Origin of the sequence: Paractinoplanes aksuensis (assembly GCF_024137025.1) — a bacterium.
In the GTDB taxonomy this organism is placed as follows: domain Bacteria; phylum Actinomycetota; class Actinomycetes; order Mycobacteriales; family Micromonosporaceae; genus Actinoplanes; species Actinoplanes aksuensis.
The window spans coordinates 115181-171060 of the sequence record NZ_JAMYJR010000001.1; the positions used below are offsets into that span (position 1 = coordinate 115181).

Sequence of the window (55880 nt, forward strand, 5' to 3'; positions counted from 1 at the left end):
GCCGTGTTCAGGCCACTCTCCGGGCGGTCGATGATCCAGTTGTGGTCGTACCCGCCGGCGTGGCTCAGCTGGTCGTCGCCGGTGCGGATGCGCTCGCCGACGGCGACCGGCTCGCGGAAGTCCATCGGCGTGCGCGCCACCGGGAGCAGGTCGCCGGTGGGGATGAGGTCGGGGCCCACGGGAGTGAAATGGGTGGCGTGGAGGCGTACCCGGTGGCCGTAGATGTCGCCGCTGCCCTCGCCGCCGAGGTTGAAGTAGCTGTGGTTGGTCAGGTTGACCACGGTCGGGGCGTCGGTGGTGGCCTCATAGTCGATCCGCAGGGCGTTGCCGGCCGTCAGGGTGTAGCGCACGGTCACGGTCAGGACGCCGGGGTAGCCCTGATCACCGTCGGGGCTGACCAGCCGCAGCTCGACCGAGTCGTCGGTCCCGGTGGCCGACCAGATCCGCTGGTCGAAGCCGGTCGCGCCGCCGTGCAGGCTGTTCGGGCCGTTGTTGATCGGCAGCTCGTGCGTCGTGCCGTCGAGCTCGAAGCGGCCCCGCGCGATGCGATTGCCGTACCGGCCGATCAGGGCGCCGAAGTAGGGGCCGGGGTTGTCGAGGTAGCCCTGCAGCCGGTCGAACCCGAGAACGACGTTGGCCGTCACGCCCGCCCGGTCGGGCACCTCCACGCTCTGGACGATCCCGCCGTACGTGAGCACGGCGACCCGCATGCCGCTGCCGTTGGTCAGGACGTAACGATCGACAGGGCCTTCGGGGGCCGTTCCCCAGCGCTCAGACATCGCCCCACTTTAGTGGCGGCGATGATGTCGATAGCCGGACGTCAGGGACAACGCGGCCATCGAGATCAAGGCGCTCACGACCAGGAGCGTGCCGAGCAGGATGTCGACAAACATGCTTCACCCTGCGCTCGGGGCGGGGGCACGGTCAACCCGTTTTGCGTGATTCGCACCGCCTGGGCTTGGAGGTCTTCAAGATCGTGGGCTAGTGTGCGCGGCGAGGGGAGTACCTCGCAAAGAGCGTCGCGGTCATCACGGGCATCTCAGCATGCCCCCGTGCGCTCGCCTGTCACACCGGCAGGTGAGGGAGACCTCGGACGATGGCGCACATCTCCGAGGAGGCTCCCTGATGTCGCATAGTGTCACCCTTGCCGCCCCGCTCGAAACTGTCGCGTCACCCCAGTTGTGGATCATCAGCATTGTCGTGCTGCTGGGGTTGCTGGCCGCTGACTTCGTGGTCACGCGCAAGCCGCACGACGTGCCCATGCGCGAGGCGGTCGGCTGGTCCGTCTTCTACCTGACCCTGCCCGCCGTGTTCGGGCTGGTGCTGTGGTGGGCGTTCGGCAGCAAGCCCGCGGTCGAGTTCTACACCGGCTTCGTGGTCGAGAAGTCCCTGTCGGTCGACAACCTCTTCGTCTTCATGCTGCTGCTCGGCGCGTTCGCCGTGCCGTCGGCCCTGGCCCAGCGGGTGCTGCTGTACGGCATCGCCGGCGCCCTGGTGCTGAGGGGTGTCTTCATCGCCCTCGGCGCGGCCGTGCTGCAGGCCGGCACCTGGGCGTTCCTGCTGTTCGGGGCGGTGCTGCTGCTGACCGCGATCAAGGTCATGCGGGACGCCCGGAAGGGCGAGGAACACACGATCGACATCGACGAGATGCGCAGCGTCAAGCTGCTGCGGCGGTTCTTCCCGGTCACGAAGGAGTACCACGGCAGCAAGATGGTCATCCGCCAGGCCGGCCGCCGCGTGCTGACGCCGCTGGCCGTCGTGGTGGTCGCCGTCTTCATGACCGACATCGTCTTCGCCGTCGACTCGGTGCCGGCCGTGTACGGCGTGACCGAGGACCCGTACCTGGTCTTCGCGACCAACGCCTTCGCCCTGATGGGGCTGCGCGCCCTCTACTTCGTGCTGCGCAACGTGCTCGACAAGCTGCGCCACCTCGACTACGGCCTGGCCGTCATCCTGGCCTTCATCGGCGTCAAGCTGGTGCTGCACTGGGCCCACGGCGTCTGGACCTGGCTGCCCGAGGTGCCGACCCTGGCTTCGCTGGGCGTCATCGCCGTCACTCTGATCACGGTGACCATCACCAGCATGCTGGCCAACCGCCGCGACGAAGCGGCCGCCCGGCGGGCCGCCGCCGACGATCCGGTCCCGGCCGGAAGCGCCCGCAACGATCAGTGACCGCCGGGGGACCGGACCGGCCGCCGGTGAGTCGGAGACCCCATGAGACTTGTGCGGGGGATGCCGGCGGCGGCCGTGGTGTGCGTCCTGACGGCTTGTGGCCAGGCGGTCCAGCCGGAGGCGGGCACGGCGGGGCCGGAAGGCTGGCAGCGGACGTGTTGCCGTACGAGGCCCGGGCCGCGTGCTGGCCTACCACGTCGACCAGGACAAGTGGGAGAGGCTGGCGTCCCCGCCCACCCCTCGGGGCGGCTACCAACTCGTGGCCGCCGGCGCTCGCATGGTCGTCTTCGGCGGCGCCCGCGGGAAGGGCGGCAAGGGGCAACTGCTCAACACGACCTGGGTCTGGACGCCCTAACTACGCCACCACGACCGGCGGCGGCGCGGCACGGTCAGCAGATCACAAACGTCGCGTACGCCGTCGGTGACCCGGGCCCGCCGCAGGGCCGCTTCCTTGACGTCCTCGCTGGTGACCCGGCCTTCGAGGATCGCGACCCCACTCTGTACGCGGATGTCGATGTCCCCGCCCTGGACGTCCGGGTCATGCAGCAGAGCCAGGGCCAGCGCGACGGCGACCTCCCGGTCGGCCGCGGCCCAGTGCTCGGCGATCGCCTGCCGAGCCAGCTCCTCCGGCCGCACGTTCGGCGACCGGGGTGTGTCCCATTGCGAGTAGTCCCAGAAATACACGATGGCCTCCGCCCCGAGAGCGTCCGGATTCCAGACTCGGGGCGGGACGTCGCGGGAACCCCGCGAACGGATGACAGTCGTGTGACGACCGGGTCAGAGATCGGTCAGCGGGACCGGGGTGGCCGTGCACAGGGCGTCGGCCCGGTCGACGACCAGGTCTTCCGCGGTCGGGCAGCGGCGGTGCAGGGCGGCCAGCGCGTGCTCGTAGGCGGGCCGGCTGAACGGCATCTCACGCATGCGGGTGACCGAGGCGCGCACGGTGGCGGCGAAGTCCGGCGGCCACTCGACGCGGTGCAGGGCCTTGACGATGTTCGTGTCCCGGTCGACCAGCACGATCTGCACGGTGCCGTCCACGTCGACGCCGGGCAGGCCGTCCTCGGGGGCGAACAGGTGCGGGTTGTACGGGGCCTGCGACCACGACAGGACGGGGCCCAGCCGATACGCAAGGATGCCCGCGTGTTCGCTGTCGATCCAGGCGAACCGGGTCGGCGCGGCCGCCACGGCCTGGACCTCCAGCTCGTGCGGGCAGCTCAGGAACATCATGAGCTGCACCGGCTCGCCGGCGAACATGGTCAGGGCAGCTCCCTCGGGCCAGCTCACGTCCGGATCGAGCCGACTGCCCACCTCTACGACTAGGTGCACTCACGCAGCGTAGCGGACCGGGCACCCGCCCGGCCCGCCAACGCGTCAGAGTCAGCAGCCGTTGATCTCGAACTCCGAGATGGCGGCGTTGCGGGCCGGGCCGGGGCAGAGGAACTGGTCGTAGCGGGTGTCGTCGTCGACGAAGCGCTTCAGCCAGGCGATGCTGGTGGACGCGATCGTCGTGTTGGGCACGTTCGGGGCGAAGTGGCTGGCGCCGGCCAGTTCGAGGTAGGCGCTGTCGAGGGTGTCGGGCAGGCTGGCGAAGAACGGCTCGGAGTGCTGCCGGACCGGGGCGATGGCGTCCCGCTCGGCCCCGATGATCAGCGTCGGGACCTGCGAGCGGCCGAAGTTGCGGTTGAGGTCCCACGGGGTCAGCGGGATGGCCGCCTGCAGGGTGTTCCGGCTGGTCGCGGCCTCGAGCGAGCCGCCCCCACCCATCGAGTGGCCCATCACGGCCAGCCGCGACGCGTCGACCCGGGTGCGGACGCTGCTGCGCTCGGTCAGGAAGTCGAGCGCGGCCAGCAGTTGCCGGCCCCGGCTGGCCGGCTGGTCCGAGGTGGTGAGCGTGTCGATGTTGAACACCACGAAGCCCTGCGAGGCCAGCCGGGGCACGATCCAGGCCATGCTGGAGCGCCGGGCGGTGAAACCGGGGGCGATGGCCACCGCGCCGAACGTGCCGGCGCTGGTGTCGGTCGGGAAGACGATGTCGCCGCCGCCGAAGCCGCTGACGGCGCTGCGGGCCACGGTGACCTGCGAGGTCGCGAACGGGCCGCGGGCGGCTTCGATGCCGGCCCGGCTGGGCGCCGGTCCCCGTTCGAAGGTGGCGGCCCGGGCGTCCGGGATCAGGGTGAGGCCGCCGACGGTCAGGGCGGCCGCGGCCAGGGTGGCGACGACGTTTCGCGTACGGAACAGGGGCACGATGCCTCCAGGAGCGAGGCGCGGAGGTCCGCCGCCGGAACGAACGATCCGGGTCCGCGCTGTCCCGGCCGTCCGTCCCGAGGGCTTCCCTCCGCACTACGCACACCCCGCCCGCCGCGGATGAATCTGCTGGTCAGCCTGAGACGGCCGTCGCAAGCAGGGCGTCGCCGACCCGGGCCGTCTCCCGCTTGTACGGCGTGTCCGACAGCACGAAGTGGGTCAGACCCAATTTCCCGTACGCATCCAGGGCCGCCTTGACGTCGTCGGCCGTGCCGACCAGCCAGGTCGTCCCGGCGCCGCCCCCGCCGTACCGGCCGGGCGCCGTGTAGAGGCAGGTGTCCAGCACGTCCCCGCGCTCGGCCAGGTCGAGCAACCGCTGCTGACCGACCGCGGGCCCCCGCAGCTGCTCGTTGGGCGACAACGACCGCCGCGCCATCTCGGCCACCCGCGCCTCCGCGTCCCGCCACGCCTCTTCGCGAGTGTCCCGGATCAGGGTGGTGACACGCAGCCCGTACTCGAGCGGAGCAAGATCACGGTCGCGAGACAGAGCGCGGAGGCGGTCGACACGGGAGGCGATCCCGTCCAGCGGCTCGCCCCAGAACAACTGCACATCGGCCTCGGCGGCCGATACCCGTTCCGCCGCCTCGGAAGCGCCCCCGAAATAGAGTCGCGGGGGAGTGGAAGGCCGTAGCGGCAGGGTCGAGCCGGTCACCCCGAAGTGCGTGCCCTCGAAGGTGACGTCCTCCTCGGTCCACAAGCGGCGCACGATCCGCATGAACTCCTGCGTGCGGGCGTAACGCTGGGTCTGATCGCCCTCGACATCCCCGTACGCCGAAAGGTTGTCCTTCCCGCTGACGATGTTGATCAGCAGACGGCCGCCGCTGAGGTGGTCGAGCGTGGCTGCGGCCGAGGCGAAGTGGGCCGGTTGCCAGTACCCGGGCCGGATCGCGGCCAGCGGCTTGAACGTCGTCGTGCGGGCCGCGATCGCCGTGGCCACGGTGAAGGTGTCGGGCCGTCCCCACCCGGTGCCGATCAGCGCGCCCGCCCAGCCGTGTTCCTCGGCCGTGCGGGCCAGATCGACGCTGTGCTCGAGCGTGCCGTAGCCCGCGACCGTGTCGTCGCCGCGGTGCCCGGGCTCGACCGTGTTCGGGATGTACCACAGGTAGGTCATGCCAGTGCTCCTTCGCGTACGAAGCGGTGGGCCGGACGCGGCAGGCCGTAGTGCTCACGCAGCGTCGTCCCCCTGTACTCCGTACGGAAAAGCCCTCGCTCTTGAAGAATGGGAACGACCTCGCCCGCGAACTTCTCGATGCCCGAGGGCAGCACGGCCGGCATGATGTTGAAACCGTCGGCCGCGCCGTTCTCGAAGTAGTGCTGGATCGTGTCGGCCACCTGCACCGGCGTGCCCGCGAAGGTGCGGTGCCCGCGCCCGCCGCCGAGCTTGCCGATCAGCTGTCGCACGGTCAGGTGGTCGCGCCGGGCCCAGTCGACGATGAGCGTGCGCCGGCTCTTGGCCCCCTCGATCTCGTCCTCGCTCGGCAGGTCGTCGGGCAGCGGCTCGTCCAGGCGCAGCCGCTCGGGATCGACCCGCAGCGTGTGGGCGAGCGTGGCCACCGCGTACTGGGGCGCGATCAGCCGGTCGAGTTCGGCGTCGAGCTCCCGGGCCTCGGCCGCGGTGGCGCCGATGACCGGCACGATGCCCGGCAGCACGACGACGTGGTCCGGATCGCGCCCGGCCTCCGCCGCCCGCCGCTTGATGTCGGCGTAGAACTCCTGGCTCTCGGCCAGCGTCGGCTGGGCCGTGAACACCGCCTCGGCCCACTTCGCCGCGAACCCGCGCCCGTCGGCCGAGGAACCGGCCTGGACCAGCAGGGGATAGGCCTGCGGGGAGCGCGGCACGTTGAGCGCCCCGTCGACCCGGAAGAACTCGCCGCTGTGGTTGATGGCCCGCACCAGCTCGCTGCGGGCGTGCACCCCGGACGTGCGGTCGGCCACGATCGCGTCGTCGGCCCAGCTGTCCCACAGCTTCGTGGACACCTGCAGGAACTCGTCGGCCCGTTCATACCGCGTACGGTGCAGAGGTTGGTCCTGCAGGCCGAAGTTCCGGGCCGCCGCGTCCCCGGCCGTGGTCACGATGTTCCACCCGGCCCGCCCGCCCGACAGGTGGTCGAGCGAGGCGAAGCGCCGGGCCAGGTTGAACGGCTCGTTGTACGAGGTGGACGCCGTCGCGATCAGCCCGATCCGGCTGGTGCTCACGGCCAGCGCGGCCAGCAGCAACGTCGGTTCCAGCTTCCCGGCCGGCCGCCGGCCGGGATCGCTCCACAGCACCGGGCTGTCGGCCAGGAACACCGAGTCGAACTTGGCGTCCTCGGCCACCCGGGCCAGGTGCTGGTGGGCCGCCAGCGACAGGTTCGCGTGCGGGTCCGACCCGGGCAGCCGCCACGACGCCTCGTGATGCCCGGTGTCGTGCAGGAACAGGTTGAAGTGCAGCTGACGACTCATCGGACTCCCAATTCCTCTCGCACTCCCAGTTTTTTGAGCAGGAACGACCGCAACTCGGCCCGCGGCCGGTCGGTGCGGACGTCGGCGTGCACCACCCCGGCATCGAGGACGATCACCCGGTCGGCCAGCACGATGGCCTCGTCGACGTCGTGGGTCACCAGCAGTACCGCCGGCTTGTGGGCCTCGCACAGCTTGCGCAGCAACGCATGCATGCGGATGCGGGTCAGCGCGTCCAGCGCGCCGAACGGCTCGTCGGCCAGGAGCAACTGCGGTTCCCGTACGAGCGATCGGGCGAGCGACGCCCGCTGCTGCTCCCCGCCCGACAGTTCGAACGGCCAGGCCCGCTCGCGCCCCTCGAGACCGACCTCGGCCAGCGCCTGCCGGCCCCGCTCGGCCGCGTCCGGCCCGCGCAGCCCGAGCACGACGTTGTCGAGGATACGCCGCCACGGCAGCAGCCGCGAATCCTGGAACACCACCGACACGTTGGCCGGCACCTCGATCTCGCCGTGACCGGCCACGTCCCGGTCGAGCCCGGCCAGCGCCCGCAGCAGCGTGCTCTTGCCGGTGCCGGAGCGCCCGATCAGCGCCACGAACTCGCCGCCCGCGATGTCCAGGTCGAGCCCGTTGAGCACCCCGCCGTCGGCGCTGAAACTGCGGTGCAGGTCGCGCACCCGCACGGCGGGCGCGGCGATCAGTCCTCGAGTGTCCGGCGCCATGCCAGCACCCTCCTTCCGACCAGGCGTACGGCGCTGTCCGCGCAGTAGCCGAAGACTCCGTAGATGACCAGGCCGACCACGATGACGTCGGTCTGCCCGTACTGCTCGGCCAGCGTGATCATGTGGCCGATGCCCGCGGTCGCGTTGTACTGCTCGACCACCACCAGCCCGAGCAGCGACGACGTGACCGCGAACCGCATCCCGAGCAGGAAACCGGGCAGCGCGCCCGGGAGCACGATGTGCCGGACGAACTCGGCCCGCCCGATGTCGATGGTCTCGGCCAGTTCGGCGTACTTGCCGTCGATGCTGCGCAGGCCGTTGTGGGTGTGGACGTAGATCGGCACCAGGCTGATCAGCGCGATGGTCACGATCTTCATCTCCTGGCCGATGCCGAACCAGGCGATGAACAGCGGGATCAGGGCCAGCGTGGGCACCGAGCGCTTGATCTGGATCGGCCCGTCGATCAGCGACTCACCGATCCGGGACAGCCCGGAGACGACGGCCAGCACCCCGCCCACCGCGATCCCGAAGCCGAGCCCGAGGGCGGCCCGGTTGAGCGACGAGAGGATGTTGCCGAGCAGGTCGTGGTCGGTCCACTGCTCACCGAAGGCGACCACGACGTCCCACGGCGCGGTGAGGATGGCCGGGCTGATCAGACCAGTGGCCGAGCCCGCCGACCAGACGGCCAGCAACAGCAACGGGCCGATCCAGAAGGCGTACGGAATCCGGCGCCCCGGCCCGAGGCGGCGCCGCACGACCCGGATGTCGGGGGTGGTCGCGGTGCGGGGACGGCTGTCGGTGATCGTCATGCCGCGTCCCCGCTGACCACGTCGGACCCGGCGGCCGCGGCCTCGACCGGTTCGAACCGCCGGTCGACCAGCGTGGAGACGTCGAGCTTGTCGCGGTCCTGCTGCTCGGCCAGCAGGTCGGCCGTGGCCTGGAGCCGGGTCAGCGCGTTGTCCCAGGTGGCCGGGATGGCCTTCTTGCCGTCGACGGCCACCACGTCCTGGGCGTCGGCCGCGCTGAGGCCCTGCACCTTCTGCAGATAGGCCTGGGCGTACCCGTCGGGGTTGGCGTTCTGCCATAGCAAAGCCTTGGCCCGTACGCCGACATAGACCTTCAACGCGGCCGCCTTCTCCGCGTCCTGCACCGACTTGGTCAGGCAGTACAGGGTCGAAGCGTCGTCGCGGATGCCGGTCAGGATCGCGCTGCCACCCGGATACTTCCCCTTGTAGATCTTCACGTTGGCCGCCCCGATCGGCGCCACGTCGACCGCCTGGCTGCCCAGAGCGGTCACGTACGAGTCGCCCGTGCTGGTCAGCTCGACCAGCGTCACGTCGTCGCGGGTGAGCCCGGCCTTCTGCAGCACCCGCAGCACCAGCGCGCCCTGGGCCTGGCCCGCGCTGTAGGCGATCTTCTTGCCGCGCAGGTCGGCCAGCTCGCGCACGCCGGCCCCGGGGGCGACGCCGAGCTGGTAGATCGGATTGTTGATCGGGTCGACGATGACCGACTGAAAGACGATCTTGGTCGAGGTGCCGGTCCAGGCCGCGAACAGCGAGGGGATGTCGGCGACGGCGCTGCAGTCCAGCTTGTCGCCCCGGAAGGCCTGAATGCTCTGCGGGCCACCACTGATGTTGGCCCACTCGACGCTGATGCCGGCGTCGGTGAGCTCCTTGTCCAGGCCGGACGCGCCCAGGATGGCCTGGATGGCGGGGTCGCCGATGCGGATCTCGGCGCCGTCGGCCACCTGGTCGGGCAGCGCCGCGGTCAGCTCGAGGGTGGTCCCGGCGTCGTCGCCACAGGCGGTCAGGGCCAGCAGCGCGGTCACGGCCGCGGCGGCGGCACGGGGGAGGGTTCTCATCCGTTGTTCCTTCCGGATTTCGGCTGAGGGCAGGGGGAAACGGCCCGCCTCGGCGGGCATCAGTGGTGGTGGGATCGGCTGACCGCCTCATCGCGGCCGGGGCTGAATTCATACTATGCAGCTAGGAATAGAAGGCAACCTTGCGCCCGGCTGAATTAAGTAGCCCCTACCGAGGCCGATGGCGGCCCGGTCCGCGAACGCCGACTCAGCTGCCCGGCGGACGTCACTGGCGTGGCGGGCGAGACCGATGGCGGCCCGGGCGGCAGCGTCGGCGTGGTTGCGTGGCCGGGTGAGGCGACGGCGGTCCAGGCCGAAGCGTCGGCTCGGCTAGGTGGTGGGTGTCGGTGGTGCGACGAGCGAGGTCGATGGCGGGTCGGGGTGGTGGGGCCGGCTCGGTTACGGGACTGGCGTCAGTGGCGCCGCGAAAACGTGGTCGAGAGCGACTGCGCCGCCGGACATGGCCAGAACGTTGCGGCCGAAGCTGCTGGCTCGGACGGTTGCGGTCACGTCGGCGCTGCCCGAGGACCACTCGGTGGCTTCAGCCCGCAGCGTCGCGAGACAGCCGGGGAGCCGGTTCGTGCCCGCCTCGGACACCACCAGCACCTCGGGATCGAAGAGGTCGAGCAGCAGGGCCGTGGCCCGGCCGACCAGGCGGGCCCGCTCGGTGAACAACGCGACCGCTCCGGGCTGCCCGGCGGCCGCCGCGGCGATCAGCGCGGCGAGGTCGGGCCGGTCGATCAACCTGTCGGCCAGCGCGCGCCGCACGAGCGTGCGCTCCGACACGGCTGCCTGCAGGCAGCCCGCACGCCCGCAAGCGCAAACCTCCGCGTGCCCCTCGACCGGAAGGTGCGCGACCGCGCCGGCGGCCGACCGCGGACCGTGGTGGATCGTGCCGTCGGTCGCGAAGGCGACGTCGACGACGTTGCCCACGAACAGATGCACCGCGCTTTCCCGCGCCCGCCGGGCCGCCACGCCGAAAAGTTGCTCGGCCCGGAGCAGGGCGCGCGAGTTGCTGTCGACCCGGGTGGGCAGCCCGGTCGCCTCGGCCAGCGCTGTACCGACGGGGACATCGCGCCAGCCGAGCAAGGGATGGTCGACCACCGTGCCGTTCGCGGTGTCGACCCAGCCGCCGGTGGCCACCCCCACGCCCAGGATCCGCCGCCGGGTGCGCCGCAGGCTCGCGATGCGGGCGGCCAGTGTGGCCAGCACCGAGGCTGGGTCGTGCGCGGAGTGCGGGTCGCGGCGCTGGGTGATGATCTGGCCGCGCAGGTCGAGCAGGGCGACCGTGGTGTGCGGGACGGCGATGTGCACGCCGATCACGGCGACCCGGTCGGCCTCGATGTCGAGCGGCACGTGCGGGCGGCCCATCCCGGGCGGACCCGCCGCCTCGGGCACCTCGCGCACCAGGCCGCGGTCGAGAAGAGAGGTCACCACGCCGCTGACCGAGGCGGCGGAGAGCCGGGTGGCCCGGGCGACCGAGCTGCGGGCGATCGGCCCGTGGTCGAGAACCGCACGCAGCACGTCCCCGGCCGAGTCGCGCCGGGGGCGCGGACCGGCCGGCGGCAGGTCGCCGCGCCGGGTCATTCCGGCAGGCTAACGCCCGGCGGGGCCGGACACCTCACAACGCAAACGGTTGGTAACAGGCCCTTATCGGGTGTTTGCTCGGCCGGGTACGCCGGGGTTTCGCTCGGGCCGGGGCGGCCGGGGTGTTCGCTCCTGCCGAGCGTCGTCCGGGGTAACTCGCCCTATCGGGTGCTGGCGGGGGTGATCAGCTCGACCTCGCTGGCTTCGAGGGCGTCGCGCAGGTCGGGGCCGGGCATGGCGTCGGTGATCAGGTAGTCGGCGCTGGCCAGTTCGGAGACCTGGGCGAACAGGCGGCGGTCGAACTTCGAGGAGTCGGCCAGGATGGCGACCCGGGCCGCGCGCGAGATCATCTCTTGCATCATGGCCGCCTCGGCCAGGTTGCTGGTGGTGTAGCCGGCGTCGGCCGCGACCGCGCCCACGCCGATCAGGGCCAGGTCGCAGCTGATGTCGAGCTCGGCGCCGCCGTTGGCCCGGAAGCTGACCGGCCCTATGGTGGCCAGGGTCAGCGAGCGGACGGCGCCCCCGAACACATAGATGTCGCGCACCGCCGAGGTCGGCAGGGCGGCCGGCACCAGCAGGTTGTTGGTGGCCACGGTGAGGTCGCGGTGCTGGCCGAGCAACCGGGCCAGGGCCAGCGTGGTCGTGCCGCCGTTGATCATGATCGTGGAGCCGTCCTCGACCAGCGAGGCCGCGAGCGCCGCGATCTTCTCCTTCTCCTGTTCCTGGATCGAGAGGCGCTGGTCGACGGCGCGGTCGGTGCGGGTGATGGTCGACCGGCTGACCGCTCCGCCGTACGTGCGCACGAGCACGCCGTCGGCGCTGAGCTGGTCGAGGTCGCGGCGGACGGTGTCGATCGAGACCCCGAAACGCTCGGCCAGGGCACTCACGGTGACCTGCCCGGCCTCGGTCACGTACGCGGCCAGCTGAGCCTTGCGGCCGGCCGGCAGGTGGCGCTCCTTCTCGACGTTCGTCACTGCTTCCCCCCTCGTTGTGTGCGGCAGTATGCCACACCGTGCAGCTCCTTGCTTAGAGTGGCGAAGAGCCGCATAGTTGGGCAACGGTCGGAAAAGATGGCCGTGAACAGCACTTCTCCAAGGTGGACGGCTATCTTGCTTAGAAGCGAGTGTGCATCAGCCCGCAGCTTTTTGCCGAACTTCGCGAGATTCTGCGGTTCTTGCTCTTGTTAACTCGCGTAACGCGTTGCTAACGTGACGACAATCTCGCAGAGAACAGAGGAACCTCTCTATAGAAGGAGTCCGCGATGGCGGCACGTTCCACCCGGTTGAGGCGTTTGACAGCGATAGCGACGGCGGTCGGTCTGGCCGCGGTCATGGGAGCCTGCGGGGGCGGCTCGGACGATGCGAGCTCGGACGGAACGGTGACGCTGGAGTTCGCCCAGTGGTGGGCGCCCGAGCTCCCGGACGGCTCGTTCGACAAGATCATCAACGACTTCCAGACGGCCAACCCGACCATCAAGGTCAAGCTGCTGAGCGGTCCCTACGCCTCGACCAAGCAGCAGCTCGTGACCGGCGCCGCCTCCAAGACGCTGCCCGACGTGGTCGGCCTCGACGGCGCCTGGGTCAACGACTTCGCCAAGCAGGGCGCGATCGCCGACATGACGAAGCTGATGGCCGACGCCGGCTACGACGATTCCCAGCTGGCCAGCCAGATCCAGCTCGAGGGCAAGACCTACATGGTCCCGGTCGTCAACTTCGTCTACCCGCTCTTCGTCAACCAGGACCTGCTGGCCAAGGCCGGCGTGGACAAGGTGCCGAGCACCCGGACCGAGTTCGCCGACGCGGCCAAGAAGATCAGCGACAGCGGCGGCAACGTCAAGGGCTGGGCCCTCCCGCTCGACACCGCCGTCCCCAACGGCATCCAGAACGACGTCATGTCGTGGCTGTGGGCCTCCGGCGGCAGCATGCTGGCCGACGGCAAGCCGGCCCTGCAGACCCCGCAGGTCAAGAGCGTGGTCGAGTACGTCAAGAGCCTGAACGACGCCGGCGTCATCGCCCCCGGGGCGCTGACCATGAAGGAGCAGGACAAGGTCGAGAAGTTCACGACCGGCCAGGTCGGCATGATGGTCGACTCGCTCGCCCACATCAAGCTGATCAAAGAGAACGCCCCGAACCTGAAGTTCGCGGTGGCGCCCGTGCCGGCCGAGGACGGCTACACCGGCAAGCGCGGCATCCCGTACGCGTCCTGGGGCATCGGTGTCGCCAACTCCTCGGACCACAAGGCCGAGGCGTTCAAGCTGGTCCAGTTCCTGATGGAGGCCAAGGTCAACGGCGAGCTCTCCACGCTGGCCAACGGCTTCCCCGGCAACAAGACCGCGGAGCCCGACTTCACCGACAGCGACCCGCTGTTCAAGGAAGCCTTCAAGATCTATCAGGAGGGCACCCCGGCCAACGAGTTCGTCGGCCTGCCCAAGTCCGAAGACCTCATGCGCAGCTTCGACGAGCAGCTCCAGCTGGTGCTGACCGGTAAGACCAGCGTCGACGACGCCCTGGCCAAGTCCCAGGAGAACTGGTCCTCGGTCATCGAATAGCCCGCCCGGGCGCCGCGCCGGCCCAACGGCGCGGCGCCCGACCAAGGAGACAGCGAATGACTACCGCGCCCGCGGACCCCATGATCAAGCAGGACCGCGTTCCGCCGTCCGAGCCGGTCGCCTCCGGACCGAAGCGTTCCTCGGTGGCCCGGCGCCTCATCCCCTTCGGTTATCTGTCCCCGACGATCGTGCTCATCACGCTCCTGATGATCGTCCCGATCGTCATGGTGATCAGCTACTCGTTCCGGGACAACGTGATCGTCCAGGACAACTCGGTCTTCGCCGGGCTGGCCAACTACACCGAGGTCCTCACCGACCCCGACTTCCTGGCCGCGATCAAGAACACCGGCATCTTCATCACGGTCAGCATGGTGGCCCACCTGCTGCTCGGACTGGGCTTCGCCATGATGCTGAACAGCCCGCTGCTCGGCAACGTCACCAAGTCCCTGTTCCGGGTCGTGTACGTGCTGCCGTGGCTGTTCACCATCGCCGTGATCGCCGTCATCTGGCGGCTGCTGCTCGACCCGTCCGGCGTCGCGAACTACGTGCTGCAGACCCTGGGTCTGATCAACGAGGGCGTGAACTGGCTCGGTGACCCGGGCACGGCGCTCTGGAGCGTGACGTTCGCGAACATCTGGTCCGGCTACCCGTTCTTCATGATCAGCCTGCTGGCCGGCCTGCAGGGCATCCCCGGCGAGCTGTACGAGGCGGCGTCCGTCGACGGAGCCAGCCCGTGGCGCAAGTTCGTGCACGTGACGCTGCCGCAGCTACGCCCGGTGATCATCAGCATGGCCGTGCTCGACCTGATCTGGACGTCCCAGCAGTTCGCCCTCATCTGGATGATGACCGGCGGCGGACCGCTGAACTCCACCGAGATGCTCAGCACCTTCACCTACAAGCTGGCCTTCAGCGAGTACGAGTTCGCGATGGCCTCGGCCAGCGCGGTGGTCGTCCTGCTGCTGACGATGATCCTGGCCTTCTTCTACGTCCGCCAGCAAAGGGAGCGGTGACATGGCAACAGTGCTGCCCGGTAAAGCCGCACCCGGGATGACCCAGCGGACGCGCCGCATCCTGATGAAGACCGCCCTGTTCTTCGGCCTGGGCCTGGGCGCGATCTTCGCCGGCGCCCCCGTGCTGTGGATGCTGTCGACCTCGTTCAAGAGCAACGGCGAGGTGTTCCAGAACCCGCCCAAGCTGATCACCGAGAGCTTCTCGCTCGACGCCTACACGGCGATCCTGACCAACGGCGCGCAGCTGCGGTTCTTCCTCAACAGCTACATCGTGGCCATCGCGGTGACGGCGCTGACCCTGCTGGTCGGGATCCTGGCCGCGTACGCGTTCAGCCGCTTCACCTTCCCGTTCTCGAGGACCATCAACGCGGTCATCGTGAGCGTGCAGGCGGTGCCGCCGATCACCCTGGTCATCCCGTACTTCGGGCTCGTGGTGGGGCTCGGGCTCTACAACACGTACCCGGGACTGATCTTGACCCACATGGTCTTCACGCTGCCCTACGCGATCATCATGCTGACCGCGTACTTCAACACCCTGCCGAAAGAGCTGGACGAGTCGGTCAAGGTCGACGGCGGCAACAGCTGGACCGCGCTGTGGCGCATCCTCGTGCCGATCTCGGTGCCGGGTCTGATCGCGGTCGGCGTCTACACGTTCATGATCTCGTGGAACGAGTACCTGTTCGCGCTGGCCCTGACCCGCACCGACGACATGCGCACCGTGCCGATCGGCATCCAGCTGCTCATGGGCCAGCACTCGTACGAGTGGAACCAGATGATGGCCATGAGCATCCTCGGCTCCATCCCGGTTCTCATCCTCTTCCTCGTCTTCCAGCGGCGCTTCATCGGAGGCCTCACCTCCGGCGCCGTCAAGGCCTGACCCACCCCTGTTTATTGCGGAGACCCCGCGCAAAAGGAGAAACACGTAATGCTGACGACCGGCAAGGCGATCCTCGACGTCGCCAACGAGCACAACTTCGCCGTGCCCGCCTTCAACATCAGCGACTGGGCGATGTTCCGCGGCATCGTGGACATCAGCGAGCAGACCAACGCCCCGCTGATCGTGGCCATCCACCCCGACGAGGTGGCCCACATCGGCCGCGAGCTGATCCCGGGCATCATCGCCCGGGCCCACACCTCGACCGTGCCGATCGCCATCCACTGGGACCACGGCGCCACGTACGAGCAGGCCCTGCAGGCGGCCCAGTTCGGCTTCACCTCAGTGATGATCGACGCCTCGATGAAGCCGTTCGACGAGAACCTGGCCATCACCCGGAAGGTCACCGAGTCGGCCCACGTGCTCGGCATCTCGGTCGAGGGCGAGCTCGGCACCATCGGCGGCAACGACACGTACGCCGAGGGCGGCTCCGACACCATCATCTACACCGACCCCGACGACGCGGTCACCTACGTGCGTGAGACCGGCGTCGACAGCCTGGCCATCGCCATCGGCACCTTCCACGGCATGTACCCGGCCGACATGAAGCCGGAGCTCAAGCTCGACCTGCTCAAGGAGATCAAGGGCAAGGTCGGCATCCCGCTGGTGCTGCACGGCGGTTCCGGCAACCCGGACGACGAGATCCGCGAGGCCGCCCGCACCGGCATCAACAAAATCAACATCTCGACCGACATCAAGGTCGCGTACCACAGCAAGATGCGCGAGATCCTCGGCAACGACCCCAAGACCCGCGAGCCCAACGCGATCCAGCCCGCCTGCATCGCGGCCATGAACGAGGTCGCCGCCCAGAAGATCGAGCTGTTCGGCGCCGCCGGCAAGGCCAAGCTCTACTGACATGGCCGACGCGTCCCGTGTACTCCTGGGCCTCGGCGGTTGCGTCGACTACGAGTTGAAGCTGACCGCCTCCACCTTGGAAAAGTTGGTCGCTGAGTACGGCATCCAGCCGGCGGAGCTCGACCCGCCGGGGCCGGCTTTCGTGGCGAACGAACGGGACCTGGTCGTGTCGATCCTCGGGTACGTCGCGCGGGGCGGAGGGGGCGAGCACTTCGTCGCCTCCGCCCCGGCGCTCGAGACCTTCGCCGGCCGGTTCCCGCACCGCCAGACCCTGGGCGGCACCTCGGTGCGCGCGGGGATCCTCCTGGACCGGCTCGGTATTCCGTCAACGTGGCATCTGGTGAGCGTCAACGACACCTTCCGGCGTTTGGCGCCCGCCTCGACTTCCTACTTTTCCTCCGGCACCGAGGACACCACGTATCCGCACCTGATCGTGCAGTACGACAAAGGGCTGCGGGTTTCGATGGGGGACGTCGCGCTCGAGGCGCCGTTCCCGAACCGCCTGATCTATGTGAACGACCCGGCCAACGACACGATGGTGCTGGATTCTTCCCTCAGCGCGAGGCTCAGCCAGGCCGAGGTCTTCCTGATCTCGGGCTTCAACGCCATGCGCGACCCGGACCTGCTCGACCGGCGCATGGCCGAGCTGCGCGAGCACATGCGGCAGCTGCCCTCGACCGCGATCACGTATTTCGAGGACGCGGCCTATCACGAGCCGTCGTACAGTCGCCGGGTGCGGGAGGCGCTGCTCGACCGGATCGACATCTACGGGCTCAACGAGGACGAATTGCAGTCCTACCTCGGCCGGTCCGTCGACCTTCTTTCCGTACGCGAGGTAGTGGCCGCACTGGCCGACATCACGGCCCTGATCCCGGTGCCGACGCTCGTGCTGCACACCAAGTACTGGGCGCTGTCCGCGGGGGTCGCGTACGCGTCAGCCCTGGACAGCGGGACCGTCATGGCGGCCACCCGGTACGTGCACGGCGACTCCTTCACCGACGAGGACGTGGCTCTGTTACGGGCGCGCCCCCGCCGAACGGAGTCGGTGGAGTTCGCGCTCGCGATCGAGGAACGCCTCGGCACCTCGGTGCGGTGTGTCCCCGGCTTCCAGTTGGATGTCGCCAACCCCACTACGGTCGGTCTGGGCGACACTTTCGTCGGTGGCTTTCTCTCCGCACTCGCACAAAGGGATGCTTGATGACGGTCGTAACACTGCCCGCCAACCAACCTTCGACGTTCTATCGCGGCGCGGGGCGGATCGCTGAATTCCGCAACGTTCCCGCGCGGGCCGACTATCCGGAGGACTGGGTCGGCTCGGTGTCGACGCGGTTCGACCTGGCGCCGTCGGGGTTGTCCGCGCTGCCGGACGGGCGACTGCTGATCGACGCCATTACGGCCGAGCCGCGCTACTGGCTGGGGCCGGATCGCGCGGACACGGGAGTGCTGGTCAAACTGCTCGATGCGGGGCAGCGGCTGCCGTTGCACGTACACCCGGACCGCACCTTCGCCAATGCGCACCTGGCTTCCCCGTACGGAAAGACCGAAGCTTGGGTGATTGTGTCCGCGCGGCCCGATGCTTTCGTGCACCTGGGCTTCAGCCGCGACGTCTCATCCTCTGAATTGGCCGGGTGGGTCGCGGCGCAGAGGACGTCAGAAATGCTGGCGGCCACGAATCGCATCCCGGTGGCGGCCGGCGATGCGATTCTGTGCCCGGCGGGGGTGCCGCACGCCATCGGCGACGGGATCCTGCTGGTCGAGATCCAGGAGCCGACCGACTTCTCGGTGCTGCTCGAATACGAGGGATTCGGGCTGAGCGACGGTCACCTGGGGCTGGGGTACGACCAGGCGTTGCAGTGCGTGGACCGCAGCGCGTGGTCGGCGTCCCGCCTCTCGGCTCTCCGGGGTGCCGCCGATCGGCTGCTGCCGGCGGCGGCCGACGAATTCTTCAAGGCCGAGCGGCTGCACGGGGGAGACCGGGTGGCCCGGGGGTTCAGCGTGCTCGTCGTGGTGTCCGGCGAGGGCACGTTGACGGGGGAGAGCGATGACCTGGCGGTCCGCCGGGGGGACACGCTGCTGATCCCGCACGCGGCGGGACAGCTTCAGCTCGGCGGTTCGGTCGAGGCGATTCGGCTGACGGGCAACTAGCGCAACCAGTCGGCCAGGCGGCGTGGCATGTCGTTCACCCGTACCTCGACATGCGGCGCGGCCTGGCCGACGGCGTTCGCGAACTCCTCGAAGTCGCGGCCGCTGAGCACGTACCAGACTCGGCCGTCCTGGTTGGCGATCACGGCGGAGCCGGCGTCCACCGGGAAGCCGATCTCGGCCAGATCCTGCAATCGGATGCGATATCGGGCCAGGGGGGCGCGCAGGCGGAGCTCGGTGTCGGTCAGGTCCAGGCGGTAGATCATCTGGCGCGATGCCCACCACCAGGCCAGGGGGATGGCGATCAGCAGGAACAGGGTTTCTGTCCACCAAGCCGCGGCGTCTATGAACAGGGCTGTGATCGGTAGCGCGATTGTGGCTACCGCTAGCAGCGGGTAGACGAGCCAGGCGCCCCGAAAGCGATACGTACGCTCCACCATGGATGGATTCCTTACCCAGGTTGGGGCTGTTGTAAGACCCCGTTCTTCTTGCGCTTTGACGGCTGGGGACGAGGGTGTCCATGCCTGGCTGAAAAGCAACTACGCCTGGCATGGACACCCTCGTCCCCAGCCTTGCGTGGGGTCCACCTCGCCGTAGCGTCTGGGTCGTTGCTTCTCTCGGTGCGTGGCTCGGCTGGGGGAACCCGTGCGGGTTCGGGGTCCGGCTTCCGCGTTTTCGTGAAGGTGGGACTTTCTCTTACTCGGGCCGGCCTTGGCGGTGGTTTCGCGTTCGTACCGTGCCGGTTGCGCGTTGGGGTGGTTGCGGTGTCAAAGTCGTCCTGGTCGGGGGTCGACTATAGGACGATCAACTGTATATTGGCGGGCATGGCGAGCATGCGGCGACCGAGCTTCTTGATTCTGTCGGCGTTGGCTCCGGCGCCGTTGCACGGGTATGCGGTGATCAAGGAAGTGGCTCGGCTGTCGGAGGACAAGACGCGGCTTGCCGCGGGCACGTTGTATGCGGCGCTTGATCGGCTCAGCGATGAGGGGCTTGTCGAGGTGGACCGTGAGGAGACTGTTGAGGGCAGGCTTCGTCGTTACTACCGGCTGACGGATCTGGGCATCGCTTCGCTGGCTGCTGAGGCTGAGCAGATGCGCCGGGACGTACGGATGGTCACTCAGCGGTTGAGCGGAGCTCGTCCCGCTGGTGCGCCTCGCCCGGCCTGAAACCGCTGAAGGGAACAACATGCGCGACGACGTCCGGTCCAGGCGGTTGGCTCGCGGGTATCGGTGGTGGCTGCTCGCCTATCCTCGCGCGTATCGGCGTTCGCGTGGTTCGGAGATCGTTGCGACGTTGCTCGACGCGGCTGAACCTGAGCGGTCGCGGCCGGCGGTGCGCGAGGCTGCGCTGCTGGTGCGGCACGGGTTGGGTCGGCGGGTGGCCGAGTTCGGGCGTCGGGCGTTCGTGGTCGCGGCCATCGCGGGCGTGCTCGGTGGGCTGAGCGGGATCGCGCTCGGCTCGTGGCTGAGCTGGCGGGACGTGGACCCGATGGCGCCGGACAAGGCCACGGCGATCAGCCTCGCGCCGACGGTGCTGCCGGTCCCGTTCGACGAGCGGGCCGACCAGTTCGGGCGGAAGACCTTCTGGAACCCGTACAGCAAGGAAACGTTGTTCGGCGGCACCGGCGTCCGGGTCGGCCGGACCAGTGTGACCGCCAATATGCCTCCGCGCAGCGGCGTCGAGCAGGTCGCTGCTGCGGTCAGTCAGCAGATGCGGGGGCACGGCTGGCGGGACGTTCGCACCGAGGTCCAGCGCAATGGTCCGCAGGCTGAGGCCGCTGTGGTCGCCGAGGTGACCGGCACGCGGGGCGGCTATCTCGCCGCCGTGCAGATCGGCCAGACCAGCACGACCGGCCTGAACCTCGACGTGATGTGGGCCGAGCCGCCCGGCCACGTGCGCGACACCGTCCTCGGCGGCGTGGCCGGTGCTCTGCTCGGCGCCCTGTTCGGGCTATTCACCGCGAGGCGCATGCGCCGCCAAGGGCCAAGCCTGCAGCGGGCGTACTCGAGACTCTGTGTTGCCACGTTGCTGATGCTCACCCCGGCCTGTCTGGGCAACATCCCCACCTCGACCGGCTCCCTGCTGGCCAACACCCAGCGCAACGGGCACGGCCCCTCGGTGTACTGGGGCGGTTTCGTCATCCGCGGCGCCGAGCCGCTGGCCATCCTGTCGCTGCTCCCGATCCTCGCGATCGTCGTCTGTTGCCTCTGGCCCCAGCGAGCTACCGTCCGCACACCCACCACAGCCTGACCGCAATCGACGTCAGCGCGCGGCTCTGCCGTCCGGCAGGGGCGTGGCTTTGCCGCCCGGTAGGGGTTCGGCGAGGCGTGGCCGGGGCGGGTTGCCGCATTGCCGCGCGTCGCCGAACCCCTGCTTCCGGTTGGGTCAGGCGCTTACGTGTACGTAGTCGATCAGCATGCGACTCTCGTCGGGCAGGCCGGCGGGGTTGCCCTGGCCGAAATTGCCGCCGACGGCGAGGTTGAGAATGACGAAGAACTCGTGTTCGAAGACCCAGTCGACGTTGCCCTTGGCGGCGCGTAGGGAGTCGGGGGTGGCGCGGAAGAACTCGTTGCCGTCCACGGTCCAGACGATCAGGTTGGGGGACCAGTCGACGGCGTACGTGTGGAAGTCCTGGTGCCAGGGGGTGCCGGAGACGATCTGGTTGCCGTAGGACTCGCCGCCCGAGTAGCCGGGACCGTGCAGGGTGCCGAAGAGCTGGTTGGGCTCGCGGCCGACGACCTCCATGATGTCGATCTCGCCGTCGGCCGGCCAGTTGTTGCCGCCCAGCATCCAGAAAGCGGGCCAGAGACCGGAGCCGTCGGGGACCTTGATCCGGGCCTCGACTCGCCCGTACTGCTGGGTGAATTTGCCGTTGGTCTGGATTCGGCCCGAGGTGAACTGGCAGGCGCCGTTCCAGCAGTCGTTGTGGCCGCCGCTGCCCTTGCGGGCGGTGATGACCAGGTTGCCTTGGCCGTCCTGGGCCACGTTGCCCGTGCCGTCGGTGTAGTACTGCAGCTCCTGGTTGCCCCAGCCGTTGCCGCCGGTGTCGAAGTTCCACTTGGACGTGTCGACGCCGGCGCCGGCCGGGCCGTTGAAGTCCTCGTTCCAGACGACCGCGGCCTCGGCGGTGTCGCTGCGGGAGCCGACTGCCAGGCCTGCGCCCAAGGTGACGGTGAGGGCCGTGGCTGCGATGAAGAACCTTGATTTACGCATTGGGGGATTCCTCCGGGGAGAGGGACAAGACGTAACAATCCCCAACATAGACCCCACTCACTCAGCCGACGCAAGTCCGACCATCACCTTCACGTTCTGTCACCCAGCGGCGAGGCGCAACTCGACAGTCGACGTTGGCCCGGACTCGTCGGCCCTGTTGGTGAGGGGTTTGACCTGGTGTTCGACGCCCGCGTCAGCGTCGCCACGGTGACCCGCAGTACGGGGCGGACCCGGTTGCCGGACCTGTGCGAACGTGCCCGAACGGGCAGGATCCCGCGCCGTCTTTCAGCACGGTTGGGCCATCGGCTGGCCGCCGGGTTGAGCGGGTGGCCGGCCGCCGGGCCGGCCGTGGGAGCGGCCGGCCCGGGACTCGGTCAGCGGTCTGTCGGCGGGCGGTAGAGGTCGCACTGGCGGCCTTGCTCGGCCTGGCGGAGGGACCAGCCGCTGCAAAGGCGCACCGGGGGCTGCACGCCCCGGAACATGTAGTTGGCCTGGACCCGCACCTTGGTGCGGCCCGGTCCGCAGTGGCGGCCGAACGTCTGCCATTCGAGGCCGTCGGCGGGGCCGCTGCGGCCGACCTGGATGACGGCGCAGCGGAAGTAGTCGCGACCGGTCAGGGTCCCGGTGACGCGGATGGGCGGTGCCGGCTGCTCCGGGATGCTCATCATATGGTCATACGATCCGGACGCGACCACGCCGCCGCTGACCAGGCGGAACGTGTTGTTTCCGGTCGCTGCCGCGGGTCCAGCGGTGGCAGTCGCACCGATTCCGGCCGCGATCAGCACCCCGAGCGTGCGTAGAACAAGAGACCGCATCGTCTGCTCCTTCGAAGAAGGCGAACGGCGACCCGGACGAGCCGCCACAAGCAGAACGCGGAACTGGGCCTTCTGGTCTCGCCGAAGGCGCTCGAGAGCTCGATCGCCGTGACCGCGATCGGCCGGCATCAGGAGCGTCCGGCGGCTACCTCGCCCTCGCTGCGCAGGATGCAGAACTCGTTCCCCTCCGGATCGGCCAGCACGACCCACCCCGTTCCGTCGGGATTGCGCAGGTCGGACACGGTGGTCGCGCCGAGCTCGGTCAGCCGCGCGTACTCCTCGTCGCGCGTGCCCTCGGCCGGCCGCAGATCCAGGTGGATCCGGTTCTTGACCTGCTTGGTGTCCGGCGCCTCGATGAACAGGAGCCGGTGCCGCCCGTCAGCCGAGAAGATCATGCACTCCTCGTGCCCGGGCTCGTTCGGATCGTCGGGATCCTCTCGATAATCGAGAACCGATTGCCACCAGCGCGACAGGGTGAACGCGTCGGCACAATCGACGGTGGTGTGCGAGACGTAGGAGGTCATCGCCCGATGATGCCAACTCCGCGGCCACCGGACGACTGATACGAACGACTATCGGTTATCGGCTATCGATCAGCGAGCAACGATGTGAGAGGCGTCGATGGTCGACGAGCTGCCCGGACCTGGCTGCCGGCTGGTCCGGTCAGTCCGGGTCTTCTTTGACTCGGGCTACCAATTGGGTGGGGTTGACGAAGCGTAGGGCGATCACCAGCAGCACCAGCATGGAGGCCGTGTAGAGGACGGCCATGGCGTCGACGGACTGCTGGGCTCGGATGCCGGCGGCGGACATCGAGTAGTAGAGGGCTACCACCAGGGTTTGCGAGTCGGGGCCGGCCGTGAGGAAGGTCAGTTCGAACATGCCTACCGTGCGGACCAGGACCAGGATCGAGGCGGCCAAGATGCCGGGGACCAGCAAAGGGGCGAGGATACGGGCGAAGATCTGCCAGGTCTTGGCGCCGCACATGCGGGCTGCTCGTTCGATCGCCGGGTCGATCTGCTCGATGAACGGGGTCATGGTCAGGATGACGAACGGGATGGACGGGACCAGGTTGGCCAGCACGACGCCGGTCAGGTGGCCCGCGAAACCGTACTTGTAAAGGACTGTGGCCAGCGGGATGCCGTAAGTGATGGGGGGCATCAGGATCGGCAGCAGGAACAACAGGTAGACGAGGCGGCGGCCGGGGAAGGAGCGGCGAGCCAGCACGTACGAAGCGGGCACGCCGACCAGGACCGAGATGCCGACCACCAGCACCGCCACCTCGAGGGTGACCACCATGACGTTGAGCAGGCCGAACTCGGTCCAAGCGGTGGCGTACCACTGGGTGGTCCAGCCTGAGGGCAGCCATGTGTCGAACCAGCGCTCGCCGAACGAGTTGACCACCACCGAGGCGATGACGCCGGCCAGATTGATCAGGAAGAACGCGACAGCGCCCCAGATCAGCCAGGACGTGGGCGAGGCGACGATCCGGCGGCTCATCCTTTGCCTCCCGTCGAGCCGGTGTACAGCAGCGAGCGCAGGCCCAGCACGATGGCGACGACCAGCAGCTCGACCACGCCCATGACGACGGCGATCGCGCTGCCCAGCGAGTAGTCGTAGACCTCGTACGCGGCGTGGTAGGCGGCGATCGAGATGACGCGGGTCGTGCCGGCGGGGTCGCCGACCAACACGGCCGACGGGAAGACGCTGAAGGCGAGTACGAACGTGAGGCAGAACGTGGTGGCCAGGCCGGGGGCGAGCAGCGGCAGGGTGATCCGCTGGAAGCGCTGGCGGCGCCCGGCCCCGAGCGTGGCCGCGGCTCGTTCCAGTGTCGGGTCGATACCCGACAGGTAGGACAGGATGAGCAGGAAGGCGAACGGGAATCCGGTGATGACCAGCGAGAAGAAAACGCCCCAGTAGTTGTTGGTCAGGCGGATCGGCTCGTCCACGAAGAACAGCAGTCGATTGAACCATCCGGCCGGGCCGAGATAGTTGAGCAGGCCCTCGGCGGTGAGCACGGTGCCCAGCGTGATCGGCACGACCAGCACCGTTGTGAGCAGGCGCTTGCCGCGGAAACGGCCGCGCATTCGATAAGCGATCGGCACCGACGCGGCCACGTTGAGGATGGCGGCGGGCAGGGACAGACTGAGCGTGGTGGCGATCGTGTCGCGCTGGTAGGCGTCGGCGAAGAACGCGCGGTACGCGCCGAACACCCCGCCCTCGGCCGGTTGGAAGGACAAGCCGATTCCGTACGCGAAGGGGTAGACGAAAAGGGCCAGGACACACGCCAATCCGGGTACGAGCAGCCACAGTTGCCGGTCGACCCCGCGCTCGGCCAGGCGATGCCGCACGGCCAGGCGGGTCTGGGTCCGGGTCATGACGGGAACACCAGGACCCGGGCGGGTGCGGCCGTGACCGTGATCTGGTCTCCCGGCGCCGGTCGCGTGGCCGCCCGCAGGTGCACCGCGTCCCCGGACTGCGTGCGGGCCTCGACGGCCAGCTCGCGGCCCTGATATTCGACGACCTCGACGGTGACCGGCACGCCGGAGCCGCCCTCGTGCAGGTCTTCGGGGCGGATGCCGGCTACCACGTCGTCGCCGGGGGAGAGCGGGCCGACCGCGGTGCCTTCCAGCGTCAGGCCCGATCCCTCGACGGCCACGACCGGGCCGTGCACCGCCTTCACCTTCATCGGCAGCAGATTGCGATAGCCCATGAAGTCGGCCACGTGACGGTTGGCCGGGCGCTCGTGCAGATCCTCGGGGGTGCCGATCTGCTCGACCCGGCCGTCGCGCAGCACGACCAGGCGGTCGGCCAGCGACAGCGCCTCTTCCTGGTCGTGCGTCACATAAACCGTGGTGAGCCCGAGCGTCTGGTGGAGACGGCGGATCTCCGTACGCATTTCGAGCCGTAGCTTCGCGTCCAGGTTGGACAACGGCTCGTCCATCAGCACCAGCGACGGTTCGAGCACCACGGCCCGGGCAATGGCGACACGTTGTTGCTGCCCGCCGGAGAGTTGGCCCGGCAGCTTCTTGGCGTGCTCCTCCAACCGTACGAGGGAAAGGGCTTGATCTGTTCGGCGGCGCACTTCGTCGCGGGGCAGACGCCGCATCTGCAGCCCGAACGCGATGTTTTTGCGCACCGACAAATGGGGGAAGAGCGCGTAGCTCTGGAACACCATGCCGAAGCCGCGTTTCTCGGGTGGCAGCGTGTCGAGCCGGGCGCCGTCCTGCCAGATGCTGCCCTCGGACAATGGCAGCAGGCCGGCCAGGCAGTTGAGCGCGGTCGATTTGCCGCAGCCGGACGGGCCGAGCAGCGCGATGAACTCGCCGCGGCGGATCGTCAGGCTCAGGCCGGCCAGGGCGTCCTGGCCGCCGAAGCGACGCCGGACGCCGTCGAGGCGCAACTCGTCGAAGCCGGTCACTTCTTCACCTTGGCGCCGCCGATCTCCCTGTCCCAGCGGTCGAACGCGGCCACCAGCGACTTGGCGTCCAGGGGCACCTCGACCGGGTTGTCGGCGATGAGCTGCTCGTACTCGGGCCGGCCGAACTCGGCCAGCGCCTGCTGGCTCTCGGCGGGAGCCATGCTGAGCGTCACGTCCTTGATCGCCGGGCCCGGATAGAAGTAGCCCTTGTCGTACGCCTTGGCCTGTTGCTCCGGAGAGAGCATGTCTTTCAACAGATTGAGGATGGCGGCCTGCTTGGCCACGGGCACGCCGCGCGGGATGACCGCGTAGTGCGCGTCGGTGACCCAGTGGAAACCGTCGAGCGTGCCGACCGCGGCCTCCTTGGGCACGGTGCCGAGCACACGCGGGTTGATGTCCCAGCCGGTCGTGGTCGCGATGATCTTGGCTGAGCCGTTGGCCAGGTTCTTCATCGTCTCGGACGTGCTCGACGGGTAGAGCGTCACGTACTTGTTGAGTTCGGCCAGGTAGGCCCACGTCTTCGACCAGCCGTTGACCGGGTCTTTCGGGTCGCTGTCGCCGAGCAGGTAGGGCAGACCCATCAGGAACGTCCGCCCGGGGCCCGAGTTCGACGGCCGGGCGTACTGCACGGCGCCGGGGTTCGCTTTGGCGTACGCCAGCAGGGCCTCAGCTGTCTTGGGCGGTTCGGGCACCTTGGCCGGCAGGTATTCGATCAGCGGTCCGGACGGGTAGTACGTGACGGTGACGCCGTGGTCGCCGGCCAGCTTCTGCATGGCCGCCGCGCCCGGCAGGTAGTTGGCCATGCCGGGCAGCCGGGCCGCGTGGGTGGGCAGCAGCGGGTTCCACAGTCCCTGGTCGATGCCCGCGGCCAGGCCGTCGACGCCGGTCAGCACGAGGTCGATGTCGACGCGGTCGGCCGCCTGCTGCGCCTTGACCTTGCCGACCAGTTCGGGCGCGGTGGCCTTGGAGTAGGTGACCTTCTCGATCTGGTCCTTGTTCCTGGCCGCGAAGTCGTCGATCATGCCCTGGGTCAGCTGCAGGTTGCCGGCCACGTCGAGGACGTTGAGGGTGACGGCGCGGTCCGGCTTCTCGGGCACCGGCCCGTCGGTGGCGCCACCCCCGCTGTTCGGGCTGTCGGGCGCGCCGCACGAGGCGAGCAACAGGGCAGTAGCGGCAAGAGCGAATTTGGTACGTGCCATGGGGGTGCCCTTCGTCAGCGGGCGGGACCGGTGGAGCCCCGCACCATGAGTTGGGTCGGCAGTTCACGCCGGACGGCCGGCTTGCGGTCCAGCAGGAGGTCGACACCGGCCTGGCCGGCTTCCTCCTTGGGCAGTGCGACGGTGGTGAGCGCGGGATGGACCATCTCGGCCAGCGGGATGTCGTCGAAGCCGAGCACGCTGATGTCGCCGGGCACGGACACGCCGCGGGCCGCGAAGCGGTGCAGCAGGCCGAGCGCGACCAGATCGTTGTAAGCGATAACAGCGGTGACATTTGAGGCGAGCACGCTGTCGGCGACGGAGACGCCGCCGTGGAACTGGGGAGCCACGTTCCCGAACTCGGTGAGTTCCACTTCAGACTTGCGGGTGACCGCGCGCAGCGACCTGACTCGCTCGCGGTTGGCCCACGAACTGCGCGGGCCGGCCACGTACGCGATCTTTTTGTGGCTCAGGGCGACCAGGTGGCTCACTGCTTGGCGCATGCCGTCGAGAAACTCGGCGGTCACGGACGGGACGCCGGGGATGCGGCGGTAGACGAGCACAGTGGGGACCTCGGCGGCCAGCTCGCGCAGCTCGGCCTCGGCCATGCGGGGGGAGCAGAGCACCATGCCGTCGACCTGTTTGGCCAGCTTGCGCACGAGGCCGGCCTCGGCCGCCGGGTCCTCGTCGGTGTCGGCCAGGAAGACGGCGTGGTCGGCCTCGTGGGCGCGGCCCTGCACGCCCTTGACGATGCTGGGGAAGAACGGGTTGGCCAGGTCGGGCACGAGCAGGCCGAGGTTGCCGGTGCGGCCGGTGATCAGGCCGCGGGCGGCCCGGTTGGGGTGGTAGCCGAGGCTGGCCGCGACCTCGCGGACGCGCTCGCGGGTGGCCGGGCGCACCACCTCGGGGCTGGACAACGCCCGGGTCACCGTGGCCGTCGAGACGCCGGCCACGCGTGCGACCTCCTTGATGGTCACTGCCACGCGGCCAGCTTCTGATCTGTCACGAGATCATGTCAAGACATCGAGCATGATCACTGTAAACCTTTTCATCAACCGACAAAGAACGGCCCGCCGCCATCCGAGCGGCTCGCGGCTCGCCGTGGCGTCGGGCCGCCGGTGCAGCCCGGCGCCAAGGCGAGCCGGAGCGCGGCCCGCGCGGTGGGTCAGGCGATGAGGACTGCCCGGAGCACGGTGTTGCCCGGGGCGGTGACGGCTCGCAGGGCCTCGCCCGTGTCGGCCAGCGCGAACTTGTGCGACACGACCGGGGCGGGGCGAACGAGGCCGTCCCGCACGAGCTCGACCGCTCGGGGGTAGGTGCCGGCGCCGCCGCGGGAGCCGAAGACGGTCAGCTCGCGGCCGAGGATGTCGGCTGTGGCGAAGTCGGCCGGCGCGCGGCCGACGGCGGCGATGGCTGAACCGGGCGTGGCCAGGCGGCTCGCCAGCGCGACCCCGCCGGCCGTGGCCGAGGTCTCGACGATCAGCAGTGGGCCGTCGGCTGGATCGCCGGGATCTGCCTTCGTGCTGTCTCGCACGTTGAGCCCGGCCGCCCGGCCCGCCTCGCGGCGGTGCTCCTGCGGCTCGTGGACCACCGTTTCCCAACCGTGGGCGATCAGGGTCTGGGTCAGCACGATGCCGAGGGGACCGCCGCCGACGACGTGGGCCTGCTGCTGGGCGGCCGTCCATGGGCCCAGCCGTTCCAGTACGTGCAGCGCGACGGCGATCGGCTCGAGCACGGTCGCCTCGATGTCGCTCACCTCATCCGGCAGCGGCACGAGATTGTCCGACGGTACGACTATGTACTCGGCCATCGTGCCTTCGCAGGTCATGCCGAGGTAGCCGCCGTCCCGGCACAGCTGAGGCCGGTTCTGTGCGCAGTAGACGCAGACGCCACAGGCGATCGTGGGGTCGATGGTGACCCGTTGGCCACTGTCGACGAGCACACCGGCCGCGTCATGACCGAGCGTGATCGGCAGGTTGGCCGGGCGGCCGGCGTAGGCGTGCACGTCCGTCCCGCAGATGCCGCACGCGGTCAGCCGCACGAGCGCCTCACCCGGCCCGGCGACCGGCACGGCCTCGTCGGTCACCGTGATGACCCCGGCCGCCGTCAGCCGCGCGACCCGCCCGCCGACCCGGACCGCCGTGCTCATCCCGCCACCGGGTAGGCGTTGCCGAGGGCGCGTTTCTCGCGGATGGCGGCCGGGCTGTTGATCGAGTGCGTCTGCACGTACTCGGCCACGCCGGCCTCGCCGAACTCGCGGCCGTGACCGCTGCTGCGGCGGCCTCCGAAGGACGCCCGGAGCGACGTACCGGCGCGGTTGTGGCAATTGATGAACGAGAACCCGGCGTCGAGGCGGCGCGCGACGTCCACCGCACGCTGCTCGTCGGCCGACCAGACCGAGGACGCCAGCCCGTGTTCCACGCTGTTGGCCCGGGCCACCGCCTCGTCGACCGAGTCGTAGGTGAGCAGCGGGACCGTCGGCCCGAACTGCTCGTCGGCCACCAGCGGATGGTTGTCGTCCAAGCCCAGCACGAGCGTGGGCCGCACCCAGTAGCCGTCGTCGCTGCTCGGCTCGTACACACCCAGGTCGTGCACGGTGCCGCCGGCATCGCGGCCCGACTGGACCAGGGCGTCGATCCGCTTCTGGTGCTCGCGCGAGATGACCGGGCCCATCGTCGACGCCGGGTCGAGCGGGTCGCCCACGCGCAGCACGCGGCGGGCCGCCTCCAGGTACGCCTCGACGAACTCGTCCCGGCGAGCAGCCGGCACGAGAAGCCGCTTGATGGCCATGCAGACCTGCCCGCTGGTGAGGAACGAGCCGAAGACCGCCCGCTGCAGCGTCTCCACGTCCATCTCGGCGTCGGGCAGGAAGATGGCCGCGTCGTTGCCGCCCAGCTCCATCACGGTCGGCCGCACGTGGTGGGCCGCGGTGGCCGCGATGTGCCGGGCCGTGGTCAGCCCGCCGGTGAAGCTCACCTTGGCCACCCGCGGGTCGCCGACCAGGGCCTGCCCCACGTCGGCGCCGCCGTTGACCACGTTGAGCACGCCGGCCGGCAGCCGCCGCGCGACCTGGCTGAGGAAGTCGGTGACGGCCAGCGGGGCCAGCGGCGACGGCTTGACCACCATCGTGTTGCCGGTCATCAGGCCGGGCACGACCTTGAGCGCGGCCAGGATCACCGGGGCGTTCCAGGGCGTGATGGCCGCGATGACGCCGTACGGGTCGACCGTAGTGATCAGCGTGCCCTCGTCATCGGTGAGCACCTTGTCGGCGCACAGCCGCTGCGCCACCGGACCGTCGTAGCGGGCCAGGGCCAGCGCGAAGCCCAGTTCGCCCTGCACGTCGGCGATGACCTTGCCCAGCTCGCGGCTGAGCAGCGGGCCGCGTTCGCCGTTGGCGGCCGAGGTCTCGACGATGGCGTCGGTGACCCGGGTGACGCGTTCGGCCACCGGCACCGCGGCCCAGCCCGGGAAGGCCGCCGACGCCGCGCCGACCGTCTCGCCGGTGAGCGCCGCGTCGGCCGTACGGACCGTGCCGACCTGCTCGCCCGGCCGGGCCGGGTTCTCCCGGGCGATATCGCCGGTGCCCTGAACCGGTTGCCCGTCGACCCACAAAGGAATGTTCACGAAGTGCCCCTCAGACGGCCGGCCAGGTCCTGGTTGATCTCGTCGGCGACGCGCCGCACGGCGGTGATGATGTCTTGTCGGCGGGTGTCGAACAGCCGGTACAGCGGCCCGGCCACGGCCAGCGCCGCGACCATCTCGCCCCCGTCGAAGATGGCGGCCGAGCAACCCCAGATGCCCTCCTCGACCTGACCGAAGCTCTCGGCCCAGCCCTGTTCGGCGACCGCGCGCAACTCGGCCTCGTCGGGCAGGCCCGCGATCTCCCCGGTCGTGCCGCGTACGGCCCGGTAGTAAGCCTGACGCTGGGCGGGCGGCATCGTGGCCAGCAGCAGTCGCGCGGCCGCCCCCTGATGCAGCGACATCAGCGCTCCGCGCTCGAACCGAAGGCGTACGGCCTGATGGGACTCGGCGATGTCGACGGCCACGACCGAGTGGCCGATGCGCTTGACGATCAGCGCCGTCTCCCCGGTTTCGCGGGCCAGTTGGTCGAGATAGGGGCGGGCAATCGCGGCCACCCCACCGGCCGCGGCCCGGGCCGCCCTCGCCAGCCCGACCGCGCGCATCGAGACCTGGTACCGGCCCCGCTCGGCCTCCTCGAGGATGCCGAACTCGCGCAGCAACCCGACGTAGCGATAGACGGTGCTGACCGGCGCGCCCAGGTACGTGGCCAGGTCGTTCACGGACTGGGTGTGGTTCTCCTCGGTGAACGAGAACAGCAGGCTCAGCAGCTTGCGCGAGCTCTCGTTCCCGGACCCGCTCCGGGCCGTCTCCTCGGACTTCTGCACGCTCATCGCTCCTCCAGCAACCGGCCGAACCCGGAAATCCGATCAGTGAATCCGTTCCGGCGCAACGCGTGCCAGAACGTCACCGCGTTGATCGCCAGGACCGGCTTGCCCAGCCGCGCCTCGAGGTCGGCCGCGACGGCCACCGCGGGCAGGTTGGTGCCGGCCTGCACGAGGGCGTCGACCCGCGACGAGTTCACGGCCCGGAAGGCCCGTTCCACCTCGTCCAACGGCACTTCGGCGATCGAGGTGGCGGACGGGCACTTGAGCCCGAGAACCGTCTCGACCTCGAACCCCAGCCCTTCGAAGAACTGCCGCACCTGGTCGTCCCCCACTGGTTGGTACGGGGTGATGACCCCGATCCGGCGCGCGCCGAGCTCCCGCAGCGCGGCCCCGCAGGCGGCGGCCCCCGTGGCCGGAGTCAGTCCGCAGCGTTCCTGCACCCAGGCCGTGAACTTCTCGCTGCCCTCGACCCCGCCCCAGAACGTCTCGGCCGACATCCCCATGATCATGCCGTCCGGCTTGACGGTCATGACCCGATCGATGGCCCCGCCGAGCTCCTGGCGCAGCTCCTCGAGGAACTGCTCGAAGCGCTCATCCCCGGCCAGGCTCTCGTTGCGCATGTGGATCCGGCCGGCGTGAACCGAGATCCCGGGCGGCCGCATGAGGTTGTACTCGTCCTCCACCACGGTATTGGTGGACGGCACGATGACACCGAAAACGGCGCGAGGCGCGAGGGTCGTAGTCAAAGGGGGCTCCCGACAAGAGTGAGAAACTGTTCCACCACGGCAGCCGTGGTTTCGGGTGTGGTGTCGGCGACCCGAGCGTGCGGCAGCAGCTCATGCACCCGCTCGACGTCGCGCGCCAGCTTGTCGCCGGCGGTCCGCAACAGCAGCGTGGGCGTGGGCGGCCCGCCCGGCTGCTCCTCAACGGCATAGGTCAGAACGGCCCGATAAAGCACGTCGTACGTGGCCGCGCCGCGCAACAGATCGGCCGTCCAAGCGGTCGCATTCTCGCGTGTGTGACCCATAGCCCAAGCTCGCAACACATGCTGACCGTCCCGGTCCGGCGTGAGATCGGGCAGGTACTCATCAAGGTCAAGGTGCGCGAACGACGACCCCAGCGGCAACCCATCGAGCACAAGCCCCCGCACCCGCCCCGGATGACGCCGTTGCCACAGCAAACCAATCAGCGCCCCGGAATGACTCCCGTACACGTCCACGTCACCGAGCCCAAGCTCGGCCACCAAAGCCTCAACCCGATCCGCGTACGCCTCCGGCGTCACCGCGACATGGCCGAAGCCGCTGCCGGCAGTCCCATCCGTGCCGCAATCGAGAATCGATTCTCGCTCGGCCCCGGGACCGAGGACGGAGCCGAGCGGTGCAGGCCGGTTGTGGTTGTGGACAGAGCCGGGTGGCGCTGGCCGGTCATGGTTTTGGGCGGGTTCGAGCGGAGCCGACCGGCCGTGGCCGGGGTAGTCGACGGCGAGGACCGGGCGGTGCCGTCCGAGCTGCTCGACCAGGGCCGCGACTTTCGTGCTGGAGCCGGGCGCGGGCGGAAGCACGACCAGCGGCCGCCCGGCACGACCCCAGCCGGCCGTCCGGAAGTGCAGCGGCACGCCGTTCACGAATCGATAGTCGATTTCCCCAACGCGATTATCGACAATCGATAGGCGATACGCGATGCCACCATCCGCCGCCGCGCCGACTGCCGCGCCGGCTGCCGCGGATTGGATTGCGGGGGCTGACCACTCCGGGAGTTCGATGGCGCCGTCAAGGTCGAACGGGGCGGACGGTGGGGAGAACGTGGGTTGCCCCAGGACGTCGGTGAATACCTCGTTGAGGTCGGCTGGGTTCAGCTGCTCGGACGGGTGGGTTTGGTGGCGGACGCGCCACCAGGTGTCGATCAGGTGACCGACTCCTGGTGGCGGCACCGGCGCCGTTGCCGGAGTCGTGCCCCGTGTCACCATCCGGTTCGGGCCGTTCATGTGGGCGAGCACCCGAGCTCCGTAGCCGAGGCCGGCGATCGGGGCCTCGCTGAGGCCGAGCTTGTGCAGCACCTCGGTCACCGTTCGGGCTGCGGTGGCGGCCGGGTTCACGGGATCTGCCGGGACAGTGGTGCCGCCATGTCCCGGCAGATCGATCGTGACCACCCGGTGCGTCTCTGCCAGCCGCATCGCCAGCGGCGCCAGCGCCGCTGCCGAACCGGGGGAGTCGTGCAACAACACGAGGGTGAGCCGTTCACCGGGCCCGCGGTTGTCCACGTGCGCGTGGCCGGTGGGTGCGGATTCGCTCGGGTGGGGGGCGGTGGTGCTGGCGTACACGCGGATGTGGGCCGCGCCTGCGGTGACCGTTACGTAGCCGGGGGTGCCGGCCAGGTGGGCCGGGGCCGGGCGCGGGTGGGGGGTCAACCCTGTTCCTCCCGGACGCGGATGCCCTTCTCCAGGCCGCCGGTGTCGTCACCGGAGAGCTGGACCGACTTGATCTCGAGGTAGGCCTCGAAGCCGTAGACGCCCAGTTCGCGGCCGAAGCCGCTCTGCTTGTAGCCGCCGAACGGGGAGACCAGGTTGGTCTTGGCGCCGTTGACGTCGATGCGGCCGGTGCGCAGCTGCTTCACGTACGGCAGGGCCGCCTCCTCGTCGGCCGCCCATACCGCGCCGTGCAGGCCGAAGATGGAGTCGTTGGCGATGGCCACGCCCTCGTCGGGGGTGTCGTAGCCCAGGATCGACATGACCGGGCCGAACACTTCCTCCTGCGCGATGCGGTCACTCGGCTTGACCCCGGCGAACACCGTCGGGCGCACGAACCAGCCGCGGTCGAGGCCCTCCGGCCGGCCCAGGCCGCCTGCGACCAGCGTGGCATCCGACGAGACAGCGCCGCCGATGTACTCCTGCACGCGGTCCCAGCAGGCCTTGTTCTGCTGCGGGCCGAGGTCGGTGTCGCTCGACGACGGGTCGCCGCTGCGGTACAGCGCAGCCTGGCTCGCCGCGATCTCGGACGCCTCGGCCATCCGGTCGTTCGGCACCAGCATCCGGCTCCAGGCCAGGCAGGCCTGACCCGAGTTGAAGAAGGCCTGGTCGACCGTCGTCCGCACGGCCTTCTCGAAGTCGGCGTCGGGCAGGATCAGGCTGGCGCTCTTGCCACCCAGCTCGAGGTGCATGCGCTTGACCGTCTCGCTGGCCGCCGCGAACACCTGGCGGCCGGCCCGGGTCGAGCCGGTCATCGACACCATGTTGACCAGCGGGTGCCGCGAGATGGCCTCGCCTACTACTGGGCCCGTACCGCAAACGATGTTGAATACGCCGTCGGGCAGGCCGGCCTCTTGGAAGATCTCGGCCAGCATGTACGCGGTAAGGGGCGTGTATTCGCTCGGTTTGAGCACGATCGTGCAACCCGCGGCCAACGCCGGCGCCAGTTTGGCCATAACCAGCTGGATGGGAAAGTTCCAGGGGCTGATCGCGCCGACCACGCCGACCGCTTCCTTGAGGATCAGCGAGTTGGCGATGTGGTCGTCCCATGTGAAAGTGCGCAGGATGTCGACGTGCGACTTGAGCACGTTGAGCGGAAAGCCGACCTGCGCGCTGAGCGAAATCTTCTCGGGCGCGCCGACCTCGGCCGTGATCGTCTCGGCCAGCGCCTTGCCCTGGCGCTCCATGCCCTCCACGGCGCGGGCCAGAATGGCCGCGCGCTCGGCCGGTGTCGTGGCCGACCAGGCCGGGAAGGCGGCGACGGCCACGCGGACGGCCCGGTCGACGTCCTCGGCGGTGCCCGCGGGCACCTGGCCCAGCAACTCCTCGGTGGTCGGGTTGATCAGGTCGATGACACCGTCGGACGCCGGAGCCACCTGCTTGCCGTCGATCCAGTGGTAGAGCCGCGAATACGTGGTCATGATCGCCTTCCGTTCTGATCGTTCAAGGGAGCAGAGCCAAGGGGTGCCGACGAGGGAGCAACCTCGAGGGGGGCCGGCAAGGGGGCAGCGTCCAGGGGAGCTGAGACCATGGCGGCCAGCACGGCTGATTCGGTGAGTCCGTCGCCCGGTAGTGAGGCCACGAGCGCGCCGCGGTCGAGCACCAGCACGCGGTCGCAGAGCTCGATGAGTTCGGGCAGGTCGGTGGTCACGACCAGGACGGCCATCCCGGTCGCGGCAAGCTCGCGCACCCGCTGGTGGATCTCGGCCCGGGCCCGCACGTCGACGCCGGCGGTCGGGTCGTGCAGCAGCAGCGCCGCGCAGTCGCGGGCCATCCAGCGGGCGAACACCGCCTTCTGCTGGTTGCCGCCGGACAGCGACGAGATCGGCCGGCTGAGCGCGCCCTCGAGCTGAACGGCCGCCGTCAGTTCGAGCACGGTCGCGGTCTCCCGCTGCGGGGCGGGCACACCCCATTTCCCGTACGCGGGAAGGTTGCTGATGCTCACGTTCGAGCGCACGTCATGATTCGGCAGCACCGCCAGCGTCCGGTTGCCGGGCACATAGGCCACGCCGGCCCGCACGGCCCGCACCCGGTCGCCCGAGGGCAGAATTTTTTCCCGTACGGAGACCACGCCGCCCGTGCGGGGGTCGATGCCCGCCACCATGGCCATCACCTCGTCCGCGCCCGAGCCGGAGAGCCCGGCGATGCCGACGATCTCGCCCGAGGCGACCCGGAACGAGACGCCCTGCAACGGCCCGCCGGTCAGGTCGTCCACCGCCAGCACGGTCGAGCCGGCCACGGCGGCCGCGGCGGGGCGGGGCGGCACCGCGTGCGACAGCTCGTCGACGGGGCTGACCAGCGAGACGAGCGTAGCCCGGTTGATCTTGTCTTTCGGCAGATCGGCCACGACCCGCGCGTCGCGGACCCCGGTCACCGCGTCGGCCACCTGCTCGATGTCGTCGAAACGGTGCGAGACGTACAGGAACGTGACCCCGGTGCCGGCGATGGCCCGCACCGCGTCCAGGATCGCCCCGGCCTCCTGCGGCGCCAGGGCGGCCGTGGGCTCGTCCAGGATGACCAGCCGGGCGTCGCGGGCCAGGGCCCGGGCCACCATGACCAGCCGCCGGTCGACCGGGCTGAGCGAGGTGACCGCCGCGTCCGGGTCGAGCCGGGCGCCGAGCCGGTCGAGGGCCCGTTCGGCCAGTTGCCGGGAGCGCCGGGCGCTGACCCAGCCGTACCGCCGCGGCTCGTTGCCCAGCACCACGTTGTCGGCCACGCTGAGGTTGGGCGCCAGCCGCATCTCCTGCGGCACCAGGGCGATCCCGGCCGCGATGGCGTCGGCCGGGCGCCGGAAGGCGACCGGCGCCCCGTCGATCCGCATCTCGCCGTGCTCGGGGGTGAGCGAGCCGGCCACGAGTTGCATCAGCGTCGACTTGCCGGCGCCGTTGGGCCCGACCACGCCGCGCACCTCGCCCGCCCGCAACGTCAGGTCGGCCTCGCTGATCGCGACCATCGACCCGAACTGCTTGTGCAGCCCGCTCGCCTCGAACCACGGGCCGCTCATTTGGCGACCTGGCGCCGGGTGAGCAGGTAGACCGCGGTCAGCAGCACCAGACCCTGCAGGAACTGGCTGAGCCAGCTCGGGTAGTTGAGCATCGTGACGCCGGTGGTCACGCAGGCCAGGAAGACCGCGCCGAGCAGCGCCCCGCCCACGTTGAACCGCCAGCCCCGGCCCAGCGAGAGGCTGAGGAAGGCCGCCGCGTACGCCGCCAGCAGCAGAGCCGCGCCCGGGTCGGGGTAGTACTGCCCGGCCGTCGAGGTCAGCAGCACCCCGGCCACGCCGGCGCAGGCGCCGCTGATCGTGAAGCCGATCAGCTTGGCCCGCCGCACGTTGACCCCGGCGATCCGGGCCGCGTCGGGGTTGTCGCCGATGGCCGCCGCCTGCCGCCCGAACACCGAGTAGCGCAGGACCGCCCCGATGACCAGCAGCACCAGGCCGATGACGATCAGGTTGATCGGCACCCCCAGGAACCGGGCCAGGGTGAGGTCCATGTACTCGTTCGGGATGCCCTCGAACACCGTCTGGTAGGCGATCGCCTGCATGATGCCCTGGATGATCGAGCCGGTGGCCAGCGTCCCGATGAACGACGGCACCCGCAGATAGCCGACCAGGACCCCGTTGAGCGCGCCGAGCAGCGGGCCCAGCACCACGCCGTAGAAGACGGCCGACCACACCGTGGCGTTGAACAGCACCAGCGACTGCACGGTGAGCGCGCCGCTGGCCCCGGCGATGCTGGCGAACGAGAGGTCGAACTCCCGCATCGCCAGCACCACGCACAGGCCGCCGAGCACGATGAGCAGCGGCGCGTTCTGCTGCAGCAGCGAGCGGCCGTTGTCCACGGTCAGGAACGCGCCGGGCCGGGCGATCGTGAAGAACGCGACGGTCAGGACGAACACGCCGGGCAGGATCCACCGCTCCCACGACTGCCCGCTCGAGAGCCGGGTGCCGGCGAAGCCGCGCGTCTTCGGCGCCGGCCGGGTCTCGGGCCGGGCGTCGCTTTCCACTGTCATCGCTGCTGCTCCTTGTCGATCGGCCGGACTCAGGCCGCGCCGTACTTGGTGGTCCAGCTGTCGAAGAACGGCTTGCTGATGTCGGCCAGCGGGTAGACCGAGGCGCCCTTGGCCGGCGCGTTGGTCTTGTCGACGATCTGGTAGGTCAGGGCGTGCTCGGCCGGGATCGTGGTCGGGATCGGGGTGTTGTTGACCCAGAGGGCGAGCAAGGCGTCGACGGCCAGGAAGCCGGCCTTGACGGTGCCGTCCGAGGTGGCCACGATCGCCTGGCCGTTGCGGACCGACTCGAGGGCCGAGCTGATCGCGCCGAAGCTGTAGATCGGCACCTCGCGGCTGGTCTGCTTGAGCGCCGGGGCGATGGCCTGGGGGCCGATGTCGAGGGCGGCGTAGAAGGCGTCGAGGTCGGGGTTGGCGTTGAGGAAGCTCGACGCGGCCTTGGTCTGGCCGTTGAAGATGTCGGCCACCGGGGCGTTGGCCGTCTGCAGCACGTCGAACTTGTACTGGGCCTTTTGCGCGTCGAGAGCGGCCATCACCTGGTCGATGCCGTAATAGCCCTGGACCGCGATCGGCGCGATCTTCGCGCCCTCGCCCAGGTCCTGGCCCATCCGCTCGAGCAGGAGCTTGGCCTCCTCGGCCTGGTCGGGGGCGTACTCGGCGGTGATGTTCTCGTTCGGAGTGCCCTGGTAGCCGACGCTGAGCACCGGGATGCCGGCCGCCTTGGCCTGGCCCAGCTGGGCGGCGATGAGACCGCTGGCCACGAACACGGTCAGGATCGCGTCGACCTTCTGCGAGATCAGCGACTGCATCGTGCTCTGCATGGCCTGCTGGTCGCCGTTGGAGTCGGTGACGACGACCTTCCAGCCGAGCGCGTCGGCCGCGGCCTTGATGCCGGCCAGCGTCTCGACCTGGCCCTCGCCGTCGCCCTGGGACTGCCAGATGCCGAGGGTCTTGGCCGGCGCCTTGATCTTGTTGGCGGCGACCGGGGCGTCGACCGCGGCCGGGGTGGTGGGCTCGGCGGCCCGGGTGCAGGCGGTCAGCAGCAGCGGGGCCACCAGCGCGACGGCGACCAGTCGGAGTTTTCGGGTACGGCTCATGGGTTCTCCCAAGGGGTGAGCAGAAACCGGGAAGGAAGATCGGGCGGCGTGTGGTGCGACGCCGGGAAATCTCAATTTGTGGGGAGGTGCCTGCCGCAAGGTGAGAACTGCGGTGTGGCACGGACCATAACCATGCTGCGAGAAGCTGGTCAAGAGGTTGCCGTTACGAGCTCGTGTCGGTCGGTAACGGATGCGTATCGCCAGCTCGAGGCCCACTTTCCGCGGATCCGGCCGATTGACGGCCGCGCCGAGCCGTGCCTATGGTTTCTCGCATCTGAAGATATTTATTCTCATCTCACGAGAATTGGTGAGGCATGAGTTCTCTTTCCGATCTTCCGTCCTCAGCCGGCCCGGACACCGTGGTCGTGCTCGGCCTGGGCCCGGTCGGCTCGGTGGCCGCGTTGGCCCTGGCCGTACGCGGGATTCCCGTCATCGCCGTGGAGAGCGACCACGACCAGTACGCGAACCCGCTGGAGTCGCGGGCCTCGACGTTCCACCCGCCGACCCTCGAGATGCTCGACGACCTCGGCGTCACTGACGAGCTGCTCGGCACCGGCCTGCGTGCCCCGACCTACCAGCACCGGGACCGGCGCGACGGGGTGGTCGCCGCCTTCGACCTCGCCCTGCTGGCCGGGGACACGCGCTACCCGTTCCGGTTGCAGAGCGAGCAGAGCAACCTCGTGCGGATAGTCCGCCGCAAACTGCGCGAGTTCCCCCACGTACGCGTGATCAGCGGGGCCGAGGTGCGGGCCGTCCGCCAGGACGCGTCCGGGGTCGAGCTGACCCTGCCCACCGGCCCGCTGACCGCGCAGTGGGTGATCGCGGCCGACGGCAGCAACAGCATCGCCCGCCGCGACCTCGACATCGGCTTCGACGGCATCACGTACCCCGAGCGCTTCCTGGTCGCCTCGACCACGACCGACCTGGCCGAGCTGCTCGACGACCTGGCCTATGTCAACTACGTGTCCGACCCGGACGAGTGGCTCGTGCTGCTGCGCACCCCGCGGCATTGGCGGGTGCTGTTCCCGATCGAGGACGGCGCCGACCTCGACCGCGTGCAGGACCCGGCCGAGATCGCCCGGCGCCTGCAGGGCGTGGCCGCGTACGGGCCCGGGTACGACGTCACCCACACCACGCTCTACAACGTGCACCAGCGGGTGGCCGCGACGTTCCGCGAGCGCCGGGTGCTGCTGGTCGGCGACGCCGCGCACATCAACAACCCGCTCGGCGGCATGGGCATGAACAGCGGCATCCACGACGCCCTGGCCGCCGCGCAGGCCGTGCACGCCACGTTGGGCGGCGCGTCCGGCGCCCTCGACGAGTTCGCCGAGACGCGGCGGACGGTCGCCCTGGAGTACGTGCAGAAGGCCACCCATCGCAACTGGCAGACCATGCAGGAGCGCGACCCGGACGTCCGGGCCGAGAACCACCAGCGCCTGCGGGCCATCGCGGCCGACCCCGTCCGGGCCCGCGAATACCTGCTGGAGGCGGCCATGCTCGCCCCGGCTCGCCCGGTGCCCGCGCAATGACCACCGCGGACGAGGCCTACGAGCGCGGGTCGTTCGGCGGCGCCCAGCGGGTGGGGGAGCGGCCCGCCCTGATCGTGGTCGACCTCAACCTGGGCTTCACCGACCCGGCGTCGCCCCTGTCGTGCGCGACCGATCCGGCGGTGCAGGCGGTGACCGAGTTGCTGGACGCCGCTCGGACGGCCGGACGGCCAGTGGTCTTCACGACTATCGCGTACGACGAAGCGGGGGAGCGGACCGCGCACGCGTTCATCGCCAAGTCGCCCAATCTGTTGCTGCTGCGGCCCGGCTCGCGCTTCACCGAGATCGACCCCCGCATCGCGCCGCGACCCGGCGAGGCCGTGCTGAGCAAGCTGTTCGCGTCGGCCTTCGCCGGCACCTCGCTGGCCGCGCTGCTGACCGCCGAGCGCTGCGACAGCGTCGTCATCACCGGCGCTTCCACTTCGGGCTGCGTGCGGGCGACCGCTGTCGACGCCCTGCAACACGGCTACAGCGTGGTCGTGGCCCGCGACGGCGTGGCCGACCGGGCCGCCGATGCCCACGAGGCCTCCCTGCGTGACCTGCAGGCCAAGTACGCCGACGTGGTCGACCAGGCCACCGCCCTGTCCCTGCTCGGTAAGTGAGGAGAAGCCCGATGGTGCAAGCGGCCGTGCTGTCCGCGATCGGTGGCCCGCTGGTGGTCGAGGAGCTGACCCTGTCGGCGCCGGGCCGCGGTGAGGTCCGGCTCGACATCGCGTACGCCGGGGTCTGTCATTCCGACCTGTCGGTCATCGACGGTGTCCGGCCCCGGCCGGTCCCCATGGCGCTGGGTCACGAGGCCAGCGGTGTGGTGGCCGAGATCGGACCCGGCGTCACCGACCTGAGCCCGGGCGACCACGTGGTGGCCACGTTCGTCCCGGCCTGCGGCGCCTGCCCGTCCTGTGTGGCCGGTCGGCCCGCGCTCTGTGAGCCGGGTGCCGTCGCGAACACCGCGGGCACCCTGCTGCGCGGCAGCCGCCCCTTCCGCCGGGCCGGTGAAGAGGTGCACCAGCATCTCGGAGTGTCGGCGTTCGCGCGGCAGACCGTGGTGTCGCGCGAGTCGCTGGTGAAGGTGGACAAGGATCTGCCGCTGGACGTGGCCGTGCTGTTCGGCTGTGGCGTGCTCACCGGCGCGGGGGCGGTGCTGAACGCGGCCCGAGTGCAGCCGGGCACGTCGGTGGCGGTGCTCGGGCTGGGTGGGGTCGGACTGAGCGCCCTGCTGGCCGCGGTGGCCTCGGGGGCGTACCCGATCCTGGCCGTCGACGTGCGCGAGGACAAGCTGGCGCTGGCCCGCGAGCTGGGCGCCCATCAGACGCTCCTGGCCGGTTCGGCGTGGGTGGATCGGTACGGGACCGTCATCGAGAGCGTCGGCAGCGAGAAGGTACTCGCGGAGGCGTACGCCATGACCGCGCGGGGCGGGACGACCGTGACGGTCGGCCTGCCGCACCCCGACCGGCACCTCAGCATTCCGGCCGTCTCCCTGGTGGCCGAGGAACGTACGCTCCGCGGTTCTTATCTCGGCTCGGCCGTGCCCGCCCGCGACATCCCGCGGCTGATCGGCCTGTACCGGGCCGGCCTGCTCCCGGTCGACAAACTCGTCTCCCGCCGGTATCCGCTCGACGAAGTCAACGACGCGTTCGACGCCCTGCGGGCCGGTGAAGTGGCCCGTGCCCTGATCTGCATGGAGGACAAGTGACCCTCGATCTGTTCACCCGCCCCGGCATCGACGTGGTGGCCGGGGCCGGCAGCCCGCTCGAGGCCCGGCTGATCGAGAAGGCCGGCTTCGAGGCGATCTACGTCAGCGGGTACGCGGTGGCCGCTGCTATGCACGGCCGGCCCGACATCGGCATCTACGACGCGGCCGAGAACGTGGCCGCCCTGGCCGCCATCCGCGCGGTGACCGACCTACCGCTGATCGTCGATGCCGACACCGGCTACGGCGATGTCGTGAACATCCGGGACACCGTACGCCGGCTCGAACTGGCCGGGGCGGCCGCGATCCAGATCGAGGACCAGCAGTGGCCCAAGAAGTGCGGTCACATGGCGGGCAAACGGGTGGTCGAGGCCGACGAGGCCGTACGCCGGATCGCCGCCGCCGTGGCCGGCCGGCGTGACCCCGGCACGGCCGTCATCGCCCGCACCGATGCTCGGGCCCCGCTCGGCCTGGACGAGGCGCTGCGGCGGGTCGCCCTGTTCCGTGAGGCCGGGGCCGATGTGTGCTTCGTGGACGCGCCCCAGAGCGAGGACGAGCTGCGGATCATCGGCGAGCTGGCCGCGGGCGGTCCGCTGATGGTGAACATGTCGGAGACCGGGCTGACGCCGTTGCTGCCCGCGGCGAGGCTGGGCGAGCTGGGCTACAGCGTCGTCATCTTCCCCACGTCGGCCATCCGGGCCGGGGCCGCGGCTGCGCTCGCGCTGCTGCGGGGACTGCGCGAGAAGGGCGACACCGCCTGGGCCCTGCCCGCGATGATGTCGCTCGAGGAGCTGAACGGCGTCGTCGGGCTCGGTGAGCTGGCCGCCTTCGAGGACAAGGTGCTCGGATGACCGGGCAGACGCTCACGGCCAAGGTGCTGCGGGCGCACGGCGTCGAGGATGTCACCCCGGGCTCGTACGGGCTGCTCGATGTTGATCTTTTGATGTTGAACGACGTGTCGGGGGCGGTCGCGCTCAAGGAGTTCGCGCGGATGGGCGCCGCGCGGGTGTTCGACCCGGCGAAGGTGGCCTGCGTGGCCGACCACTTCTGGCCGGCCAAGGACATCCGCAGCGCCCACCAGGTGCGGCTGCTGCGCGAATTCGCCGACGCGCAGGGGATCGAGGACTACTGGGAGACCGGGGCCACTGTGGACTCCGGGATCGAGCACGCGCTGCTGGCCGAGCAGGGGCGGGTGTTGCCGGGGCGGGTGGTGGTCGGCGGCGATTCGCACACGTGCACGGCCGGGGCGCTCGGTGCTTTCGGTACGGGTGTCGGATCGACCGACGTGGCGGCCGTGCTCGCGCTCGGGCAGCTGTGGATCCGCGTCCCCGAGGCGCACCGCGTCACCTTCGTGGGCACGCCCGGGAAATATGTGATGGGCAAGGATCTGGCGCTGGCGTTGCTGCGGCACGGCGGGGTGAGCGGCTCGACGTACGCCTCGGTCGAATACGCGGGCGAGGCGCTGGCCCGCACGTCGGTCGACGACCGGATGGCGTTGTGCAACATGGCCGTCGAGGCCGGCGCCAAGACCGGCATGGTGGCGGCCGACGACGTGACGCTCGACTGGCTGCAACCCCGGCTCGGACACCGGCCGGACGCGGTGCGGGCCGACCCCGATGCGGCGTACGACCGGGAAGTGACCATCGATGTGGCCGACATGCCGCCGCTGATCGCCGCCCCGTGGAGCCCCGGGAACGTGCGCACGGTCGACGAGGTCGGCCCGGGCGTGCGGGTGCATCAGGTGTACGTGGGCAACTGCGCCAACGGCACGATCAGCGACCTGCGCGCGCTGGCCACGGTGATGCGCGGGCGCCAGGTGGCCAAGGGGACCCGGCTCGTGGTGGTGCCGGCCACCCAGCGTACGTATCGCCAGGCTCTGGCCGAGGGCGTCGTGGCCACGCTGCTCGACGCGGGGGCGATGCTCTCGCCACCCACGTGCGGCGCGTGTTTCGGCGGGCACACCGGCATTCTCGACGACGGGGAGGTCGCCGTGGCCACCACCAACCGCAACTTCGTCGGGCGCATGGGCCACCCCGGCTCCAGCGTCTATCTGGCCAACGCGTGGGTGGCCGGCGCGGCCGCGGTCACCGGCGAGCTGACCGACCCGGCGGTGCTGGCGTGAGGGCGATGACCGGCGGCGTGGTCCGCATCGGCGACAACGTCGACACCGACATGATGGTGCCCGGCGCCTACCTCAACGTGACCGATCCCGAGCTGCTGGCGCCGCACCTGCTCGAGGCGTACGACCCGGCGGTGACCGCGCGGATCGTCCCCGGCACGATCCTGGTGGCCGGCAGCAACCTGGGGATGGGCTCGTCGCGTGAGCACGCCCAGCTCGCCCTGCGCGGCCGGGGCGTCCAGGCCGTCATCGCCGAGAGCTTCGCCCGCATCTTCTTCCGCAACTGCGTCAACCTCGGGCTGCCGGTCATCGAGCACCCTTCGGCGGCCCGGGCCCTGCGCGACGGCGCCCCCGTAACGGTCGACCTGGCCGCGGGCCGGATGTCGAGCGAGGGCGCCGAATGGGCGATCCCGCCCGCGCCGCCGTTCATCGCCGAGCTGGTCGCGGCGGGCGGGCTGGTGCCCTGGGTACGTAACCGGCTGTCATAGAACTGTCATGCGTAGATCGCGCGACCCCTGGAAAAGGTCAGACCATGACTGTCACGGGAATCATCACCGCCATCGTCGTCGGCCTCATCGTGGGGGCGCTGGGCCGGCTCGTCGTGCCGGGCCGCCAGAACATCGCGCTGTGGCTGACCATGCTCATCGGCGTCGTGGCCGCGCTGCTGGGCACGGCCCTGTCCCGCGCGGCCGGGATCGGCACCTCCGGCTTCAGTCTGCTCGAGCTGGTCATCCAGGTGGCGCTGGCCGCGGTGGGGGTCGCGCTCGTGGCCGGGACCATGGGGCGCCGGCGCGCGGTGCGCTGACCCGTCATCAGATCGTCACGGATCCGGGGAAGGGCCGCCATACGCGGCCACGATCATTCAGCACGGGAGATATGCCGCACCGACGGGCGGCGTTCGCGGGGAGCGCCGCGAACGCCGCCCGTTCCGTGTCCAAACGCTGGCGCAAAATGGTTTGCTGTGGAAACCTATTGGCATGACCACAAACTCGATCCCCACGGACGGGGATCCGCGCCGCCTCCTGTCGGAAATGCGTGCGCTGTCGCACCGGGTCCGCGTCGACCAGCGGATGACCTGGGTCGCACTGCTGGTGCTGGGCGCGGCCACCCTGGCCGCGATCCCGGTCGACTGGTTCGGCATGGACGTGACCTGCGGGCCCGACGGCGGCTGCCAGTTCGCGCGGGACGGCATGCTCTACTACTGGATCCCGGCCATGCCCCTGACGTACGCGGCCATCGCCTACTTCTATCTGCGGGCAGCCCGGGCCCGGGGGCTGGGCGGCCGGGTGCTGCCCTACGCGATCACCGGCGCCGTGACGACAGTCGTCTTCCCCGCTGCCTGGCTGGCCGTGACCACGTATTTCGAGAGCCACCCGATCCCCGACCAGCCGCTGCCGTACTGGTGGTTCGTGCTCGACCGCCTCGTCATGCCGTGGGGCATGATCGGCGTGACGCTGCTGGTGCTGGCCTGGCTGGAACGCAACGTCGCGCTGCTGGCGTTCACGGTCGGCTACCTCGGGCTGGTCCTGCTGGTGCTGCCGATGAACTACGGCTTCAGCTCGGGAATCTTCAGCATCCGGGCCGCGATGGCGGTGCCGCAGCTCATCGTCGGCGTGGTGCTGCTGCTGGCCGCCCTCGGTTTCCGCCGGGTCGCGGACCGGCGCGGGTGACGGCCATGACGGGCGCGCAGGAACCGGAGGCCGCACACCCGGTGACCGGCCTCGACGAGGTCGTCCACCAGCGGGTGCGACTGGGCATCCTGACCGTCACGCGCGAGGCCCGTCGGGTCGAGTTCGGCTATCTGCGCACCCAGCTCGAGCTGACCGCCGGCAACCTGTCCAAGCACCTGAGCGTGCTCGAGGAGGCCGGGTTGATCGAGGTCGAGAAGGGCTACGAGGGCCGCCGCGGCCGCACCTGGCTCACCCTCACCGCGGCCGGCACGGTCGCGCTGACCGAGGAGATCACCCGCCTCAAGCAGCTCATCGCCCGGGTGGAGACCACCGAACCATGACCGGCGGCGCATCACCGGCACGTCCACTTGAGGGGGCGGTTGGCCACCACCTCGTTGTCGGTCGAGTCGGTGGTGTAGCCGGCCGCCGTCTTGCCGTCGGCGCTGAAGGCCGTGACCTGGTACTCCTTCATCTTGTTGTATCGCGGCAGCTTGACGATTCTCTTACCGGCCAGGATGACCGGATCGGCGATCGTGCTGAGCACCCAGCCGTTCTCGGCGCCGAGCGCGTCGTTGGACAGCTGGACGGCGAGCTTCTCGTACCGGTTGGCCGCGATCGAATAGCGGTACGACGTGAAACTGCGCATGGATCCGTCAGGCGCGTCGTGGACCGCGCTGCCGTAGAGCCAGCCGTTGCTGATCGAGCTCACCCAAAATCCGGTGGCTCCCTTCGGTACGGCCAGCTTGCGGCCGATGCCGTCGGGCCGCCACAGGTACGGGATCCCCTCGTCCCTGGTGTTCCGATAGATCGCGCCGATCACCGTGCCGTCCTCGCCGATGGCCGCGGCCGAGCCCCGGGTGATGCCGGACGGGAGCGCGAGCCGGGTCGGCTCCGCGCGGTACGACTTCCAGATGACCGGCGTCCCGCCGTCGAAGGCGCCGCCCAGGGTGCCGGCGATGACGCCCCGGTCGTTGATGGCGCCGGCGACGGCCCGGCCGCCGGCCAGCCGCCGTACAGTCCCACCGGCCAGGGCGTACGCCCGCTCCTCGTCGCCCACATAGCTGTAGCCCACGGCGATGCCGGACGAGTTGATGTCGCGGAACCCCGCGTCGGAGCCGGGCATGTTCGGAACGGGCAGAAGCTCGCCGTCCTTCCAGACCACCGTGTGCACCCCGCCCGGCCTCGGATAGACCCGCCCGGCGTGATAGCGCCCGGTCGGATCGCCCGCGGTGACCAGCGCTTTCTTGACCTCGCCGCTCGGCAGCAAGGTCACCTTACAGTCCTTCGGGACGACCGGCGCGACTTTGGCCGGGGCCTTCTTCGACGGTACGGTCACCGGCTTGACCGGGGCCGCCGGGGTGTCGCGCAGGGCGGAGGCGGCCACGGTGCCGCCGCCCGCCGCGACCGCGGTCACCGCGACCAGGGCCACCCCACCCGACCAGCGGCGCACCCGGCGCCGCCGCCGGCCCTCGGCCATCGTCCGTTCCACATCGACGGTCGACGGCAGCGGCGGGTCGTCGGGCATCGTGCGCAGGATCCGCACCGCGCGGTCGTCGTCGGTCATGTCTCTCGTCTCCTCCGTCATCGCCGGTCCTGAACGGTGACGGCGTCGGGCAGCTCGTCGAAGACCAGCCGCAGCCGGTCGAGCGCGTTCGAGGCCTGGCTCTTCACGGTCCCCTCGGAACAGCCGAGGATGTGGGCCACCTCTTTGACCGGCTGGTCGCACAGGTAGCGCAACACCACGACCGCCCGCTGGCGGGGCGGAAGCCCCATCAGGGCCGTGTGCACCACCGACCGTTCCTCGACCGGTGGCGGAGTGGTGGCCCGCTCGGGCAGCCAGTCGAGCAGCGCGACCTTCCACCACCCGCGGCGCCGCTCGTCCAGAAAGACCCGGACGAGCATCGTGTTGACGTACGCGTCGAGGTTCTCCACATGGCTGACCCGGGACCAGCGCGAGTAGAGCTTCGTCAGCGTCTCTTGCACAATGTCGTCCGCGCCGTGCGAGTCACCACAGAGCAGATAGGCCGCCCGCCGCAGGGCGGTCACCCGCCCCCGCACGAAGGCCAGGTACTCGCCATCGGTTCTTCTCGGCATCCGCCGCCCCGCCCCCTGTCACCGTCCTGCGTACCCGACGCGGACAGGCATCGATCGGTTGGGTCCCGGAAGAAATATTTGCCGTGCCCGCCTTCGCCGCTCCGCAGTTCGACCTGCACGACCCCGACGTGGTCGGCGTGGAGCGCCTGCTCAGTCGGGTCGGCACTGCCCAGGGCGACGACTTCGTCATCACCGGCACTATGGACACGTCCCGCCTGTCCGCCGACCGGACCATGGTCGGTTTCCTGGCCCGCCTGTACCGGCGGCGCACCGGCACCGAGACGTCGTTCCGGGCCACGCTCGACAACCAGGACCAGATCTCCACGCTTTCGCTGACGACCCCGGGCTCGCCCGACGCTTGGGTGATCAGCCTGTCCGAGTACGGCAAGGTCCAGCCTCTGGCCCCGCCGCCGGCCGACATCGTGAGGAAGCCCAACGCCACCGTGCTCAAGCTGCTGCGCAGCAAGGACCTGAGCATGCCCGACTGATAGTCACGCAGCCGAATCTCTTCCTCAACGCCTGATCAGTTCGACACCGTGCAGGGCTCGCCGTCCAAGCGGAAGTCGGTCGGGCGGGCGTTGGTGCCGCTGAACGTTGCCTGTAGGCCGAACGTGACTGTTGCGCCGGGGGCCAGGCCTCCGTTCCAGCTCGCGTTGCGGGCGGTCACCGCCGTGCCGGTCTGGGTCACCGTGGCGTTCCAGGCGCCGGTGACGCGCTGGTTGCCCGGGAACGTGAACGTCAGGGTCCACGAGTTGCGGGTTGCGCCGAGGTTGGTCACGTCGACGCTCGCGGTGAAACCGGTGCTCCACTGGTCGGCCACCCACCGCAGCGAACAGGCGGCAGCCGTCGGCGGCGGGGTGGTCGGCGGCGGCGTGGTCGGGGGTGTGCCGGCCGGAGGGAAGCGCAGGATCCGGTCGTCCTCGGTGGTCGGGGTGCCGCGGCCGTCGCGGTTGCTGGTGGTTACCCACAGAGCTCCGTCGGGGGCGCGTTCGACCGTACGCAAGCGTCCGTACTGGCCCTGGAGCGACGCGACCGGGGCGCCCGCGCCGCCGGCGCCGTCCAGCGGGACCGACCACAGTCGCTGACCGCGCAGCGCGGCCACGTACATCGTGCTGCCGTCGATGGCGGCGCCGCTGGGGGAGGCCTCGGCGGTGGTCCACACGACGATCGGGTTGCGATAGCGGGTGTCGTTGCTGCGGCCCTCGACCACGGGCCAGCCGTAGTTGGCGCCGGCGACGATCTGGTTCACCTCGTCCCACGTGTTCTGGCCGAATTCGGCGGCGTACAAGCGGCCCTGCGCGTCCCAGGCCAGGCCCTGCGGGTTGCGGTGGCCCAGGCTGTAGACCAGCGAACCGGGGAACGGGTTGCCGGTGGCCGGCACCCCGCCGTCGGGGCGCATGCGCAGGATCTTGCCGTTGCGGCTCTGCTGGTTCTGCGCGTTCGACGTCACGCCCGCGTCGCCGACGCCCGCGTAGAGCATGCCGTCGGGGCCGAAGGCGATGCGCCCGCCGTCGTGGATGCTCGCCTTGGCCAGTCCGCTGAGGATGACTGTCTGGGTCTGCGGGGCGTCCAACCGGAAGCGCGAGATCCGGTTGTCGGTGGCCGAGGTGAAGTACACGTACACGAGATTGTCCTGGGCGAACGTGGGCGACACCGCCAGGCCGAGCAGTCCCGCCTCGCCGGTCGCCGCGACCCCGGCGATGGTGGTGACGGTGACCGGCGCGCTGCCGGGCCGCACTCGCAGCACGCGGGCGCTGTTGCGTTCGGCGACCAGGGCGCTGCCGTCGGGCAGGAAGCCCAGCCCCCACGGCACGCTCAACCCGGTCGCGACCGTCTGTGGACTGGCCAGATCGGGTTCCTCGGCCACAGCCGGCGGACCGGCGATGGCCAGCACCAATGCGGCGACTGCGCTGACGACGAGAGTGCGGCGCATGACTACCTTCCTGATCAGATCCTCGCTCCGACCGCCTGGCCGTTGGCCGGCACCAGGAAGTTCGAGGAGCGCAGCGACCCGTCGGTGTTGCGCGGGCCGGTGATGGTCGATGAGTCGGTGCTGGACAGGCTCCACGAGCCGCCGATGTTCCACGAGTTGCCGGAGGCCGTCGACGAGCCCAGCGCCACTGCCGTCTTGTTGCTCACGGCGAGGTTCGCGGTCAGCCGCGAAGTGGAGCCGCCATCGACGTCGAAACCGGTCTTGGCATTTTGGTACGCGGTGTCGCGCGTGAAGACGAGCGAGCCGGTGTTGCCATTGTCCGTGAAGCCGTGGGCCGCATTGCCGAACGCCATGCTGTTGTTGACGGTGTGCGCGGCCGCCGGCCCAGTACCGCCGCTGCCGCCCATCTTGAAGCCGTTGCCGTCACCGGAGAAGTTCGGGATGCTCCACCGGTTGTAGCCGTTCCCGTACGCGATGCTGTTCTGAACGGAGATCGGCGAGGTGAACGACCAAGCGTCGAACCCGTCGTCGACGTTGTTCCACAGCCGGGCCCAGCGCACCACATTGCCGGCACCGCTACCCTCCTTGATGCCCAGCCCGTCGGCGCTTTCACCGTTCTTACGCGGGTCGCGATTGTTGTAACTGTCGAGACCGACGATCTGGTTGTTCGCCGAGCTGTTCTGCAATTGGAAACCGGTCTCGTAGTTGTCATGCGTGCTGAGCCGCTCGAACGTGTTGTTGTTGCAGTTCGCGCAGTAGACGCCGTACGGCCCACGCATGATCTCAAGACCCGACATCTTCCAGTACGAGGCCTCCATGTGAATGGCACCCCGTTGTGCGGCGGGAATGGTCGACCCGACGGCGCCCGGCGTGTACGGCAGCGCCTCGCCGTCGATGACAACCCTTTCCCCCGCGTACGCCGTGAGGGTGATCGGCGCCGCCGCCGTCCCGTTCTTGGCGATGGTGATGTTGGTGCTCAGCGCATAGGTGCCGCCGCGAATCGCGATGGTCCCGCCCGCCGAGACCAGGCTCACCGCCTTCTGGATCGTCGCCAGCGGCGCACTCTGCGTGCCGCTGTTGCCGTCGCTGCCACCGGGCGCGACGAACAGTGTGGAGTCCGCCGCTCGAACCGGCCCGGCCACCGCGAACGACGCCACCAGCACGAACAAGGGCAGCAGCTTCCGATACATCTCGGATCTCCTCAGGCGCGACTGGGGGCCGCCCACGCCAGCCCAGGAATGCGCTTTCTTCGGTGCAAACTACCCGCAACATAGACCTGAGTCAATGAAAGGGCGCAGTCGGGCGGCGCCTTCGTCGATCCAGGTTCGGAGCAGGGACGGTCAGGTCGGGCGGACGATCGGGAACAGGATGGTGTCGCGGATGTTCAGGCCGGTCAGGTTCATCACCAGGCGGTCGATGCCCAGGCCCATGCCGCCGGTCGGGGGCATTCCGTATTCGAGAGCGGTCAGGAAGTCCTCGTCGACCTGCATGGCCTCGGGGTCGCCGGCCGCGGCCAGCAGTGACTGGGCGACCAGGCGTTCGCGCTGGTCGATGGGGTCGATCAGCTCGGAGTAGGCGGTGCCCTGTTCGGCGCCGAAGATGACCAGGTCCCATTTCTCGGCCAGGCGCGGGTCGGTGCGGTGGGCGCGGGTCAGCGGGGCGTTCTCTTTCGGGAAATCCGTGTAGAAGACCGGCGTCGTCGTGGTGGCCTCGCACAATTCGCCGTAGATCTCCTCGAGCACGAAACCCCACGTCGGGTCCTCGGGCAGGGCGAGGCCGAGCTTGGCCGCGTGGGTCAGCAACGTACTCAATGGGGTGTCAGCCGTGACTTCCGAGCCCAATTTCTCCGAGACGGCGACGGTGATGGGTTTGACCGGCCAGTCGCCCGACAGGTCGTATTCCACCCCGTCGCGGCGGGCGATCGGGGCGCCGTAGATCGCGGTCGCCGCCTCCTGAATGAGGTGCTGGGTCAGCGTACGCATGGTGTTGTAGTCGCCGTAGGTCTCGTACACCTCGAGCGATGTGAACTCCGGATTGTGCTTGAAGTCGGCGCCCTCGTTGCGGAACTGGCGGCCCACCTCGAACACCTTTTCCAGGCCCCCGACGAGCAGCCGCTTCAGATGCAGCTCGGTCGCGATCCGCAAATACATGTCGAGGTCGTACGCGTTGATGTGGGTCTCGAACGGCCGGGCGTTGGCCCCACCGTGCACTTGTTGCAGCACCGGCGTTTCGACCTCGGTGAATCCGCGCTGCTGCAACGAATCACGAACGCTGCGCACCACGGTCGACCGTTTGTAGGCGATGTCCCGCGCGTCCGGTCGCACGATCAGATCGACGTACCGGTGGCGGATGCGCGATTCGGCGTCGGTGAGCCCGCGGTGTTTGTCGGGCAGTGGCCGCAGCGCCTTGCTGGTGATTCGCAACGATTTCGCCGCCACGGTCAGCTCGCCCTTGCGGGTCGTCATCACCTCACCGGTGACGCCGATGTGGTCCCCGAGGTCGATATCGGGCCAGATTTCCAGCCCCTCGACCATCACCTGCATATCTCCGCTGCCATCGCGCAGGGTGGCGAACCCGAGCCGGCCCATGTCCCGCTTCAACAGCACCCGGCCCACCACCGAAACTTCTTTTCCCGTACGGGTGTCCGGCGGCAGTTCGCCCGTCTCCGAGCGCAGCCCCGCGAGCGTGTGGGTGCGCGGGTGCCCCACGGGATAGGGATCGATTCCGCGCTCCCGCAGGCGGCGGACCTTGTCCGTGCGTACGCGAATCTGCTCCGGCACTTTGCGCCCGGCCAGCGGGTCGGCCGGCGGCGGAATGAGCGCGCGCACCCGCGCGGCATAGTCCGCTCCGGCCCGCGCCAATCCCTCATCCACCCGGCGGCCGATCCGGGGCGCGGTCAGAAAGCCCTCGGCGCTGCCCGCAGCCGTTCCGACCCGCGGCAGATCCGACGTGTATTCGAAACAGAGAAAGCGCGGCTCCCAATCCGGCAGATATTTGGCGTTGGACCGGTACAACGACTCGAGCTGCCAATTGCGCCCGGCCAGCCGCAGCGATTGCCGCCACAGCCGCGCGATCGGCCCGGCGCCGATCTGCGCCCCGCGTTCGAACGCCTCGCGGAACATCGCGAAGTTGAGCGACACCCGCCCGGTCCGCCCGGCCAGCGCCGACACCATCAGCTCGACCAGCCCGTTGTCGGCCGTCGGGTCGCGCCGCATCAGGTCGAGCGACAGCCCGTTGCGCCCCCACGGCACAAAACTGAGGAACCCACGTAACCGTCCGTCACCGTCGAGCGCCTGCACCATCACGCAGTCGTCGTCGAGCGGATCACCCAGCCGCCCCAGGGCCATCGAGAAGCCGCGCTCGTCGCCGCCGTCGCCGCGCCACCGCGCCGCGTCCTCCGTCAGCGCCGCGAAATCGGCCGCCGTCAGCGCCCCGTGCCTGCTCACCACCGTCGTGTACCCGCGTCTCAGCAGCCGCGCCACCGGCTGCCGCACGGCCTTCATCCCCGGCCCGCTCAGCGAGAACGCCCTCAGATCGACGATCGCCTCATCACCGATTTCGTACGCACTGAGCCCCGCCTCGGCATAGGCCGTAGCACCCTGTCGACCGGCCCCCATGACAGCCAGCGACCACCCGCCGGAACGCGCCATCGCTCGCCATGACTCGATGGCGGCCGCCCACCGCGCCGGATCCCCGACCGGATTCCCACTGGCCAGCGCGACCGAGCCCACCACCCGGTACGACACCCCCGCGGTGCCCGTGGAGTCCCACACGACCGCCTTGTCCCGCCGGGTCGCGAAGTAGCCCAGCGAGTCGTGCTCCCCGAAGTCCCGCAGCAACGTGCGCACCCGCGCCTCGTCCGCCGCGTCCAACGTGTGGGTCGTCCGCGGCGCCCGGAACAACAAATGCGCCGACGTCAGCACCACCACCGCGCCCAGCAGCCCGGTGATGACGTGGGCCCACCACGGTGAGGTCACCACCGGCCCACCCTCCGGCCGCCCCAGATCACCCAGCATGGCGTCGAACACGTGCAGAGCCGCCGCGGCAACGGTGGGCGACGTCCCGAAGGCCCGCACGAGGACCGTGCCGACCGCCAGCACGATCGCGCCTCCGCCGACGAAGCAGGCGACCGCGACGGCCACGCTGCCCGCCACTTGCCGAGCTGTGAACTGCGCCCGGACCCGGACCGCGACCACGGTCACCGCGCCCATCACGACCAGCCCGGCAACCTGGGCCCACTGCACCCCGGTGAAGAGCGACACCACCCGCCCGATCTCCGGCAGAACGAGCCACCAGATCAGCAGCAGCCACCACGCCGCCCGCAGCCGCCGCCGGAGCGCCACGCCCATGGCGAGCAGCAGGGCCGCGTACGTGAAACCGGGCACGACCGGAATGCTGAGCGCCGACACGACGTCCATCGACCGCGCGAAGTAGTGCCGCCAGGGCGGGACGACAGTGACCAGGATGCCCAGGCCCGCGTACGCGAACATCGCGAGCGCGAACCGGTCGGGCCAGCGGTCGTCGTGCAGCCGTCGCACGGGCGCGGTCATGTCGTTGCTCCTTCTCCAGGGGAGGGTGGGATCTCACCGTGCCGGGACAGGCTGACCGCTCCACTGACGGCGATGGCGAACCCGGCGGCGGCCGCCCAGTCCCAGCCGGGCCGCGGGCGGTCGCCCAACAGCAACAAGCCGACCGCGGCCGGGGCCACGGTCTCGAGAACGACGAGCGGCGCGGTCGCCCGGGTCACCGAGCCGCGCTGCATGGCCAACGAGTAGGTCAGCAGCGCGACCACCCCGCCGAGGGCCAGCCCGTAGGCGGCCGGATCGGTGAGGACACCGGTGACCGTGAGCGGCGCCGGCAGCACCCGCGTGGCCACGGCGACCACGCCGTACCCGAGCCCGGCGACCGCGCCCAGCAGCGCCGCGCCCCCGAACCTGGCCAGCGGAACGGCCAGCGCCACGAGCACGACGGCCGCCACCAGCACACCCCAGCTGAACGATGAGGCCAGCTCGACCGGCCGGTCCTCGGCCGCCGACAGCCCGACCAGTACGAGCCCGGCGATGACGACACCCACGCCGATCCAGTCGCTGCGGCGCAGTCGCATCTTGAGCACCACCGCACCCAGCACGGCGGTGACGGCCAGGAAACTCGCCACGACCGACTGCACCACGAACAGCGGCAGCGTGCGCAGTGCTACCAGCGAGAGCAGGAAGGCCACTCCGTCGACGGCGAGCCCGAGCAGATAGAGCCACGACCGCGCCAGCCGCACCAGCAGACCGAGATCGAGGCCTTCGGCCACGGGCGTACGCCGTACGGCCAAGGCCTGTAGGACGGACGCGACGCCGTAACACAGGGCCGAACCGAGCGCACCCACCAGCCCGAGTCCCATGATCCCGACCCTAGTCCCGCCCGCGGCGCCGACGCAGTGGGCCGAATCTCCCGGTCCGGCCGCCGTCGGTGTGGACTTCCGACACGGAGACGATCATCAACAGGGCGGCGAGCGGCAGCTCGACCAGAACGGCGGACGCCAGCGCCGCCGCCAACCCGTCCCGGCCGGTGGTGACCAGGTCGAAGCCGGCGTCGCAGAGCAGCAGCAGCCCGAGCCCGAACCCGACCAGCGGCGCCTCGGGCCGCCGGCGCAA

General features: G+C 69.9%; 55 protein-coding genes and 2 pseudogenes (2 of these 57 running past the window's edge). 20 read left to right on the forward strand and 37 right to left on the reverse strand.

The annotated features are described in order from the left end of the window. Positions 1 to 779 (reverse strand): annotated as a pseudogene (locus M1L60_RS00495) (aldose epimerase family protein); its annotated part reaches 238 nt to the left of the window's first position; the annotation flags it as partial. A 346-nt stretch (positions 780 to 1125) separates the two neighbouring features. On the opposite strand from M1L60_RS00495, the gene M1L60_RS00500 reads away from it, so the two are divergent. Together M1L60_RS00500 and M1L60_RS00505 are read left to right on the forward strand one after the other, a co-directional pair. Continuing rightward, entirely contained in the window at positions 1126 to 2172 is a 1047-nt protein-coding gene (locus M1L60_RS00500; protein ID WP_253235205.1) for a TerC/Alx family metal homeostasis membrane protein, read from the forward strand. A 181-nt stretch (positions 2173 to 2353) separates the two neighbouring features. After that, positions 2354 to 2527, forward strand: a complete 174-nt coding sequence (locus tag M1L60_RS00505) for a hypothetical protein (protein ID WP_253235206.1) — start codon at positions 2354 to 2356, stop codon at positions 2525 to 2527. Here the strand turns inward: M1L60_RS00505 and M1L60_RS00510 are convergent. From M1L60_RS00510 to M1L60_RS00555, 10 genes are all read right to left on the reverse strand, one after another. Then, positions 2524 to 2856 (reverse strand): BON domain-containing protein, encoded by a 333-nt coding sequence (locus M1L60_RS00510; RefSeq protein WP_253235207.1) that lies wholly within the window; start codon positions 2854 to 2856, stop codon positions 2524 to 2526. The genes M1L60_RS00505 and M1L60_RS00510 overlap by 4 nt on opposite strands. 93 nt (positions 2857 to 2949) lie before the next feature. Then, positions 2950 to 3498 carry a hypothetical protein gene (locus M1L60_RS00515; RefSeq protein WP_253235208.1) on the reverse strand — a complete coding sequence of 183 codons (549 nt, stop codon included), beginning with the start codon at positions 3496 to 3498 and terminating at the stop codon, positions 2950 to 2952. A gap of 51 nt (positions 3499 to 3549) precedes the next feature. Then, positions 3550 to 4419 (reverse strand): poly(ethylene terephthalate) hydrolase family protein, encoded by an 870-nt coding sequence (locus tag M1L60_RS00520; RefSeq protein WP_438862062.1) that lies wholly within the window; start codon positions 4417 to 4419, stop codon positions 3550 to 3552. 130 nt (positions 4420 to 4549) lie between these two features. After that, on the reverse strand, positions 4550 to 5587 hold the full coding sequence (locus M1L60_RS00525) for an LLM class flavin-dependent oxidoreductase (RefSeq protein WP_253235210.1): 1038 nt from the start codon (positions 5585 to 5587) through the stop codon (positions 4550 to 4552). Next, the gene (locus tag M1L60_RS00530; protein WP_253235211.1) at positions 5584 to 6918 is read right to left on the reverse strand and encodes an LLM class flavin-dependent oxidoreductase; all 1335 of its coding nucleotides are present in this window, start codon (positions 6916 to 6918) and stop codon (positions 5584 to 5586) included. Before M1L60_RS00530 ends, M1L60_RS00525 begins: the two co-directional genes overlap by 4 nt. Further along, positions 6915 to 7634: an ABC transporter ATP-binding protein gene (locus M1L60_RS00535; protein ID WP_253235212.1), complete on the reverse strand. Its 720-nt coding sequence runs from the start codon at positions 7632 to 7634 to the stop codon at positions 6915 to 6917. Before M1L60_RS00535 ends, M1L60_RS00530 begins: the two co-directional genes overlap by 4 nt. Beyond that, the gene (locus tag M1L60_RS00540; RefSeq protein ID WP_253235213.1) at positions 7610 to 8443 is read right to left on the reverse strand and encodes an ABC transporter permease; all 834 of its coding nucleotides are present in this window, start codon (positions 8441 to 8443) and stop codon (positions 7610 to 7612) included. Before M1L60_RS00540 ends, M1L60_RS00535 begins: the two co-directional genes overlap by 25 nt. Continuing rightward, positions 8440 to 9495, reverse strand: a complete 1056-nt coding sequence (locus tag M1L60_RS00545) for an ABC transporter substrate-binding protein (protein WP_253235214.1) — start codon at positions 9493 to 9495, stop codon at positions 8440 to 8442. The genes M1L60_RS00540 and M1L60_RS00545 overlap by 4 nt, the downstream gene beginning before the upstream one ends. Positions 9496 to 9891: 396 nt before the next feature. Next, positions 9892 to 11079 (reverse strand): ROK family transcriptional regulator, encoded by a 1188-nt coding sequence (locus M1L60_RS00550; RefSeq protein WP_253235215.1) that lies wholly within the window; start codon positions 11077 to 11079, stop codon positions 9892 to 9894. Between the two features lie 161 nt (positions 11080 to 11240). After that, entirely contained in the window at positions 11241 to 12053 is an 813-nt protein-coding gene (locus M1L60_RS00555) for a DeoR/GlpR family DNA-binding transcription regulator (RefSeq protein ID WP_253235216.1), read from the reverse strand. Between the two features lie 287 nt (positions 12054 to 12340). Between M1L60_RS00555 and M1L60_RS00560 the strand changes: the two genes are divergently transcribed. The 6 genes from M1L60_RS00560 to M1L60_RS00585 are packed head-to-tail and all read left to right on the forward strand — an operon-like array spanning position 12341 to position 18571. Continuing rightward, positions 12341 to 13627, forward strand: a complete 1287-nt coding sequence (locus M1L60_RS00560) for an ABC transporter substrate-binding protein (RefSeq protein ID WP_253235217.1) — start codon at positions 12341 to 12343, stop codon at positions 13625 to 13627. 56 nt (positions 13628 to 13683) lie between these two features. Next, entirely contained in the window at positions 13684 to 14637 is a 954-nt protein-coding gene (locus tag M1L60_RS00565) for a carbohydrate ABC transporter permease (protein WP_253235218.1), read from the forward strand. A 1-nt stretch (position 14638) separates the two neighbouring features. Then, positions 14639 to 15514, forward strand: coding sequence for a carbohydrate ABC transporter permease (locus M1L60_RS00570; RefSeq protein ID WP_253235219.1), 876 nt, complete (start codon positions 14639 to 14641; stop codon positions 15512 to 15514). A 48-nt stretch (positions 15515 to 15562) separates the two neighbouring features. After that, positions 15563 to 16426 carry a ketose-bisphosphate aldolase gene (locus M1L60_RS00575; protein WP_253235220.1) on the forward strand — a complete coding sequence of 288 codons (864 nt, stop codon included), beginning with the start codon at positions 15563 to 15565 and terminating at the stop codon, positions 16424 to 16426. A 1-nt stretch (position 16427) separates the two neighbouring features. Continuing rightward, entirely contained in the window at positions 16428 to 17624 is a 1197-nt protein-coding gene (locus M1L60_RS00580; RefSeq protein ID WP_253235221.1) for an ADP-dependent glucokinase/phosphofructokinase, read from the forward strand. Further along, complete coding sequence (locus tag M1L60_RS00585; RefSeq protein ID WP_253235222.1) at positions 17624 to 18571, forward strand: class I mannose-6-phosphate isomerase; 948 nt, start codon at positions 17624 to 17626, stop codon at positions 18569 to 18571. Before M1L60_RS00580 ends, M1L60_RS00585 begins: the two co-directional genes overlap by 1 nt. Here M1L60_RS00585 and M1L60_RS00590 read toward each other — a convergent pair. Beyond that, positions 18568 to 19008, reverse strand: a complete 441-nt coding sequence (locus M1L60_RS00590) for a hypothetical protein (RefSeq protein ID WP_253235223.1) — start codon at positions 19006 to 19008, stop codon at positions 18568 to 18570. The two genes, M1L60_RS00585 and M1L60_RS00590, sit on opposite strands and share 4 nt — an antisense overlap. Before the next feature lie 384 nt (positions 19009 to 19392). Between M1L60_RS00590 and M1L60_RS00595 the strand changes: the two genes are divergently transcribed. Continuing rightward, positions 19393 to 19734: a PadR family transcriptional regulator gene (locus tag M1L60_RS00595; RefSeq protein ID WP_253235224.1), complete on the forward strand. Its 342-nt coding sequence runs from the start codon at positions 19393 to 19395 to the stop codon at positions 19732 to 19734. Between the two features lie 127 nt (positions 19735 to 19861). Further along, a complete protein-coding gene (locus M1L60_RS00600) occupies positions 19862 to 20818 on the forward strand; it encodes a hypothetical protein (RefSeq protein ID WP_253235225.1) in 957 nt (318 codons plus the stop codon). A 135-nt stretch (positions 20819 to 20953) separates the two neighbouring features. On the opposite strand, the gene M1L60_RS00605 is transcribed toward M1L60_RS00600, so the two are convergent. From M1L60_RS00605 to M1L60_RS00685, 17 genes are all read right to left on the reverse strand, one after another. Continuing rightward, positions 20954 to 21781: a glycoside hydrolase family 16 protein gene (locus tag M1L60_RS00605; protein ID WP_253235226.1), complete on the reverse strand. Its 828-nt coding sequence runs from the start codon at positions 21779 to 21781 to the stop codon at positions 20954 to 20956. 374 nt (positions 21782 to 22155) lie between these two features. Continuing rightward, the gene (locus M1L60_RS00610; protein WP_253235227.1) at positions 22156 to 22596 is read right to left on the reverse strand and encodes a hypothetical protein; all 441 of its coding nucleotides are present in this window, start codon (positions 22594 to 22596) and stop codon (positions 22156 to 22158) included. A gap of 128 nt (positions 22597 to 22724) precedes the next feature. Then, a complete protein-coding gene (locus tag M1L60_RS00615) occupies positions 22725 to 23120 on the reverse strand; it encodes a VOC family protein (RefSeq protein ID WP_253235228.1) in 396 nt (131 codons plus the stop codon). Between the two features lie 139 nt (positions 23121 to 23259). Beyond that, positions 23260 to 24093 (reverse strand): ABC transporter permease, encoded by an 834-nt coding sequence (locus tag M1L60_RS00620; protein WP_253235229.1) that lies wholly within the window; start codon positions 24091 to 24093, stop codon positions 23260 to 23262. After that, on the reverse strand, positions 24090 to 24971 hold the full coding sequence (locus tag M1L60_RS00625) for an ABC transporter permease (RefSeq protein ID WP_253235230.1): 882 nt from the start codon (positions 24969 to 24971) through the stop codon (positions 24090 to 24092). Before M1L60_RS00625 ends, M1L60_RS00620 begins: the two co-directional genes overlap by 4 nt. Then, complete coding sequence (locus M1L60_RS00630) at positions 24968 to 26014, reverse strand: ABC transporter ATP-binding protein (protein WP_253235231.1); 1047 nt, start codon at positions 26012 to 26014, stop codon at positions 24968 to 24970. The genes M1L60_RS00625 and M1L60_RS00630 overlap by 4 nt, the downstream gene beginning before the upstream one ends. Then, positions 26011 to 27213, reverse strand: a complete 1203-nt coding sequence (locus M1L60_RS00635; RefSeq protein WP_253235232.1) for an extracellular solute-binding protein — start codon at positions 27211 to 27213, stop codon at positions 26011 to 26013. Before M1L60_RS00635 ends, M1L60_RS00630 begins: the two co-directional genes overlap by 4 nt. A 14-nt stretch (positions 27214 to 27227) precedes the next feature. Beyond that, complete coding sequence (locus M1L60_RS00640) at positions 27228 to 28193, reverse strand: LacI family DNA-binding transcriptional regulator (protein WP_253235233.1); 966 nt, start codon at positions 28191 to 28193, stop codon at positions 27228 to 27230. Between the two features lie 182 nt (positions 28194 to 28375). After that, positions 28376 to 29359 carry a zinc-dependent alcohol dehydrogenase gene (locus tag M1L60_RS00645; protein WP_253235234.1) on the reverse strand — a complete coding sequence of 328 codons (984 nt, stop codon included), beginning with the start codon at positions 29357 to 29359 and terminating at the stop codon, positions 28376 to 28378. After that, positions 29356 to 30834 (reverse strand): aldehyde dehydrogenase family protein, encoded by a 1479-nt coding sequence (locus tag M1L60_RS00650; protein WP_253235235.1) that lies wholly within the window; start codon positions 30832 to 30834, stop codon positions 29356 to 29358. The genes M1L60_RS00645 and M1L60_RS00650 overlap by 4 nt, the downstream gene beginning before the upstream one ends. After that, complete coding sequence (locus M1L60_RS00655; RefSeq protein ID WP_253235236.1) at positions 30831 to 31622, reverse strand: IclR family transcriptional regulator; 792 nt, start codon at positions 31620 to 31622, stop codon at positions 30831 to 30833. Before M1L60_RS00655 ends, M1L60_RS00650 begins: the two co-directional genes overlap by 4 nt. Further along, positions 31619 to 32320, reverse strand: coding sequence for a maleate cis-trans isomerase family protein (locus tag M1L60_RS00660; protein ID WP_253235237.1), 702 nt, complete (start codon positions 32318 to 32320; stop codon positions 31619 to 31621). Before M1L60_RS00660 ends, M1L60_RS00655 begins: the two co-directional genes overlap by 4 nt. A 38-nt stretch (positions 32321 to 32358) precedes the next feature. Further along, positions 32359 to 33936 carry an alpha/beta fold hydrolase gene (locus M1L60_RS00665; RefSeq protein ID WP_253235238.1) on the reverse strand — a complete coding sequence of 526 codons (1578 nt, stop codon included), beginning with the start codon at positions 33934 to 33936 and terminating at the stop codon, positions 32359 to 32361. Positions 33937 to 34019: 83 nt separating this feature from the next. Next, the gene (locus M1L60_RS00670) at positions 34020 to 35501 is read right to left on the reverse strand and encodes an aldehyde dehydrogenase family protein (protein ID WP_253235239.1); all 1482 of its coding nucleotides are present in this window, start codon (positions 35499 to 35501) and stop codon (positions 34020 to 34022) included. Then, on the reverse strand, positions 35498 to 37084 hold the full coding sequence (locus M1L60_RS00675) for a sugar ABC transporter ATP-binding protein (RefSeq protein ID WP_253235240.1): 1587 nt from the start codon (positions 37082 to 37084) through the stop codon (positions 35498 to 35500). Before M1L60_RS00675 ends, M1L60_RS00670 begins: the two co-directional genes overlap by 4 nt. Beyond that, positions 37081 to 38091: an ABC transporter permease gene (locus M1L60_RS00680; RefSeq protein ID WP_253235241.1), complete on the reverse strand. Its 1011-nt coding sequence runs from the start codon at positions 38089 to 38091 to the stop codon at positions 37081 to 37083. The genes M1L60_RS00675 and M1L60_RS00680 overlap by 4 nt, the downstream gene beginning before the upstream one ends. Positions 38092 to 38120: 29 nt before the next feature. Then, positions 38121 to 39185, reverse strand: coding sequence for a sugar ABC transporter substrate-binding protein (locus tag M1L60_RS00685; protein WP_253235242.1), 1065 nt, complete (start codon positions 39183 to 39185; stop codon positions 38121 to 38123). Between the two features lie 314 nt (positions 39186 to 39499). On the opposite strand from M1L60_RS00685, the gene M1L60_RS00690 reads away from it, so the two are divergent. The 9 genes from M1L60_RS00690 (at position 39500) to M1L60_RS00730 (ending at position 46552) form a co-directional block, all read left to right on the forward strand. Further along, positions 39500 to 40714 (forward strand): FAD-dependent oxidoreductase, encoded by a 1215-nt coding sequence (locus M1L60_RS00690; protein ID WP_253235243.1) that lies wholly within the window; start codon positions 39500 to 39502, stop codon positions 40712 to 40714. After that, positions 40711 to 41334: an isochorismatase family protein gene (locus M1L60_RS00695; protein WP_253235244.1), complete on the forward strand. Its 624-nt coding sequence runs from the start codon at positions 40711 to 40713 to the stop codon at positions 41332 to 41334. Before M1L60_RS00690 ends, M1L60_RS00695 begins: the two co-directional genes overlap by 4 nt. A gap of 11 nt (positions 41335 to 41345) precedes the next feature. Beyond that, positions 41346 to 42425, forward strand: coding sequence for an alcohol dehydrogenase catalytic domain-containing protein (locus M1L60_RS00700; RefSeq protein WP_253235245.1), 1080 nt, complete (start codon positions 41346 to 41348; stop codon positions 42423 to 42425). Continuing rightward, entirely contained in the window at positions 42422 to 43273 is an 852-nt protein-coding gene (locus M1L60_RS00705; protein ID WP_253235246.1) for an isocitrate lyase/PEP mutase family protein, read from the forward strand. Before M1L60_RS00700 ends, M1L60_RS00705 begins: the two co-directional genes overlap by 4 nt. After that, positions 43270 to 44544, forward strand: a complete 1275-nt coding sequence (locus tag M1L60_RS00710; RefSeq protein WP_253235247.1) for a 3-isopropylmalate dehydratase large subunit — start codon at positions 43270 to 43272, stop codon at positions 44542 to 44544. The genes M1L60_RS00705 and M1L60_RS00710 overlap by 4 nt, the downstream gene beginning before the upstream one ends. Positions 44545 to 44549: 5 nt before the next feature. Further along, the gene (locus M1L60_RS00715; protein WP_253235485.1) at positions 44550 to 45029 is read left to right on the forward strand and encodes a LeuD/DmdB family oxidoreductase small subunit; all 480 of its coding nucleotides are present in this window, start codon (positions 44550 to 44552) and stop codon (positions 45027 to 45029) included. Positions 45030 to 45073: 44 nt separating this feature from the next. Continuing rightward, complete coding sequence (locus M1L60_RS00720) at positions 45074 to 45346, forward strand: GlsB/YeaQ/YmgE family stress response membrane protein (protein WP_253235248.1); 273 nt, start codon at positions 45074 to 45076, stop codon at positions 45344 to 45346. Positions 45347 to 45518: 172 nt separating this feature from the next. Then, positions 45519 to 46211: a hypothetical protein gene (locus M1L60_RS00725; protein WP_253235249.1), complete on the forward strand. Its 693-nt coding sequence runs from the start codon at positions 45519 to 45521 to the stop codon at positions 46209 to 46211. Positions 46212 to 46216: 5 nt separating this feature from the next. Next, a complete protein-coding gene (locus M1L60_RS00730) occupies positions 46217 to 46552 on the forward strand; it encodes a transcriptional regulator (protein ID WP_253235250.1) in 336 nt (111 codons plus the stop codon). 11 nt (positions 46553 to 46563) lie between these two features. On the opposite strand, the gene M1L60_RS00735 is transcribed toward M1L60_RS00730, so the two are convergent. Together M1L60_RS00735 and M1L60_RS00740 are read right to left on the reverse strand one after the other, a co-directional pair. After that, the gene (locus M1L60_RS00735; protein ID WP_253235251.1) at positions 46564 to 47775 is read right to left on the reverse strand and encodes a hypothetical protein; all 1212 of its coding nucleotides are present in this window, start codon (positions 47773 to 47775) and stop codon (positions 46564 to 46566) included. Positions 47776 to 47792: 17 nt separating this feature from the next. Beyond that, positions 47793 to 48305, reverse strand: coding sequence for a SigE family RNA polymerase sigma factor (locus M1L60_RS00740; RefSeq protein ID WP_253235252.1), 513 nt, complete (start codon positions 48303 to 48305; stop codon positions 47793 to 47795). Positions 48306 to 48388: 83 nt separating this feature from the next. Here M1L60_RS00740 and M1L60_RS00745 point away from each other — a divergent pair, with 83 nt between their 5' ends. Further along, positions 48389 to 48793, forward strand: coding sequence for a hypothetical protein (locus M1L60_RS00745; protein ID WP_253235253.1), 405 nt, complete (start codon positions 48389 to 48391; stop codon positions 48791 to 48793). Positions 48794 to 48828: 35 nt separating this feature from the next. Here M1L60_RS00745 and M1L60_RS48480 read toward each other — a convergent pair whose 3' ends face one another. The 6 genes and pseudogenes from M1L60_RS48480 to M1L60_RS00770 form a co-directional block, all read right to left on the reverse strand. Continuing rightward, a complete protein-coding gene (locus M1L60_RS48480) occupies positions 48829 to 49125 on the reverse strand; it encodes a cellulose binding domain-containing protein (RefSeq protein ID WP_438862063.1) in 297 nt (98 codons plus the stop codon). A gap of 81 nt (positions 49126 to 49206) precedes the next feature. Further along, positions 49207 to 50238: pseudogene (locus tag M1L60_RS00750) on the reverse strand (PQQ-dependent sugar dehydrogenase); the annotation flags it as partial. Between the two features lie 14 nt (positions 50239 to 50252). After that, positions 50253 to 51428, reverse strand: coding sequence for a right-handed parallel beta-helix repeat-containing protein (locus M1L60_RS00755; protein WP_253235255.1), 1176 nt, complete (start codon positions 51426 to 51428; stop codon positions 50253 to 50255). Positions 51429 to 51578: 150 nt separating this feature from the next. After that, complete coding sequence (gene lysX, locus M1L60_RS00760; protein WP_253235256.1) at positions 51579 to 54788, reverse strand: bifunctional lysylphosphatidylglycerol synthetase/lysine--tRNA ligase LysX; 3210 nt, start codon at positions 54786 to 54788, stop codon at positions 51579 to 51581. After that, positions 54785 to 55627 carry an EamA family transporter gene (locus M1L60_RS00765; RefSeq protein ID WP_253235257.1) on the reverse strand — a complete coding sequence of 281 codons (843 nt, stop codon included), beginning with the start codon at positions 55625 to 55627 and terminating at the stop codon, positions 54785 to 54787. The genes lysX and M1L60_RS00765 overlap by 4 nt, the downstream gene beginning before the upstream one ends. A 10-nt stretch (positions 55628 to 55637) precedes the next feature. Further along, positions 55638 to 55880: the 3' portion of a hypothetical protein gene (locus M1L60_RS00770; protein WP_253235258.1), read on the reverse strand. The gene runs 255 nt beyond the window's last position; the window shows 243 of its 498 coding nt (coding positions 256-498); its start codon lies off the right edge, out of view; the stop codon is at positions 55638 to 55640.

Coding starts and splice junctions, on each gene's coding strand:
- M1L60_RS00605 (WP_253235226.1), bottom strand. CDS start 21,781: ATGCGTAAATCAAGGTTCTTCATCGCAGCCACGGCCCTCACCGTCACC.
- M1L60_RS00645 (WP_253235234.1), bottom strand. CDS start 29,359: ATGAGCACGGCGGTCCGGGTCGGCGGGCGGGTCGCGCGGCTGACGGCG.
- M1L60_RS00575 (WP_253235220.1), top strand. CDS start 15,563: ATGCTGACGACCGGCAAGGCGATCCTCGACGTCGCCAACGAGCACAAC.
- M1L60_RS00740 (WP_253235252.1), bottom strand. CDS start 48,305: ATGCCGAGAAGAACCGATGGCGAGTACCTGGCCTTCGTGCGGGGGCGG.
- M1L60_RS00655 (WP_253235236.1), bottom strand. CDS start 31,622: ATGAGCGTGCAGAAGTCCGAGGAGACGGCCCGGAGCGGGTCCGGGAAC.
- M1L60_RS00585 (WP_253235222.1), top strand. CDS start 17,624: ATGACGGTCGTAACACTGCCCGCCAACCAACCTTCGACGTTCTATCGC.
- M1L60_RS00500 (WP_253235205.1), top strand. CDS start 1,126: ATGTCGCATAGTGTCACCCTTGCCGCCCCGCTCGAAACTGTCGCGTCA.
- M1L60_RS00695 (WP_253235244.1), top strand. CDS start 40,711: ATGACCACCGCGGACGAGGCCTACGAGCGCGGGTCGTTCGGCGGCGCC.
- M1L60_RS00690 (WP_253235243.1), top strand. CDS start 39,500: ATGAGTTCTCTTTCCGATCTTCCGTCCTCAGCCGGCCCGGACACCGTG.
- M1L60_RS00620 (WP_253235229.1), bottom strand. CDS start 24,093: ATGAGCCGCCGGATCGTCGCCTCGCCCACGTCCTGGCTGATCTGGGGC.
- M1L60_RS00560 (WP_253235217.1), top strand. CDS start 12,341: ATGGCGGCACGTTCCACCCGGTTGAGGCGTTTGACAGCGATAGCGACG.
- M1L60_RS00720 (WP_253235248.1), top strand. CDS start 45,074: ATGACTGTCACGGGAATCATCACCGCCATCGTCGTCGGCCTCATCGTG.
- M1L60_RS00550 (WP_253235215.1), bottom strand. CDS start 11,079: ATGACCCGGCGCGGCGACCTGCCGCCGGCCGGTCCGCGCCCCCGGCGC.
- M1L60_RS00755 (WP_253235255.1), bottom strand. CDS start 51,428: ATGTATCGGAAGCTGCTGCCCTTGTTCGTGCTGGTGGCGTCGTTCGCG.
- M1L60_RS00590 (WP_253235223.1), bottom strand. CDS start 19,008: ATGGTGGAGCGTACGTATCGCTTTCGGGGCGCCTGGCTCGTCTACCCG.
- M1L60_RS00610 (WP_253235227.1), bottom strand. CDS start 22,596: ATGCGGTCTCTTGTTCTACGCACGCTCGGGGTGCTGATCGCGGCCGGA.
- M1L60_RS00595 (WP_253235224.1), top strand. CDS start 19,393: ATGGCGAGCATGCGGCGACCGAGCTTCTTGATTCTGTCGGCGTTGGCT.
- M1L60_RS00525 (WP_253235210.1), bottom strand. CDS start 5,587: ATGACCTACCTGTGGTACATCCCGAACACGGTCGAGCCCGGGCACCGC.
- M1L60_RS00565 (WP_253235218.1), top strand. CDS start 13,684: ATGACTACCGCGCCCGCGGACCCCATGATCAAGCAGGACCGCGTTCCG.
- M1L60_RS00725 (WP_253235249.1), top strand. CDS start 45,519: ATGACCACAAACTCGATCCCCACGGACGGGGATCCGCGCCGCCTCCTG.
- M1L60_RS00730 (WP_253235250.1), top strand. CDS start 46,217: ATGACGGGCGCGCAGGAACCGGAGGCCGCACACCCGGTGACCGGCCTC.
- M1L60_RS00700 (WP_253235245.1), top strand. CDS start 41,346: ATGGTGCAAGCGGCCGTGCTGTCCGCGATCGGTGGCCCGCTGGTGGTC.
- M1L60_RS00685 (WP_253235242.1), bottom strand. CDS start 39,185: ATGAGCCGTACCCGAAAACTCCGACTGGTCGCCGTCGCGCTGGTGGCC.
- M1L60_RS00710 (WP_253235247.1), top strand. CDS start 43,270: ATGACCGGGCAGACGCTCACGGCCAAGGTGCTGCGGGCGCACGGCGTC.
- M1L60_RS00675 (WP_253235240.1), bottom strand. CDS start 37,084: ATGAGCGGCCCGTGGTTCGAGGCGAGCGGGCTGCACAAGCAGTTCGGG.
- M1L60_RS00530 (WP_253235211.1), bottom strand. CDS start 6,918: ATGAGTCGTCAGCTGCACTTCAACCTGTTCCTGCACGACACCGGGCAT.
- M1L60_RS00545 (WP_253235214.1), bottom strand. CDS start 9,495: ATGAGAACCCTCCCCCGTGCCGCCGCCGCGGCCGTGACCGCGCTGCTG.
- M1L60_RS00625 (WP_253235230.1), bottom strand. CDS start 24,971: ATGACCCGGACCCAGACCCGCCTGGCCGTGCGGCATCGCCTGGCCGAG.
- M1L60_RS00735 (WP_253235251.1), bottom strand. CDS start 47,775: ATGACCGACGACGACCGCGCGGTGCGGATCCTGCGCACGATGCCCGAC.
- M1L60_RS00635 (WP_253235232.1), bottom strand. CDS start 27,213: ATGGCACGTACCAAATTCGCTCTTGCCGCTACTGCCCTGTTGCTCGCC.
- M1L60_RS00540 (WP_253235213.1), bottom strand. CDS start 8,443: ATGACGATCACCGACAGCCGTCCCCGCACCGCGACCACCCCCGACATC.
- M1L60_RS00765 (WP_253235257.1), bottom strand. CDS start 55,627: ATGGGACTCGGGCTGGTGGGTGCGCTCGGTTCGGCCCTGTGTTACGGC.
- M1L60_RS00615 (WP_253235228.1), bottom strand. CDS start 23,120: ATGACCTCCTACGTCTCGCACACCACCGTCGATTGTGCCGACGCGTTC.
- M1L60_RS00580 (WP_253235221.1), top strand. CDS start 16,428: ATGGCCGACGCGTCCCGTGTACTCCTGGGCCTCGGCGGTTGCGTCGAC.
- M1L60_RS00670 (WP_253235239.1), bottom strand. CDS start 35,501: ATGACCACGTATTCGCGGCTCTACCACTGGATCGACGGCAAGCAGGTG.
- M1L60_RS00570 (WP_253235219.1), top strand. CDS start 14,639: ATGGCAACAGTGCTGCCCGGTAAAGCCGCACCCGGGATGACCCAGCGG.
- lysX (WP_253235256.1), bottom strand. CDS start 54,788: ATGACCGCGCCCGTGCGACGGCTGCACGACGACCGCTGGCCCGACCGG.
- M1L60_RS00680 (WP_253235241.1), bottom strand. CDS start 38,091: ATGACAGTGGAAAGCGACGCCCGGCCCGAGACCCGGCCGGCGCCGAAG.
- M1L60_RS00535 (WP_253235212.1), bottom strand. CDS start 7,634: ATGGCGCCGGACACTCGAGGACTGATCGCCGCGCCCGCCGTGCGGGTG.
- M1L60_RS00715 (WP_253235485.1), top strand. CDS start 44,550: ATGACCGGCGGCGTGGTCCGCATCGGCGACAACGTCGACACCGACATG.